This window comes from Streptomyces sp. NPDC004838 (assembly GCF_053600955.1).
The window spans coordinates 1-43,211 of record NZ_JBSGAW010000038.1 but is presented as its reverse complement, the minus strand read 5'-3'; the positions used below and the strand labels follow the sequence as shown (position 1 = coordinate 43,211).

Below are 43,211 nucleotides of genomic sequence, written 5' to 3'. Positions count from 1 at the left end.
CTGGAGGGGCGCGCGGGTGTCGAGAGGGAGAGCGCGCGGAGGCCGTGAGGAACGAGCGGTCGAGCACGGTCGACCGTCGACACACGCTGAAAGCGACCCGGAGGCGAACCGAGCCCAAAAAGAAGGGGCCGAGTGTGCTGGAGGGGCGCGCGGGTGTCGAGAGGGAGAGCGCGCGGAGGCCGTGAGGAACGAGCGGTCGAGCACGGTCGACCGTCGACACACGCTGAAAGCGCCCCGTGGGGGTCCCCCGGACGGAGTCCGGGGGAGAACCGAGCCACAGAAAGGGCGGTCTCACGCGGTCGCCGCGGCGAGTGCCTCCCGGCAGAGCCGGTCCGCCCGGCGCGTCGTCTCGGGCAGGCGGTAACGGGGCGCGAGGGACAGGGTGTGCGCGCAGGCGTTGTCGAGCGTGACGCGGTTGCCCACCGAGACGTAGACGGGCTTCACGCCCGCCTGGGTGCGCAGCGCCCGCCCGACCTCCTCCCCGTCGAACGCGCGGAGCGCGGCCGAGTCGCCCCGGCGCGGGCCGAGTTCACCGTGGGAGAAGACGAACGGGCTCTTGGCGACGCCGATGACCGGCAGTCCGGTCAGTACGCCGAGATGGCTCGCGAGCCCGAACCGGCGCGGGTGCGCCCGGCCGTAACCGTCGCAGACGACGAGACCGGGGTCGGATACGAGGGACTCCAGCGCCGCGCGTACGGCCGGGAGTTCACGGAACGCCAGCAGTCCGGGTACGTACGGGAACGCGACCCGGCCGACGGCGGTGGACTCCTCCACGACGGTGAGCGTGGCGGCGTCGAGGACGACGGCCGCGGCGGCGACCACATCGCGCTCGTCGTCGTACGCCACGTCCACGCCCGTCACCCGTCCCTCCCCGGCCGGCGGGCCGGGCTCGTCCAGGACGACGCGGGTGCGCAGTTCGTCCTGGACGGCGAGGGCCGCCGTCTCGTCGGCCGGCCAGTCCGCGGGCACTTCGATGATCCTCATGGTGACGACCACCCTATGCACCGGGAGCGGCGGCCGGGGTGCCGTAGCCTGGCGATCATGTTCGTACTGGAGCTGACCTACACCGCCCCCGTCGAGCGGGCCGATGAACTGCGCGAAGCGCATATGAACTGGATCGACACGCTGTACGAGGAGGGCGTGTTCATCGCCTCGGGGCGGAAGAATCCGCCCGATGGCGGGGTGATCCTGGCGGTGGGGGACGATCGCGCGCGCATCGAGGAGATCGCGGCGACCGACCCGTTCACGGTCGGCGGGGTGTGCGAGTACCGGATCACGGAGTTCCACGCGACCACGACCGCGCCCGGACTCGCCGCGTACCGTGAGCAGCCGCCTTCCTGACAGCCTTCCTGGTCGGCCTCCCCCGGCCGGCCTCTCCTCGCGGCGGCCGACCCGTTCACGGCCGGCCCGTTCACGGCCGGCCCGAGGTGTGTGCCGTCCTCCGCCTCCCGCCGGGGGCACCGCCCCTGCGGCCGCTGTTCCCCCTCTGGCCATGACTCGGCCCGAGTCGGTGCCGACGCCACGACGCCACGACGCCACGTCCTAACGCTCCAGGCGCGCCACACGGCCCTTCTCGCCCGAGGCCCAGCAGCCCATGTCGGGGGCGCAGTCGACCGTGTCGTACGAACCGGTGTCGACGGTTCGCCAGGTGCGGCCGGCGTCCACCGTCAGATCGGTGCCGGTCGGGCCGACGGCGAGCGCCGCGCGGGAGCTGTGCGGCAGCCAGGCCACACCGGAGCGGTAGGCGGGCGGCGGGGTCTTCGACGGCTGCCAGTCGCGACCCCCGTTCCGGCTGACGGCTCCGGCGAACGGGGAGGGCTGCCCGGTCCGGTAGTCGCCGCCGACGGCGATGCCGTGGGCGCGGTCGCGGAAGGCGAGCGCGAACACTCCGCGTGCCGGGTCACCGGCCGGGATGCCGGATTCCGCCGCTGTCCAGCTCAGGCCCCGGTCGACGGAGTGGAGCACCCGTGCCGTGGGGCCGCCGCCGGTCGCCAGCCAGACGTCTCGGGGCCCGGAGGAGACCAGGCACTGGCCGCTCGCCGCGAAGCCCGCCTCGCCCGGCAGGGCGTCGGGCATTCCAGCGCTGGGCAGCACCTCCCAGCTCCGTCCGCCGTCGCCGGTCGACAGGATGCGGAACTTGCCGTCGACCGGGTCGCTCATGGCGAGGCCGTTCCGGCTGTCGAAGAAGGTGACGCAGTCGTAGAAGGCCCTGGGGTCGTCGTTGCGGAAGGTCTCGGTCCAGGTGGCCCCGCCGTCCGTGGTGCGCAGGATGCGGGACGCCTCGCCCTCGCCGATGGCGAGGACCACCGCGCGCCTGCCATCGAACGCCTCGATGTCGCGGAACTCCAGCGCGCCCGCTCCCGGAGGTGAGACGTTCCGCCAGGTCCGGCCGCCGTCCGGAGTGCGCAGTACGGTGCCCTGGGAGCCCGCCACCCACGCGGTGGTGCGGCTGACGGCCGCGAGGCCCCGGAAACGTACCGCCGCGCCCGTCGCCTTGAGGCTCCAGCCCGAACCGAGCACTGAACCGGCTCCGGAACCGGCCCCGGGAGCGGACGCCGAACCCCGCGCGGGCTTATCGACGGCCTGGGCCGGTGCCGTGAGGGTCACGGCCAGCGCCATCGCGCTCAGCCCCACCCACACCGTCCATCTCGTCTTCCCCTTGGTCCCCTTGGGTGTCATGGCGCTGGAAGCTAGCCCACGCCCGGTGACCCGTCCAGGGTGCGATTCCGGACCAGGTTCCGGAAGTTCGCGGGGCCGACGAAGGCGTGCCCGGTGGCGGTCGCACCCGCCGATACCGGCCAGTCGATCACGCGCGGCGACCCGACAACCGGTGCCGCCGAGGACGCGCGGCAGAGGATTCCGGCGGTTCCATGCCTCCGCGACGGCACCCGAAACAGCGCTTACCACGACCATTCGGACGACCATGTCGCGTGGTGACGCACGTCACATTCCCGCCGGATGCACGGAACCGCGCCATCAGCGGTCTCTATGGGTGTCAGGGCTACGTCCAGGGCCTGGACGGAAGGAGCAGTGCGTCATGTCCGCGTACACCCTCATCGAGCAGGCGGTGGAAGCCCGGCTGATCGCTCCGGCGCCCGCGATGAAGACGGTCCCGGTCACGCTGCGTTACAGAAGTGACGACCCCTTCGCCGTGCGGATCGCCTTTCCGCCACCGGCGACGCTGGAGGGCACCGAGGTGTCCTGGGTGTTCTCCCGTGAGCTGTTGGCGACGGGGGTCGACGTACGGTCCGGATTCGGGGACGTCCGGGTGAGGCCGTACGGGTACGACCGCACGGTCCTGGAGTTCCACGCCCCGGAAGGCGTCGCGATGGTGCATGTGCGCACGGTCGAACTGCGCCGCTTTCTGCTGCGGACGCAGAGCGCGGTCCCCATGGGGCTGGAACATCTGCATCTGGACATCGACCACAACCTGGACGTACTGCTGCGCGACGCCGCCTGAGAACGCGGCGTCCGGGCGGAGCCCCGCACCGCGGTGCCGAGCGGAATTCGTTTGACCGCCCCGAGCGGTCGCCTTTACCGTTGACGCGTCCTGTTGTCGCCGATTGGAGAAGGACGTTGCTCGTCTGAGGTTCTGAGACACCGTGCGCCACCGCTGTTTCCGGCGTGTGCGCAGTGCGTGCGACCTCGGCGTTCGAGCCGTCCTGACCGGCCGGGACCGTGTTTCCGGAGCCCTCGGGCTCCTGATTTCCCGGATCCGCGGGATCTCCCCGGTTCACGAGGACTTCCGGAATTCCTGGTTTCCCTGGATCTCCTGGATCTCCTGGTTTCCCTGGATTCCTGGTTTCCCTGGTTCTCCTCGGGAGATTCTCGGAGTCCCCGGCTCCCCCGGCTCCTCTCGCGCTCGCCCCGGTGTCTCAACCCGTTGCCCCTGCTCCTTTCCCACGCAACCGGGAGACTCCGTATGTCTACTTCCTCCACCCATGTCAGCTGCACCGCCCTCTCCTTCTCCTGGCCCGACGGAACCGGCGTCTTCGACGGTTTCCAGCTCGCGGTCGGGCCCGGTCGGACCGGCCTGATCGGGCTCAACGGCGCGGGCAAGTCGACGCTACTCAAGCTGATCGCCGGGGAGCTGGCCCCGGCCGACGGCACGGTCCGAACGGCGGGCGAGGTCGGCTGGCTGCCGCAGAATCTCGTGCTCGACACCGCGATGAGGGTGGACGAGGTGCTGGGCATCGCCGCCGTGCGCGCGGCCCTGCACGCCATCGAGGCGGGCGATCCGAGCGAGGAGCACTTCGCGGCCGTCGGCGACGACTGGGACGTCGAGGAGCGGGCCCGCGCCACGCTCGATCAGCTGGGACTCGACCGTATCGGCCTCGACCGGACCATCGGCGAGGTCTCGGGCGGCGAGGGCGTGCTGCTGCGGCTCGCCGCCCTGCTGCTGGCCAGGCCGGACGTACTGCTGCTGGACGAGCCGACGAACAATCTCGATCTCCACGCGCGGCGGCGGCTGTACGACGCGGTCGCGTCCTGGTCCGGAGTGATGATCGTGGTCAGCCATGACCGTGAACTGCTGGAGCTGGTCGACCAGATCGCCGATCTGCGGGACGGGGAGGTCACCTGGTACGGCGGGAATCTCTCCGCGTACGAGAAGGCGCTCGCGGTCGAACAGGAGGCGGCCGAGCGCATGGTGCGGGTCGCCGAGGCCGACGTACAGCGGCAGAAGCGCGAACTGACCGAAGCCCAGGTCAAATTGGCCCGCCGCAAACGGTACGGCCAGAAGATGTTCGAGAACAAGCGCGAGCCGAAGATCGTCATGGGCGCGCGTAAACGCGCGGCCCAGGAATCGGCGGGCAAGCACCGGATCATGCACGCCGGGAGACTCGCCGAGGCGAAGGAGCGGCTCGACGAGGCCGTGGAAGCCGTCCGGGACGACGACGAGATCCGGATCGAGCTGCCGTACACCAAGGTCCATCCGGGCCAGGGCGTTCTCCGGCTGAGGGAGCTGACGCTCCGCTACGGTGCTTCGCTGGAGGGGGAGTTCGAGATCCGTGGGCCGGAGCGGATCGCGCTCGTCGGGCGCAACGGAGCGGGCAAGACGACCCTGCTGCGGACGGTGGCCGGCGAATGGGAGCCGGCGGCGGGCGAGGCGGTGGCCGAGGTCCCGCTGCGCTTTCTGCCCCAGAGGCTCGACGCCCTCGACGACGGGCTGAGCGTGGCCGGGAATGTCGCCAGGTTCGCGCCGGGCGCCACCAACAACCGGATCAGGGCCCAGCTCGCTCGCTTCCTCTTCCGGGGCGCGCGGGCCGATCAGCTCGCCGGGACGCTGTCGGGCGGCGAGCGGTTCCGGGCGGCACTCGCCTCCCTGCTGCTGGCCGAACCCGCGCCGCAGTTGCTGATGCTCGACGAGCCGACCAACAATCTGGACATGGCGAGTGTGCGGAGTCTGACGGCCGCGCTGGACGCCTACGAAGGGGCGCTGATCGTGGCGAGCCACGATGTGCCGTTCCTGGAGTCGATCGGGATCACCCGCTGGCTGCTGCTGGACGGCGGCCTGAGCGACATCACCGCCGAGGACGTCCGGGAGGGGAGGCTGCGGGCGGCGGCGCCCGGCGAGGCGTAGTCGGGCGGCTGGCGAGGCGTAGTCGGGCGGCTGGCGCACGGCCGTACACCAACCAGAAATCCGGACAGAAGATGTCTGGATTTCTGGTTAGCGTCGGCCGCATGCCTGAGAACATCGTCATCACCGGCGCGCGGGAGAACAATCTCCGGGACGTCTCCCTCACGGTTCCGAAAGGCCGGGTCTCGGTCTTCACCGGGGTCTCCGGGTCGGGGAAGTCCTCCGTCGTCTTCGACACCATCGCGGTGGAGTCGCAGCGGCAGCTCAATGAGACCTTCACCTGGTTCGTCAGAAACCGCCTGCCGAAGTACGAGCGACCCCATGTCGACGCGATCGACGATCTCTCGGTGGCGATCGTGGTCGACCAGAAGCCCGTCGGCGGCAATGTGCGCTCCACCGTCGGCACGATGACCGACATCTACTCGGTGATCCGGGTGCTGTTCTCCCGCCACGGCGCCCCGAGCGCCGGGGCGGCGACGGCGTACTCCTTCAACGACCCGGCCGGGATGTGCACCGTGTGCGACGGCGTCGGGAAGACGGTCCGCCTCGACGTCGACCGGGGGATCGACTGGTCGAAGACGATGAACGAGGGCGCGCTGCTGCTGCCCGGACTCGCCGTCGGCACCTGGGAGTGGAAGCTGTACGCCGAGTCGGGCCGTTTCGACGCGGACAAGCCGCTCGGCGAGTTCACCGAGGCGGAGCGGGAACTCCTCCTCTACGGCGCCGACGTCAAGGTCCGGCTGGAGGTGAAGTCCGGCTCCTTCGAGATGCAGCTCGAAGGAATCGTCAACCGGTTCACCCGGCTCTTCCTCAAGCGTGACACCGCGAATCTCTCCGAGAAGCGCCGGGAGGCGGCAGCCCGCTTCACCGTGCAGCGGCCGTGCGGGGCATGCGGCGGGGCCCGGCTCAACGAGGCCGCGCTCGCCACCCGTATCGACGGGCTGAACATCGCCGACTACACGCGTATGGAGGTCGCCGATCTGGTGGAGGTCCTCGGCCGGATCGACGATCCGGTGGCCGCCCCGATCGCGGCCGCCGCGCGGGAGCGGCTGGAGCGGCTGGTCGGGATCGGGCTGGGCTATCTCTCCCTGGACCGGGAGACGACGACCCTGTCGGGCGGGGAGGGGCAGCGGCTGAAGATGGTGCGCCATCTCGGCAGCTCGCTCACCGGGCTCACCTTCATCTTCGACGAGCCGAGCGTCGGCCTGCATCCGCGCGATGTGGGGCGTCTGAACGATCTGCTGATCCGGCTGCGTGACCGGGGCAATACGGTCCTGGTGGTGGAGCACGATCCGGATGTGATCGCGATCGCGGACCATGTCGTCGACATGGGCCCCGGCGCGGGCGTGGACGGCGGACGGGTGGTGTACGAGGGGCCGGGGGCCGGTCTGCGTGACGCCGACACGCTCACCGGGCGGTGTCTGCGCCGCCGTACGCCCATGAAGCGGTCGTTCCGCTCCCCCGCCGGCTGGCTCCCGGTCACCGCGGCGGATCTGCACAACCTCAAGGGCATCGACGTCCGGTTTCCCGTCGGGGTGCTCACGGCGGTGACGGGGGTCGCGGGTTCCGGGAAGTCCACTCTGGTCTCCGAGGTGTTCACGGCGGCCCACCCGGAGGCGATCGTGATCGACCAGGGCGCGATCACCGCGTCGTCCCGGTCGACTCCGGCCTCGTTCCTGGGGGTGATGGACACCATCCGCAAGGTCTTCGCCAAGGAGAACGGCGTCCAGCCGGGGCTGTTCAGCTTCAACTCGACGGGCGCGTGCCAGGAGTGCTCGGGGCGCGGGGTCATCTACACCGATCTCGCGTTCATGGATCCGGTGACGACGACCTGCCATGTGTGCGAGGGGCGGCGCTTCCACGACGACGTGCTGCGGCACAAGGTCGCCGGGCGTTCCATCGTCGACGTACTGGACATGACGGCGGCCGGGGCGATGGGCTTCTTCGACGACGAGCCGCTGCTGCGCAGGCTCCGGACCTTCAACGACGTCGGGCTGACGTATCTGACGCTCGGCCAGCCGCTGAGTTCGCTCTCGGGCGGCGAGCGCCAGCGGCTCAAGCTCGCCACCCAGCTCCACCGGACGGGCAGTGTGTACGTACTGGACGAGCCGACCACCGGACTGCACATGGCGGATGTGGACACCCTGGTCGGGCTGCTGGACCGGCTGGTGGACGCGGGGAACTCGGTGATCTGCGTCGAGCACAACCTGGATGTCGTCAAGCGCGCGGACTGGATCGTCGATCTCGGTCCCGACGGCGGCAAACACGGTGGCGAGCTGGTCTTCGAGGGCACACCGGCCCGGCTTCTCGACCACCGGAAGTCCTTCACGGCCGAGTATCTGCGCAGGGATCTGGGGCTGGACTGAAGCGCCGGACCGGTATCCGGACCGATATCCGGAGCCGGACCGATATCCGGAGCCGGACCGGTATCCGGACGGGCGGTCGGCGTCCGGACGGGCGGTCGGCGTCCGCGGCGGATCGGGGCCGATGAGAGAGCCGTCGCCCATCTGTCACAGAACTCTCATAGGTCACGCAGCGGGGATTCCATGCCTCAGCGGGGCGGTCCATGATGGGCCGACACCAGACCCGACATTCATGGAGAAGCTTCCGTGCCCAGCAGGAAAGCCCTGATCCGCCGCCCCAGCCCTCGCCTGTCCGAGGGACTCGTCACCCATGTCGAGCGCACCCCCGTCGATGCCGAGCTGGCGCTCCTCCAGTGGGAGCTGTACGCCGAGACCCTGCGCGAGCACGGCTGGGAGACCGTGGAGGCCGAACCGGCCGACGACTGCCCGGACGGTGTCTTCGTGGAGGACACCGTGGTGATGTACCGCAATGTCGCGCTGATCACCCGGCCGGGCGCGGAATCCCGCCGGGCGGAGACGACGACCGTCGAGGAGACCATCGGCCGACTGGGCTGCTCCGTGAACTGGGTGTGGGAGCCAGGCACCCTCGACGGCGGCGATGTGCTCAAGGTCGGCGACACGATCTACGTGGGCCGCGGGGGCCGTACGAACGCGGCCGGGGTGCAGCAACTGCGCGCCGTCTTCAAGCCGCTCGGGGCCCGCGTCGTCGTCGTGCCCGTGAGCAAGGTGCTGCATCTGAAGTCCGCCGTCACCGCCCTCCCGGACGCGACCGTCATCGGCTACGAACCGCTGATCGACACGCCGTCCGTCTTCCCGTCACTGCTCCCGGTCCCGGAGGAGTCGGGCGCGCACGTCGTGCTTCTCGGCGACGGGAAGCTGCTGATGGCGGCGAGCGCCCCGAAGACCGCCGAACTCTTCGCGGACCTCGGCTATGAGCCGGTCCTCGTGGACATCGGCGAGTTCGAGAAGCTCGAAGGGTGCGTGACCTGCCTCTCGGTACGGCTCAGGGAACTCCACTCCTGACCCCTCTCATTTGCGTTTATCACACCATGTGATCGACCGCGCATCGGACGGGCTTGGCCGGAGGCTTACCGCGCGCTTAACCTACGGTCTCGTAACCTACGAATCCGTAGGTAACTCTCCCGTCCCCAGGAGCACCCGTGACCACTAGCACTCCCCACCTCAGCAGTTCGTCGGAGGCGTGGAGCGACGCCCGGCTGCTCTACGCGCTCGAAGAGGTGGTGGAGAAGGAGCTCAACCGACATCTCGCGGTCGCCAAGGACTGGATGCCGCACGAGTACGTCCCCTTCAGCGACGGCCGCAACTTCCCCGGCGTGTTCGACGACGGACTGGCCTGGGAGCAGGAGCAGTCGAAGGTCACCGACATAGGGCGTATCGCCCTCGTCGTCAATCTGCTGACCGAGGACAATCTGCCCAGCTACCACCACGAGATCGCCTCGCTCTTCGGCCGTGACGGCGCCTGGGGCACCTGGGTGCACCGCTGGACCGCGGAGGAGGGCCGGCACGGCATCGTGATGCGCGACTATCTGCTCACCTCGCGCGCCGTCGACCCGGACAAGCTGGAGCAGTTCCGCATGTCGCACATGTCGGAGGGCTTCGAGTCCGACAACGGGCACTCGATGCTGCACTCGGTGGCGTACGTCGCCTTCCAGGAGCTCGCCACCCGTGTCTCCCACCGCAACACCGGCCACCAGTCGGGCGATCCCGTCTGCGACCGGATGCTGGCGCGGATCGCGACCGACGAGAACCTGCACATGGTCTTCTACCGGAACCTCCTGCGCGCGGCCTTCGAGCTCGCGCCGGACCAGACCATGCAGGCCGTACGGGATGTCGTCGTCAACTTCCGGATGCCGGGCCACGGCATCCCCGGCTTCGAGCGGGCTGCGGCGCAGATGGCCATCGGCGAGATCTACAACCTGCGCATCCACCACGACGACGTGCTCTCGCCGGTCCTGCGCTTCCTCAAGGTGCTGGAGATCGACGGCCTCGGGCCGCAGGGGCTGAAGGCCCAGGAGGAGCTCGGCCTCTACATGGGCGGGCTCGACACCGAGGCGCTCAAGTTCGACGAGAAGCTCGCCGCCCGCAAGGCCCGGATGGCGGCGCGGGCGGCAGGCTGAGCGCGGGGCCGTCCGGGCAGGCGGCGCCGCGGGCCCTCGCGCGCTGCCCGCGCCCGTGCGACCCGCCGTCCGATGGTCCCGCCACGGGAACCTTCGGAACCGCGGACGGGAGCGCTCCGGCCCACCTGACGCGCGAGAGACCTCGCGCGTCAGGTGCCGCGGACACCGCCGGCCGTCGGTCGCCGGTCCTCGGCCGTCGGTCCTCGGTCGCCGGTCGCCGGTCGCCGGTCGCCGGTCGCCGGTCGCCGGTCGAGCGGATCAAAACGGTCCGCGGAAGCGCGTCATGGACGCCGCCCGCGCCGGCGGATCAGCTCCCGATGCGCTTCAGGCGCTGCCGCTCCTTCTCCGACAGGCCGCCCCACACCCCGAACTTCTCATCGTTCGCCAGCGCGTACTCCAGACACGACACGCGCCCCTCGCACGACCCGCACAGTCGCTTCGCCTCCCTGGTGGAGGAGCCGGGCGCCGGAAAGAAGAACTCCGGGCCCGTCTGTGCGCAGAGTGCGTTCTCCTGCCAGGAGAGTTCATCGCCAGCGGTGTTGATCAGCATGGGGAACAGATTCCCGGAGGCCGATAAACACCGGCTCAATGAAGCATCAACATGCCCTCGAGCCGGTGCGACCCGTGGTGAGGTCGCCCGCGCCGGGAATGAGCCGCGGTGGTGTCAGGGCGTGCAGTTCAGCGTTCCGGCGCGCAGGGCGTGGCCTCCGTTGTTCTTGTCGTCCGCCCAGACGACGGGTTTCCGGCCGCCGACGCAGGCCGTCTGCGGGGCGATGGCGAAGCCCTCGTGGTTGTAGTCCGGCAGGCCGGCGGGCCGGTCGTAGACATTGGTGACGGCGAACCGCCCTTGGGCGTCGATGCCGAGTGTGGCCATGCCGCCCTGGCAGTGGTTGTCGCAGGCTGTCCAGAGACGGCCGGTGGCGGGTTCCCACTCCGTGGCCATCACGGCCGGAAGGCCGCTGGCGAACGCGGCGACGCGGGTGAATGCGCCGCTGTTCAGGTCGAGCGCGTAGGCGTAGACCATGCCGAGCGTCTCCAGACCGGTGAAGAACAGGCCGCTGCCGTGACCGGGGTAGGAGGCGGGGTCGTAGGGGGCGGCGGTGCGCTCGTCACGGAAGCCCTGCGAGGTCAGGAAGGCGTCCGGGATCCACGAGATGCCTTCGAGTCCCTTGTTGGCGGGCACGGCGGGCAGATCGGTGGAGAGGTTCCACTCCCCGGTCGCGGTCAGCGAGGCGGCCGTGGAGGAGGCGTCGAAGCGGAGGATCTTCGGTGTGCCGCTGCCGATCTGGCCGTTGTCGCCCTCGGTCGACACGAACAGACCGTCGGGGGTGACGACCACGCCCTCCGCGTCGGGTTCGGCGCTGCCGTTCGCGTAACGCAGGGACTTGCCCGCGGACCAGCCGCCGGTCTTGTCGGGGCTCCAGAGCGGGCCGTCGGGCACGAGCCGGTAGAGCTTGGCGGGGCCGTTGTTCACGGCCCACAGCACCTCGGAGCTCTCGAAGGAGAGGCCGCTGAGGTTCCCGCCGAACAGCCCGTTGACGTCGGCGGTGGCGACCGAGGGGTCGCCGGGCCAGACCTCGTTCACGGCCTGTCCGCCGCTTGTGGCCGTGCAGGCGCGGGACGCCTCCGCGATGGCGGCCGTCGTGGCCGAGGCGGCGCAACGGCCTTGGGCGGCAGGGGTGTCGGCGAGGCCGGTACGGTCGCGGTGGGCGCCGCCGCCCGGCTCCGCTTCATGACTTCGCGGTGCCGGCGAGGCCAGAGCGGGGGCCGGACCCCCGGACAGGCCGAGGGTGAGGACGGATAAGGCGACTGCGGCGATCCGGGCCGCTCTGTGCCAGTGTGTAGCCAAGGTGGCCGATCCTTCGTCTCGTGGGGGCGGGCGGGACCCCGCCCGCGGTCGGGCAGAGCCTTTGACATATCCGCAACGACGGGCTGAACTTACGGCCAACACAGGGTGTCCCGCACATGACAAACAGTCATCGAGGCCGAATCACGCTCCTCTGAGGCTCGGTTCTCCCCCGGACTCCGTCCGAGGGGACCCCCACGGGGCGCTCCAGCGCGGGCCTTCCGGCTACCCGCCAGGGAGAACCCACCCGACGTACCCTGCCAGCGCGCCCCTTCGGCTCACTCGTCTTGCACAGCACGCAGCCGGAGCCCGCTGCCCGATCCGGCCTGATCCGGCCTGATCCGAGCGGAAGACCCTACGGGTTCGGCGGGCGGGCGGATATCCGTACCGACGGGTCGAGGCACCAGTCGAGGAGCGAGGGCCATGAGCCGTAGCCCGCGTCCATGTCCAGATGCGCGCCGCCGGGGATGACGTCGGTGTCCAGGGCGAGCGGCCGGCCGTACTGCTCGGCCGCTCCGCCCGGACAGTACGGGTCGTCGTCCCCGGCCACCAGTCTGGTCACGGCGGCCGCGGCGGCGAGTTGGGCGGCGGTGGCGGCGGGGCGGCCGAAACCGGCGACCTCCGGGAGACCGGCGACCACGTCATCGGACGGCGGGCCGACCAGAAGCACCCGGTCGGCGCGGACCCCGCCGCGCGCGACCGCGTGCAGCCAGAGCAGCACGCCCAGGCTGTGGCAGACGATCACCCGCTCGCGTCCCGTTTCGGCCGGTTCCGCGCCCAGGAGGGTGTGCAGCCTGCCGAGCCATGCCCCGAGGTCCGGCTCGTCGGGCTCCGGAAGCTGGGGGTAGGTCACCTGGTGGCCGAGGGTGGTGAGTTCACCGGCGAGCCAGTGCTGCCAGTGGCCCTCGGGCCGGTGGTTCTGCCAGCCGTGGAGGATGAGGAAGGAACGCGGAGTCGTCGTCATAGACGTGATCATGAGCCCATCGCGGCGTCCGGTCCAGACTCCGCCGACCGCCCGGTCGCCCCCGCCGGGCGGTTGGGGCCGCGGGGCGGGGGCGGTGCGGATGCCCGTAGGCGGGCGGCGCGGATGCCGTACGCGAGGCGACGGCGACCGTGGTCTCCGGCCGGTGCCGGGGTCCCGAGCGACTCGCGCTTCGTACCGCCGCGGTAGTTCGCCAACTCGGTGCCGGGGTCCGAGCGGGAACGGACCGCGGTCCGTTCCGACCGACGCAAGGGCCGCTCGGGGCGCGGGTGTGGTCGCTCAGCGGCGGAGCAGGGCCCGGAGGGCCTGGGCGACGTCCGTGGGGGCTTCCTCGGCCATGAAGTGGCCGAAGGAAACCGTCTCGTGGTGCAGGTCCGCGGCCCAGGGTGACCACAGGGAGGCGGCGTTGAAGCCGAGAGCCGAGCCCCAGTCCTGCTGGAGCACGGTGACCGGCATCTTCAGCCGGTTGCCGGCCTCCCGGTCCGCCTGATCGTGCTGGACATCGATGCCGGCGGAAGCGCGGTAGTCGGCGACGATGGAGGGCACCGCCTCACGGGAGGCTTTCAGGTACGCGGCACGGATGTCGGCGGGGATGGCCTCCGGGTCGTTGGTCCAGATGTCCAGGAAATGGCCGAAGAACGCGTCGGGGCTCGCCGCGATCATCTGCTCGGGCAGGCCCGGAGGCTGGGCCATGAGGTAGAGGTGGAAGCCGACGGCCGCGGTCACCCCGTGCATGACGTCCCACATGTCGAGGGTCGGCAGGACGTCGAGGCTCGCGAGGTGGGTGACGTGGTCGGGGTGATCGAGGCCGGCCCGGATGGCGACCAGCGCGCCGCGGTCGTGCCCGGCCAGGGCGAAGCGTTCGTGGCCCAGGGCCGCGGCCAGGGAGACGATGTCCGCGGCCATCGTACGCTTGGAGTAGACGGTGCCATCGGTGTCGACGGGCTTGTCGCTGTCCCCGTAGCCGCGCAGGTCCGGGCAGATCACGGTGTGGTCGGCCGCGAGGTCGGCGGCGACGTGCCGCCAGATCAGATGGGTCTGCGGGAAGCCGTGCAGCAGCACGATCGCCGGGCCCGAGCCGGTGACGGCCGTGTTCAGGGCCACACCGTCCGCGACGGTGATCCGCTGATAGTCGAAGGCGGCGGTGGTGCGGGTCATGATCAGGCTCTTCTCTCTCTCGCTGAGCAGATACCTCAACTGTGGATGCCGTGGATGAGCATCGAATGAGCGAGCGCCCAGGGCTGTCCCGTAGCGTGATCAGCGACCGAGGAGAGAGCAGGCCGTGGGTGTGAGCGTCACGTTCGGAATTCTGGGGCCCGTGGTCGCCTGGGACGGTGACGGCCGGCCCGTCGACCTGAAGGGGCCCCGCCACCGTGCGGTGCTGGCCCGGCTGATCGTCGCGCGGAACCGCGTCGTTCCGGTCCCACGTCTGGTCGAGGACCTCTGGCTGGATCCCCCCGAGGACGCGGTCGGCGCGGTGCGGACCTTCGTCTCCGCGCTGCGGCGGGCCCTGGAACCGCAGCGCCGGCCCCGCACTCCGGCCCGCGTCCTGGTCACCGAAGGGCCGGGATACGCGTTGCGCGCCGAGGACAGTGCCGTCGACGGTCGGCGTTTCGAGCAGGAACTCGCCGTCGCCGGAACTCTGCCGCCCCAGGAGGCGCTCCCCCGGCTGGAGGAGGCTCTGAGGTCCTGGCGCGGTCCCGCCTACGCCGATTTCCCCGAGGAGACGTGGGCTCGCGCCGAGCGCTCCCGCCTCAACGAGCTGCGGCTGCACGCCGTGGAGCGCCAGGGCGAGGCCCGGTTGGCGCTGGGGCGGGTCGCGGAGGCGGCGGCGGAGCTGGACGCGCACGTGACCGAGCATCCGTGGCGTGAGGAGGGGTGGCGGCTCCTGGCACTCGCGCTGTACCGCGACGGACGTCAGGGCGACGCCCTCGCGGTCTTGCGCCGGGCACGACGGCTCCTGGCCGAGCAGCTCGGGGTGGAACCCGGCACGGCGCTGCGCCGCCTGGAGGCGGACGTCCTCGCCCAGGAGCCCCTCCTGGAGCCGGACCGTGAGCCGGACCGTGAACCGGGCGACCCGGCGGAGAGGGTGTGGGCGCGGGCCGCGGCCGACTACGACCGTACGGTGGCCCACGGGGCGCGGGCCCGGCTGGAGTCGACGGTAGGTCTGCTGCGCACGCTCGCCGTGACGGGAGGCGGCGGCCTGGAGGCCGCTCGCCGTCACCGCTCGGCCGCCATCACGGCGGCCGAAGGGCTGGGCGATGTGGAGCTGACCGCCCGTGTGATCGGCACGTACGACGTACCGGCGATCTGGACCCGCGTCGATGACCCGCGGCACTCGGCGAGTGTCGTGGACGCGGCGGAGCGCACGCTGAAGGCCCTTCGACCCGGAGAGCACGAGGCCGCACGTGCCCGTCTGCTCACCACGATCGCCCTGGAATCACGGGGGACGCTCTCGGCCAGGGGGCCGCAGGCCGCCCGCCAGGCGGAACGGATCGCGCGCCGTCTGGACGACCCGGCGCTGCTGGCCTTCGCCCTCAACGGCGTGTACATGCAGTCGTTCCACCGGGCAGGTCTCTCCCCGCTCAGGGACGGGACGGGTACGGAGCTGATCGCCCTGTCCGGCAGGCACGGTCTGGTCACCTACGAAGTGCTCGGACACCTCGTCCGCGTCCAGGCGCGCAGTGCCCTCGCGGACTTCGCGGGAGCCGAAGAACACGCGATGGCCGTCGACCGCCTGGCCGAACGCAACGAACTCCCGCTGGCCGGTGTGTTCACCCAGTGGTTCCGGGCACTGCGTCTGGCCGCGACCGGCCCGGCTCCCGCGGCGGAGGCGGCCTACCGGGCCGCCGCGGCCCGGCTCGACGGCTCCGGCATGCCCGGTCTCGAACACGGTCTGCTGCCGCTCGCCCTGCTCTGTCTGCGCGTACGGAACGGCCGGCCCGCCCAGACCGACGAACGGATCGACTGGGGACCGTACGAACCGTGGGCCGGCCCCATGGTTCTCCTCGCACAGGGCTCCCCCACCGAGGCCGCGACGAGGCTGCGCCGACTGCCCGACCCTCCCATCGGCCTGTTGTTCGAAGCCCTGTGGTGTCTGGCGGCGCAGGCGGCGATCGCCCTGTCCGACCGGTCCACGATGGAACGGGCCGTCGGGGCGCTCTCGCCCGCGCGGGCGGAACTGGGCGGCGCGGCCAGTGGACTGCTGACCGTCGGCCCTGTCTCGCGACACCTCGACGAACTCTCCGCCGCGCTCCGGAACGCGCCCTGACCTCCGGTCCGGTTCGGTGTTCCCGGGACGGGCGAGGGGCGCTGTGACAGGTGCGTGGCCGCCATGGGCCGGCTGAGGGGCGGCTTCCGTCGTCGGCTCGCTTCGGAGTAGACGGAGTAGACCGGTCGTGGGAGCCGTCGGTCCCGTCGTGGTACCGCGTTCGTGACCACGGCGTCCACGCCGGCGCGGTGCGCCGCCGGTCGTCCCAGGGGACTATGGAGGCACCAGAGAGGCACGGGGAACATCCCAGCGCCGCCGTTCCAAGCCCTGCGCTGGGCGCTTCGTCCTGGCAGGTGGAAGGAGCACCTGGGATGAGTGAAGTGGGATCTTTCGGTGCCGACGGCGATTCGGCCGACCCCCGGCTGGAGCTGCCGAGCGAGGTCCTGGACGCGCTCGGTGTGGCGCTGGTGGCGCTCGACACCGCCGGGCGGTTCGTCCTGTGGAGCCCGCAGGCCGAAGAGCTGTTCGGCTACTCCGAGGAGGAAGTCCTGAGCCGGCACGCGGCTCGACTACTGGTCCATGAACCGTACATGGACCTGGTGGCCGGCAAGTGCGAGCAGATGATGGAGAACGGCCGGAGCTGGGCCGGGGTCTTTCCCGTCCGCAAAAAGGACGGCACTACGCGGATGGTGGAATTCCGCAACACCCGTCTGCCCGACAAGCAGGGCGGCTTCTACGCTCTGGGCATCGCCACCGACGCGTCGACGCTGCGCCGACTGGAGCGGGACGTGGCACTGTCCCGGCAATTGATCGCCCAGTCGCCGATCGGACTGGAGGTCCTGGACACCGATCTGCGTTATGTCGCCGTCAATCCGGCGATGGAACGGATGCACGGCCTCTCCGCCAAGGAGCATCTCGGCCGGGGCTTCCGTGAGGTTCTGCCGTACGACAGTGTCGACGCGTCCGAGGCCGCGGTGAGGGAAGTGCTCCAAACCGGACGCCCTCAAGTCGACAAGTACACTATCGGCCGCACCGCGGCCGACCCCGACAACGACCACGCCTGGTCCGTCTCCGTCTACCGGCTGGAGGACGCGGGGGGTCATGTGCTGGGTGTCGCCACATCGGTGGTGGATGTCACGGACCGGCACGGCGCGATGACGGCGGCGGCCCAGGCCCGGCAGCGTCTGACCCTGATAGCCGAGGGCTCCGCCCGTATCGGCACCACCCTGGACATGACACAGACGGCCGGCGAACTGGCCGACGTCGTGGTGCCCGAGCTCGCCGACGTCGCGATGGTGGACGTACTGGACTCCGCCCTGGACCATCGCCGCCCCGCGCCGTCCGCAAACGGCCCGGTGCGCTTTCGCACTCTCGCCGTGAAGGCCGCCTCCTTCACCGAGGTGGCTCCCGCCGTCGGCACGGTCGGCCATCCGGTCAGCTATGACGCCGACCGGCCGCCCACCCGATGCGTGAGGACCGGTGAGCCGGTCATGGTGGCCCATGTGGACGAATGGGCCCTGACGCGCATCGCCCACGACACCAGAGCCGCGGCCGTCCTGGCCAACGCCGGCATCCACTCCTATCTCGCGGTGCCGCTGACCGCACAGAGCGGAGAGCTCGGAGTCCTGACCCTGATGCGCGGCCGCAATCCCCTTCCCTTCGACGCCGACGATGTCACCCTGGCCTGTGAGCTGGCCGGACGGACGGCGGTGTCCCTCGACAACGCGCGCCTGTACCAGAGCGTCCGCGACACCGCGGCGAAGCTGCAGCGCAGTCTGCTGCCGGACCCGGAACCGCCCGCGGGCCTGGAGCTCGCCACCCGCTACCAGCCCGCCGGACCCTCCACCGAGGTCGGTGGCGACTGGTTCGACGTCATCCCCCTCACGGGAGACAAGACCGCCCTCGTGGTGGGCGATGTGATGGGCAGCGGCATCGACGCTGCCGCCACGATGGGCCGGCTGCGCACGGCCACCGCCACCCTGGCCCAACTCGACCTGCCGCCCGCCCAGGTGCTGCATCACCTCGACAGGATCACCGCCGGCCTGGACCCGTACATCGCCACCTGCGTCTACGCCGAGTACGACCCGCACGGCGACCGCTGCCGCATCGCCGCGGCCGGACATCTGCCTCCCGCGCTGACCCGCGCGGGCGAATCCCCGGAACTGCTCGACCTGCCCCCGGGCGCCCCGCTCGGGGTCGGCGGCGTCCCCTTCAAATCGACCACCGTCCCCCTGCGCCCCGGAGACCAACTGGTCCTCTACACCGACGGACTGGTCGAAACGCGCCGCGACACCATCGACGACCGGCTCAACGTCCTCCTCGGCGTACTCGACAACCCCGACCGCGACTTGGAGGAGACCTGCGACCGGCTCCTGGCCACGCTGCGCGACGCGGACGATCACGACGACGTGGCCATACTCATCGCCCGCCCCGGACCGCGGCCATGACTCGCCGCGGACGCCGAACCCTCGGGACGGCCCCTGGTGAGCACCGGCGCTCACCGCTCGGGGATGCCGGAGCGTTCCGGGTGCTCACTGTCAGTACCGCGCGCTCACCGCCTGTACCGCCGGGCCGGGAGCGACCGTCGCCCGAAGCATCCGAGTCACCGATCTATTCCGATGTCCGGACATTCCGGACTATGGCACTCCTCACAGCCGAAATAGTTTTCTATTCAACTAACTCGGGGGTAGTGTCGCAAGCGTCTGAGCACGACATAGCCCGTGACTCTGTTCGCACAGGTCACGGAGGTAAGGAGGAGACATCATGCCGAACACATTCATGCGCCGGACCGCCGCCGCAGTGGCCTCTGGAGCAGTCGCGGCTGCCGGGCTCCTCGCCCTGGCGGGTCCCGCATCAGCGGCCACCTCCACGACCGGCGACCGGCCTGCCGCCGTTTCCCACACCACGCGGCCCGCCGACGCCCACGTCGAGGGCCGGGCCCTGCACTGGGACGAGGGTTCGGGGCGGCACGACGGCGATCGCCGTGCCGACCGGGGCCACCACGACGACGGACAGCGCCATGGGAGCCGGGACGGCCGGGACGGTCGGGACCATGACGAGCGCAGCCGTCACCAGGTCAGCGAAGACGACCTCCGCCTCCAGTGGTACCTCGACCAGATCGAGTGGCTCCGGGACCACGGCACGCGTCTCTGAGCGGCTCCGTGAATTGCCGGCGCCTGGCGACGGTGCGTGATCCGCACGGACCGCCGGGGGGGGTGCCAGGCCCGTTCACCGGAGAAGGCCGCCTCAACGGACAAGGCGTCTTCGGCGGATACGCGGGCGCCGCGGGCGGGACCACGGGACGGAGCCGACGGCCGGCGACCGGCGCGGCTCACGTCGATTCCGCTACGTCGATTCCGCTACACCGAGACGCTTCCGCCGACCACGGGACGACCGGGCCGCGCGGAGGGGAACATTCGCCTGGTGAACGCGCATACATCCGCACACGGTTGCTGACATTCCCTTGAGGATTACATCTGTTCGGGACTCATCCTTCCTTTTCGGATCTGCTCTCGTGATATGAATCGGATTCCATGAAGAAGATTCACAGATTTTCTTCTTGTGTCACTTCGAAGAGCTCTGTTGCTCCGCTTCTGCCGGGCACATAGCGTCTGCCGGCATACTCCGCCGACGAGGAGTGACTTTCATCCCTCGCATGCGCGGAATCCCGCCCGGTATGAGTAGACACCGCCTCCCCAGCAGGGGTTCACGCGGGTCTGCCCGGACCTTGCGAAGGGACGCAGATGCTGAGATCCAGAGGAAGCACATGGTCTCCAAAAGCGGTTGTATTCGACTGCGACGGAACCCTGATGGACAGCGAAAAGCACTGGGTCGATGCCCGCCGACAGGTGCTCATGGAGTACGGAGCAGTCCCGGACGAGAAATTCTGGGAACTGTCGCAGGGAATTCACTACACCGAATGCGGACGGCTCATGGCCAACGTGGCGGGACGTAAGGAACTCGCCGCGGAGATGACCGACCGCCTGCTGAGCGCCTTCCGTGCACTGGCTTCGGCCGTGCCCCTGACATGTCCCGGAGCGCCCGCGCTGGTGGCGGCCGCGGGCGCGCGGGTGCCGCTCGCGGTGGCCAGCAACTGTCCGGGGGACGTGGTGGAGACCTGCCTGGAATCCGCCGGGCTGCTCGTCCACTTCCGGCATGTCGTGGTTCCGGTCGGCCGGATGCGGCCGAAGCCGCATCCGGACGTGTACACGCGGGCGGCGGACCTGCTGGGCACGGAGCCGGCCGAGTGCCTGGCCGTCGAGGACTCACTGTGCGGAGTCCGGTCAGCGGTGAGTGCCGGGATGCCCGTCATCGCCGTCGGCGGCGCTCCCGCCCCCGACGTCCTGGCGCTCGCCGACGCCTGGGTCGATTCCCTGGAGACTCCCGGACTCGTGCGCTGGGCCGCACGATGGGGAGCGAACGGCGCGACGCCTGCCGGCTGAGCGGTGGCCGACGGCCCGCCGGGCACCGGACTCCTCCCGCGTCTCCCCCGGCCCGCGCGTCTGTCCGTCTTTCGGCCCGTCCCGTCCATCCGGCCGCCGCTACCCGCCGCCGTGCCCCTTGTGCGCACTCGGCTCCGCGGCGGGTCCACTCGGCTCCGCGGCGGCCGGGTGGTGCGGCTCGTACCCGGGGATCGTTCCGTCCTTCTTCGCCACGAGGAACAGCCCGGCCATCCCCATGTCCGAGTGGCTCTGGACATGGCAGTGGTACATCCACGCCCCCGGCCCCACTCCCTCGCCCGCGATGATCTGGAAGCCGAAGGAGTCCGCGGGGCCCGTGATCTTGTTGTCGATCACCCGGCTGACGTCGTTCGGGCCGGAGAGCAGGCCGGTTCTGTTGTCGGCCCAGCGGTGACCGTGCATATGGAACGTATGGTAGAACTCGCCGTGCGTGATCATGATGATCTCGACGCGATCGCCCACCGTGGCCTGGAAGTTCGGGCTGTCGCTGCCCGGCTTGTTGTTGATCTTCATGTCGTTGAAGACGATGGTGAACTGCTTGTCCGGAAGGATGTCGCCCTTCCGCCGGACCACCAGCGGGCCGTAGAGGCCCTTGCGGATGCCGCCCGTGCCGTGGTCGGTGCCCACCACATGGTCGTGGTAGTGCCAGTAACCCGCGCTGCCGTCCCGCCAGGTGCCGTCGGCACGTCTGCCGGGGGCGTGGGTGCGCCAGGTGTACGTCCGGGTGCCGCCGGGTTCGACATGGCTCTTGCTGAGCTTGGTGCCGTCGTTGTTGATGTCGTAGTCGACGCCGTGGACATGGAGGCTCACGGGCACGTCCATGGCGTTCTCGAACTCGATGTGCAGGGTGTCGCCCTCGATGAGCTCGATCGGCGGACCGGGGATGGACGCCTTGCCCTTGGCCAGGCCGTAGCCCATCTGACCGTCCGCCAACTTCTCGGCGTAGAGCTTCATATGGCGCACCTGGCCGCCCGCCGGGGCGGTCTTCGGCGGGGAGACCGCGAGAGGCGCGCTGGTGGCGGCCGGGGCGAGAGACAACGATGTCGCCCCGGTGGCCGCGACCGCGCCCCCCGCCAGCAGCCGTCGGTTGAAGCTCCGTCTGTCCATGCCGAACTCTCCACTCTGTTACGGAGATTGACGGGATGCACGTGTCACCCCTGGGGACGGCCATACGGTAGCCCGAGCGGGCTCGTTTATCCACACTCAGGACAAAGTTCGTTCTTCTGTGGTGATACCTATTGGCGAACCGGCAAAAGAGGTCTAGTTTCCCATGCTGTTGTTGTGACCACAGAGGGGTGGGTGACCACATGCAGCGCGCACCACATCACCGGTCCAGATCTCGAAGGAGGGTGCTGGCCGCGACACTCGGGGTCGGCGCACTGACCGTCTCCCTGCTCGGCGGGGCGACGACCGCCTCGGCCGGGCCGCCGCCACCGGATACGAGGGCGACAACGTTGTCCCTCCCGTCTCCTCCGGGCGGCAAGAACGTCAGGGTCCTGGTGTTCCACGCCTCGGCCACCGCCGAGTCGCCGCTCGTCAACGCCGGAATCCAGGCGGTCGAGACCATCGGGCTGACCGGGCCGACCGCGGGCCGGTTCGCGACGGAGGCGACCGACGACGCCTCCGTGTTCACCGACGCCGGACGCCTCGGGAGGTACAACGCGGTCGTCTTCCTGACGGGCGGCGGCGATGTCCTCGACCCGGAGCAGGAGGCCGGCCTGGAGTCGTACATGGAGGCGGGCGGCGGCTTCCTCGGCGTCCATGACGCGGCGCGGACGGAGCCGTACTCCGAATGGTTCACCGGGCTGATCGGGGCGCGTCCCACCGGCGCGCCGAGCACGGTACAGCGTGCCGTCATCGAGGTCGGCGACCGTCAGCATCCGGCCACCAAGTCCCTGCCGCTCCAGTGGAAGCGGCCCGACAAGTGGTTCAACTGGGCGGTCAACCCGTCCGGCAGCGTGCATACGGTGGCCCGTCTCAAGGAGACCTCGTACAAGCCGGTCGCCGGCGCCAACGGCTGGGACAAGCCCATCTCCTGGTGCCGTGACTACGACGGTGGCCGCAGCTTCTACACGGGCATGGGCGGTACGGTCGACAGCTTCTCCGAGACCGACTTCCGCGACCATCTGCGGGGCGCGCTCGCCTGGACGAGCCGTATCTCGCGGGCCGACTGCAAGGCGACCATCAACGCCAACTACACGGCCGAGCGGGTCACCCAGCCCAACCAGCCGGGGCAGAACGATCAGATCGGCGAGCCGCACGGGCTGGTCACGGCCCCCGACGGCCGCGTTTTCTACATCGGCCGGGGCGGCGGCGACAACACCAAACCCGTCGTCACCGACTGGAACAACCCGGACGTCGGCAAGGGCCGGGGCGAGATCCATGTCTTCGACCCGAAGACGAAGAAGGTCACCCTCGCCGGGGCGCTGGACGTCTTCGGCAACAAGGGCGGCGGCGATGAGCTGACCAAGAACGAGGAGGGCCTGCTCGGCATCGAGCTGGACCCGAAGTTCGCGACCAACGGCTGGGTCTATCTGCACTACACCCCGCACTCGGAGATCAACCGGGAGACGCGGATGGGCGACCGCAGGGTCTCCCGCTTCACGTTCGACTTCGCCACCGGCAAGATCAGGCCCGCGAGCGAGAAGGTCCTGCTGAAGTGGCCGGTGCAGATCCACAGCTGCTGCCACTCGGGCGGCGGGATGTCGTGGGACTCCAAGGGGAACCTCTACATCGCCACCGGTGACAACAACTCCTCCGGTTTCAGCGGCGGTTACTCGGGCAACAACCCCCAGCCCAACTACAAGGGCGTCTCGTTCGCCGACGCGCGCCGCACGTCGGGCAACACCAACAACCTCAACGGGAAGATCCTGCGGATCCACCCCGAGAGGAACGGCACCTACACGATTCCCGAGGGGAACCTCTTCACGGGTGAGGAACCGGACGAGGGCGGCGGCAAGACGCGCGGCGAGATCTATGTGATGGGCGTCCGCAATCCGGCGCGCATCTTCGTCGACCAGAAGACCGACACCCTCTACGCGGGCTGGGTCGGCCCGGACGCCGGTTCGCCCTCCACGACCTGGGGGCCGGCCAAGTACGACACCTTCGCCGCCATCACCAAGGCGGGCAACCACGGCTGGCCGTACTGCATGGGCAACAACCAGCCCTACCGGGACCGGGGCCTCACCGACCCGAGCAAGCCGCTCGGCTGGTACGACTGCGCGGCTCCCAAGAACGAGTCCCCGAACAACGACGGCCTGGTCAATCTGCCGCCCGTCACCCCCAACACGATCTGGTACTCGCCCCAGGGCGGCGGTCCCGACTTCCCTCGCGACGCCAGTGGTCTGCCCTCCTACAAGCTGGAGGAGCAGAAGCTGCTGATGCCGTGGCTCAAGGGCGGCGGCCAGGCGACGATGAACGGCCCGGTCTACCGCTTCGACGCGGCGAGCGCCAGCACCACCAAGTGGCCCTCGTACTGGGACGGGAAGTGGTTCGTCGGCGACTTCTACGACGGCGACCAGCCTCGGCACGCGGTGCTCACCGATCCCAAGACCGTGGGCAAGGGCGGGATCCCGGTGCACGCCGAGTCCCTGAAGAAGATCATCCCGGTCGGGAACAACGGCATCCGCAATCTGATGGACTGGAAGTTCGCTCCCGACGGTTCGCTCTACGTCCTCGACTACGGACGCGGCTTCTTCACCTCGGATTCGCGCTCGGCGCTGTGGCACATCACGTACAAGGGCGGCGAGGCGACTCCCTCCGCCGACCAGCTGGCACGGAAGGTGGCGCAGTGAGACTCCTCGGACACAGAAAACGCGGTTGGCACGGCAGGCGCGGCAGGCGCGGCAAGGCCGGAGTGTGGACGGCTCTGGTGGCCTCCGTCGCGATGGTCGTCGGGCTGATGTCCGCCGCCGCGTACGGACAGAGCGGCGGCTCCCCCAAGACCGCCCAGGGGGCCGTGTCGCAGGCCCGGACCGCGTCGCAGGCCGGGGCCGCCGAGGCCCAGGCCCCCGAACAGACGCTCACCTGGACCGCCGGCGACCCGATCGACCGCTTCCTCTCCTTCCCCACCACGGCGAAGGAGGGCAGGACGACCATCGTCTTCGAGAACAGCCGGGCGACCGGCAACACCACCGGGATGCCGCACACGCTGACCTTCGACGTGGCGGACCCGGAGTACAACAACGACGTACCGCTGAACATCCTCGCCAACCCGAGCGACGACAAGGGCGGGAAGCACTCCGTCGAGGTCACGCTGACACCGGGCCGGTACCGCTTCTACTGCTCCATACCCGGCCACGGCCAGATGCAGGGCATCCTGACCGTCAGTGAGAACGGCGGCGAGGACACCGCCGCGCCCGTCACCTCGGCGAAGGTCGAGGGCGACAAGAACGCCGACGGCGCGTATGTGGGCATGGCCAGTGTGACGGTGTCGGCGACCGACGAGGGCTCGGGCGTCGAGCGGACGGAGTTCGCGGTCGGGGCCGACGGCCCCTGGCAGGCGTACACCGCTCCGGTCGTGGTCAACGAGGTCGGGACCCACAAGATCCGCTACCGCGCGACCGACAAGGCCGGGAACACGGCGGCGGAGAAGTCGGTCGACTTCCGCGTCGTCGCCCCGCCGACCGACGACAAGACCCCGCCGGAGACCTCGGCCACCGTCAGCGGGGAGCGGAACGACGCGGGCCAGTACCTCGACATGGCGACGGTGACCGTCACCGCCTCCGACACCGGCTCGGGCGTCAACACCATCGAGTACGCGATCGGCGCGGGCGGGGCCTGGCAGCCGTACACCGCTCCGGTGATGGTGCATCAGGTGGGCACGCACAAGGTCCGCTACCGGGCCACGGACAAGGCGGGCAACGCCGCCGCGGAGAAGTCCGTGGACTTCACGGTGGTCACGCCGCCCACGCCCGACACGACCCCGCCGGTGACGGCGGCCGAGGTGGCGGGTCAGAAGAACTCCGACGGGGCGTACGTCACCAGCGCCAAGGTGACCGTCAACGCGACCGACGTCGACGGCTCCGGCGTCGACAAGGTCGAGTACTCGCTCGACGGCGGCCCGTACCTCGCGTACACCACTCCCGTGATCGTCGACCGGGTGGGCTTCCACACCGTTCTGCACCGGGCCACGGACAAGGCGGGCAACACCTCGCAGGCGCAGCGGGTGACGTTCACCGTCGCGGAGGGCGGCGGGGTCCCGGCCCCGAACTGCCCCGAGTGGGACGAGCGCCTGACGGTGATCGTCGGCACGGTCGACACGGGTGTGCCCAACCGGATGACCCGTAGCCGCTGCACGGTCAACGAGCTGATCGAGGACGAGAAGTCCTGGTCGTCGCACGCGCTGTTCCTCAAGCACGTGGACCAGGTCCTGGACCGGCTCCTGGCGGACGGCGTCATCGACCTGCGCGAGCACAAGAAGGTCTACAACGCCGCCAAGCAGTCCGGCATCGGCAAGCCCGGCCAGAACACCGGCTACCGCGACATCTTCGACGGCACCCGGTCGTCGTTCGACAAGTGGCAGCACGTCGGCGGCGGCTCGTTCGCCCTCAACGAGGACGGGTCGATGACCAGCGGCACCACCAAGGGCGGCCTCGGGATGCTGTGGTTCCCGAAGCAGTACGGGGACTTCTCGCTGAAGCTCCAGTGGCGGGACGACGCGCCCGGCACGGGCAACGCCAACAGCGGTGTCTTCGTCCGCTTCCCGTATGTCCACGAGAACCCGGAGGAGCCGCGTCCCGAGTGGGTCGCCATCAAGTACGGCCACGAGGTCCAGGTGCTGGACCGGCCCGACGGCGACATGTACAAGACCGGTTCGGTGTACGGCTTCGACCGCGTCGGGCTCGCGGGTGCCGGGGTGACGCCGAAGGGCACCTGGAACGACTACGAGATCCGGGTGGTCGGCCAGTCGTACTCGGTCTACCGCAACGGCGTCCTGATCAACCGGTTCGAGAACACGGCCGGGCAGACCTTCACCCCGCCGCGCGGCGACGACGTCGGCACGGACGGACGGCGGTACGCGCTCGGTTACATCGGACTCCAGGTCCACGGCACCACGGATGTGGTCTCGTACCGCAACATCCGCGTCCAGGAGCTGTGATCCCGGGCCTCTGATCCGAGAGCTGTGATCCAGCTCCCGCGATCCGGGACCTGTGATCCGGTGACGGTCTCTGGGGACCTGCGATCGGGAAGCCGTGATCCGGAGACCGTGACGAGAAACCTGTGAGAGGGCTGCGAAGGTCCCCTCCCCGCCCCCGGGGAGGGGACCTTCGCGGCTACTCGGCCGCCGGCGTCTTCTTCGCCCGGCTGGGCTGGACCCGCTTCGGCTCGCCCGGCATCTTCGGGTACTCCGGCGGATAGGGCAGATCGCCAAGCCCATGGTCCGCCTCGTCCTTGCGGGCCGCTTCCAGCAGGCTCTCCAGACTGAAGCGGTGATCGTCCATGTCCGCGTGGACGTCGCCGACCGCGGCGTAGCGCGCGGGCATCGTCTTGATGTCGAAGTCCTCGGGGCGGGCGTCGTCCAGCTCCTCCCAGCGCAGGGGCGCGGAGACGGTGGCGCCCGGCCGGGGCCGTACGGAGTAGGCGGAGGCGATCGTGCGGTCACGGGCCGTCTGGTTGTAGTCGACGAAGATCCGCGCGCCGCGCTCCTCCTTCCACCACTTGATGGTCACCCGGTCCGGCAGCCGCCTCTCCAGGAGCCGGCCGCAGGCGATCGCGGCCCGTCTGACCTGCACGAAGGTCCAGGACGGCTCGATGGGGACGAAGACATGCAGACCGCGCCCCCCGGAGGTCTTGGGCCAGCCCCGCAGCCCCATCTCGTCCAGTACGGCCCGCAGCTCGTGGGCGGCCCGTACAGCGTCGGCGTAGTCGGTACCGGGCTGGGGGTCGAGGTCGATGCGCAGTTCGTCGGGGTGGTCGGTGTCGTCCCGGCGTACGGGCCAGGGGTGGAAGGTGACGGCGCCCAGATTGGCGGCCCAGATGACGGCCGCGGGCTCGGTCGGGCACATCTCGTCGGCCGAGCGACCGCTGGGAAAGGTGATGTGGGCCGTCGGAATCCAGTCCGGGAGGTGCTTCGGCGCGCGTTTCTGGAAGAAGGACTCGCCGCTCACCCCGTCGGGGTAGCGCTCCAGGGTGGTGGGACGGTCGCGCAGGGCCCGGGTGATGCCGTCGCCGACGGCCAGGTAGTAGCCGACCATGTCCAGCTTGGTGTAGCCACGCTCAGGAAAGTAGATCTTGTCGGGGCTGGAGACGCGCACCACGCGCTCTCCCACTTCCAGTTCCACCGCTCGAGCCGCCATGTGGGTCAGCGTAGGCCGTGCCGACATTCCCCGCATACTGGACAATCGGCCCATGGATCTCCCGGTGATGCCCCCCGTGAAGCCGATGCTCGCCAAGGCCGTGAAGAACATCCCGCCCGGAATGCAGTACGAGGCGAAGTGGGACGGCTTCCGGGCGATCGTCCACCGGGACGGGGACGAGGTGGTGATCGGCTCCCGGACCGGTAAGCCGCTGACCCGCTACTTCCCCGAGTTGGCCGCCGAACTCGCCGCCAATCTGCCCGAGCGCTGTGTCGTCGACGGCGAGATCGTCATCGTCCACGAGGGGCGGCTGAGTTTCGACCGGCTCACCGAGCGCATCCACCCGGCCGACTCCCGCGTACGCATGCTCGCCGAGCAGACCCCGTCGAGCTTCGTGGCGTTCGATCTGCTGGCGCTCGGCGACCGGTCCCTGCTGGACACTCCGCTGACGGAGCGGCGGGCCCTGCTCGCCGAGGCGCTGAGCGCGGTCCGGCCGCCAGTGCATCTCGCGCCCGCGACGACCGACGTCGAGGTCGCCCGGAGGTGGTTCGAGCAGTACGAGGGGGCCGGGCTCGACGGGGTCATCGCCAAGCCTCTGACGCTCCCGTACCGGCCGGACGCCCGCCTGATGTACAAGATCAAGCACGAGCGCACGGCGGATGTCGTCGTGGCCGGCTACCGCTTCCACAAGAGCGGACCGGTCGTGGGCTCGCTGCTGCTGGGGCTGTACGACGACTCTGGCACGCTCCAGCACGTCGGCGTCTGCGCCGCCTTCTCCATGAAGCGGCGCGAGGAACTGGTGGCCGAACTGGAGCCGCTGCTGATGGAGTCCCCCGCGGACCACCCCTGGGCCGCCTGGGCGGACGAGAGCGCGCATGAGAGCTCGCGCCTGCCCGGCGCGGTGAGCCGCTGGACGGGAAAGAAGGATCTGTCGTGGGTGGCGCTGCGGCCGGAGCGGGTGATCGAGGTCGCGTACGACCATATGGAGGGCACCCGGTTCCGGCACACGGCCCAGTTCCGCCGCCCGCGGCCGGACCGGGAGCCGGCGGACTGCACATATGCCCAGTTGGAGGAGCCGGTGCGCTACGACCTGTCCGAGGTGCTGTCGGCTCCCGGAGCCGAGCGGGACGAGGGCTGAGCGGGACGGGGCCGGGGGCCGGGCGGACCGGAGGCTGAGCGGGACGGGGCTGAGCGGGAGGGGGCCGAGCGGTCAAGAGCCGGGCGGGACGGGGCCGAGAGGCCGTTGGTACGCCGGTCGTGATCGCGGTCCGGCCGCCGGGCGCGAGACCGGAAACGATCAACGTCTGGGCCGCGCCGACGACTTGGCGGGGCGGGCTCGGAGGCTGTGCCGGACCGTCGGCACCGATCACCTCTCTCGCACCTGAAGGTGATCGATTCGGGCGCGCGCTCCACTTTGTCGTAAGGTATGTCGCCTGTGCTGCCGCTGGCAGCAGGCAGGGCGAGCAGTGCCGTGCGCACCTCCCGTACGACTCCGCTGTCCCCGATCACCTCGATCGGGACGCGGTCGGCGAGGTCGCCGCGCTGTCCCGCCCGCTTCAGGTCCTTGCGTACGCCCTCGGTCGACCGCTCTTCGCGGAGTGCGGCCGGGGAGTTGACGGGACCTGACACCCGTTCTCAGCGCCCGCGAGTCGAGATACCCGCGCGTGATGAGAACGCACCTGGGGCGTCCGGCAACGGTTGCCGCACAGAGACATCCCCGCCGACGAACACGGAAACTCGCCCGGTACGTATGGAGGGGTGGGCGTCACCGGACCCACCGGCGGCCCCGATCGAGCTCAAGACAAGGACTGGACACCGTGACCGCGTCGCCCCTGATCCCCGTACCGATCCCCGACCGCGTGGCCGCGCTGATCGGATCCTGCATGCCGGCCCACGTTCTCCAGGCCGAGATCGAGGCGGACAGCGCGGTACGCGAGGTGAATCGATTCCGCGGCCCGCTCTGCCATGAGGACCGGGCCGACCGGGAGCACGCGCTGTCGGTGCTGGCGCGGACGAACAAGGTGCTGGCCGCGTACAACCCCCGGCTGGTGATCCTGCCGAACCGCGCGTACTGAGCGGACGCGAACCGCGCGGCGCGATCGGCCCGGCTCCGGGTCCGGCCGATCACCCGGGCGGCTCGGTCGCGCGGCCACGTGGTCCCGCAGCCATGCGGGCGCCCGGACACTCGGTCCCGCAGCCCCTCGGTCACCCGGTCACTCGGTCACTCGACGAAGGTTCCGTCCGCATAGACCCATGCGCCGCCGTGCCGCCCGAACGTACTGCGTTCATGCAGCACACCGCGGTTCCCGTGGTGCCGGTAGCGGGCACGGAAGGTCACGGTGCCGGTGGAATGGAAAGGGCTCCCGTCCGTGGCCCCGATGATCTCCAGCCCCTCCCAGCGCATCCCCGGATCCAGCTCCAGACGCGCCGGCCTGGTGTCCGGGTGCCAGGTGCGGAGCAGATACTCCACGTCCCCGGCGACGAACGCGCTGTAGCGGGAGCGCATCAGCAGTTCGGCGGTCGGGGCCGCCGCCTCACCCGCGTGAAACCGGCCGCAGCACTCGCCGTAGGCGGCGGGCAGCCCACAGGGGCAGAGCGAGGCGGCCTTGAGGACGGGGGCGGGGGCGGGGGTGCGCCGTGGGCGCGGGGTACGGGCCATGGGTCCATCTTCCAGCGAAGACCCGCCATCGAACGAATGCCGCCCCCGCACCGCGCCGCGAGGTGGACCGGCGGAATCCGCACGCCCCTGGAGTGAGCGGCCCTCCGGGTCACGGCGCCAGGCGGCGGCTCCGGGCGAACTCGCGTGCCTCGGCGACGAGTTCGGGAGCGGCCCCGCTCAGTTGGTCGTCGTGGACCGCGCCCAGCACCGCGACCAGCGCCCGGTTGATCGGCTCGGGCTGTGCGAAGGTGTGCCTGCGGTGCCAGAGGGCCAGCAGCCTCTCGGGAGCCGACGGGTTCAGCTGGAGCAGGCAGTGCTCCGCGTACAGCCGGATCTCCTCCCCCGAGTCGGCGTCGAGGACCGCCAGCGCCGACAGGGCCCGTAGCTCCAGCGCTTCCCCGTCCAGGAGGAACCGGCTCGGCGCTTGCAGCACGCGGCCCACGACGTCGGCCGGGAGCCGGGGTGCGTCGGTGCGGAGCTGCCCGAAGACGAGCCGGACGAGCTGACGTCGTGAGGGCTCGTCCAGATTCCCCCAGGTGGCCATGATCTCGGCGCAGTTCTCGTACTGGGCGATGAGTTCGTCCCGCGGAGCGCCGAGCCCGCTCGTGAGCCAGAGCGCCGTCAGGGCGTGCGCGATCGACGTGGCGGTGTCGGGCGGGCCGACGAAGGTGGTGACGGCCCAGGGCAGCGAGCGGAAGAAGGGGTCGGCGGTGTGCAGGACGATGGAGTCGTTGACGCCGCCGGACACCGACATCTTGTGGCGGATCTGCTCCGGATCGGACCGGGACCAGCTGGTCACCCGCTCATGGGTGCCGACCGTCGTCTGCCGGCCGTACAGCCAGACGACGTCGATCTGTTCCGGGCGGGCGAGGAAGAGCGGGTCCGGGCGGATGTCGAGATCCTGCTGCCCGCTCTCGTTCCAGATCCGGCTGACGCGGAGGGCCATGGCGAAGTCCGTCCACTCCGCCTCCCTGAAGGCCGCGCGCCACAGCAGCACCCGCCGGTGCCAGCGGGCGGCGGGCTTCCTCACTCCGGGGAACAGCTCGCTCGCCCTGACTCCCCCGGTGACCAGCACGGTCAGCGTCAGCAGATTCGCCGAGTACAGGCCGTGACGGGATGTCGTGGCCCGCACTTGGGGCCGGTAGTCGGTGTAGCGGTGCTCGGTGCGGTTGCGGTGGTCGGCCATGACGGTGATCAGCAGCTCGCCGAGGCGGGCGCGGGCGTCGGACGGTATGCGGGCGATCCGGGCGCGGGCGAAGCGGAGGATCTGCCGGGACGACAGCGTGGCGTACGACAGGAGGACGTACAGCAGATCGTCGTCGACGCTGGTGCGGCCCACGGAGAGCGCCGGGCGCTGGCCGAGGAGTCCTTCCAGCAGTTGCACGGCGAGCCGGGCGATGAGGTACTCGCCGAAGGTGGCGTGCAGGAACTCATAGGTCGCCAGCCGCTGTTCGTCCCGTACCGCCTGGGCGTGCTGGACGAAGAAGAAGCGCCCCAGCGCGATCTCGCCCTGGTCCAGTTCGGCCCTGAAGCCGTCCTGCGCCGATGCGGAGCGCCGGTTCTCGGCGTGACCGAGCAGGGCGGACAGATCCTGTTCCATCTCGGCTGTGGTGATCCACTGCCGGCGTCTGTTGAGCATGCCGAAGGAGATCAGGGACAACCGTTGCAGCTCCTGCTCGGCGCGGTGGGCGATTTCCCGGTCCGGCGAGGCCGCGACCGATTTGCGCACCTCGCGCTGGGCGAAGGAGACGAGGAGTTCCTCGTACAGCGCGGCCTCGTCGAAGGCGGCGTCGGCGCCTGAGCCGCGCTGCAGGGCGTTCGCCGTGGCGTCGTACAGCGCGAGCATCAGCAGCAGGAGCGGCTGGGAGGCGAGCGCCCGGTGGCGTACGGCGACGGCGGCGGGCAGAGGTTCGAGTCCGCGCCCGGCGAGATAGGACTCGTTGAGGCGGTTCCACTGCTCCAGCCAGCGTTCCGTCTGGGGCTCGCTGAAGGGTTCGAGCCGCAGGGCCACCGAGCCGTCCGGGTAGCGCACCCGGTCCGCGACCGCGGTACGGCTGGTCACGATCGCGTAGAGGGGCCTGCCCTGGTCCGCCTCGCGCTCCTGGAATCGGGCCACCCGTACCAGGAAGTCGGACTGGCTGACCCCGGTGGCCTGGAGCAGCTCGTCGAAACCGTCGAAGAGGAGGACGGGGACCGCGCTGTCCGCCGCCCGGACCAGCTCGGGCCAGGAGAGCCGCTCCCCGGTGGACGCGCGTACGGCGTACTCGATCTGGTCCTGGATGTCGGCGTCGGCGGGCACCTCCCGCAGGACGACGCGCACGGGCAGATAACCGGTGGCGGGCAGCCGGGCCGCGAGGATCTTGGTGAGTACGGACTTTCCCGCGCCGGGCTGGCCGAGGACCACCAGGGGCGCGGTGGTCGAGGCGACGGTGGTGAGGACGCCGGCGAGGTACTCGCTGAGGTCGGACCGTACGGCCGACTCCGCCCACCAGCTTTCGTCGGCGGCCTCCGCGGTGCCCGAGCCCACCCGGCGGACCCGGAATTCGTGGTCGACATAGCCCTGGTCCAGGGTGGGCAGGCACATTCCGGCCGGGGCCTCGCCCTCGGAGAGGATCGGCTTGGGCAGCGCGGCGCGGTAGCCGGCGACGAGGGCTTCCGCGGCGTGGCTCAGCGGGGGCGGGGTGCTCAGCCCGGCGAGGGTGGTCTCGATGCCGGAGAGCGCCCGGCGGATGGCGACCCTGGTGGCCTGGTGCTCGATCTGCCCGGACCAGAATCCGAACTCAGGTACTTCTTGGGCGAGTTGGGCGTAGAGCTCCTGATAGCGCTCGACCGCCCGTCTGCGGGTCCACCGCTGGAGTACGCGTTCGGTCCGCTCCCGATCCGCCTCGTCCAGCCGGTCGTGGACGGCCAGGCCCTGGAGGAAGAGCAGCAGATGGCCGCCGCACCCGGCGTACCAGAACTCCAGATCCCGCAGGACCTGCTCGTACGGCAGATGGGGTGCGGGTTGAGGAACCGTCATGCCGAAGAGGGTGCCGAGGAGGTCGCCTTCGTCGTGTCCTCCGGCGATGGCCAGTTGTTCCCGTCGCGTCAGCTCCAGCTCCGCCAGCCGGAACGGCAGTTCCGCTTCCCCGAGCGCCTGGAACCACGCGGTGATCACCAGCACCGTGTGCGCGGCGTTGATCCTCTCCGTACGGGTCGCCCGGTCGGCCCCGCCCGGATTCCCGCCGAGCCCCGCCGTCAGATCCCGCCCCAGCCGCAGTACCCGTCCCTGAGCGTCGAACACGCTGAGCACGGCGTCACTGACGCCGCCGGTCGCCATCGAGAGGGCCCCGCCGAGCGCCCGGTCGGCGGCGGCCAGGCTCGCGCTGTCGCCCGTCAGAATCGCCACCGCGTCGCGGTAGTTGAGCAGCCGTCGTCCCCGCACCGAATGATCCCCCGCATACCCTGAGCCGCTTCCACCCGTTCGCTTCCGGTCTACCACGGTGCCGCCGGTCCGTGGGGCGGAAGCGGCCGCGCAGGGGCCGGGCCGCCCCGGTGCGGGGGCACCTCGGAGCGGAGGTCGGCGGCCGGGAGGTTCGTCGTGCCCCTGGTCCCGCCGTGCGCGCCGGCCCGTGGCGGAAGCCGTTTCGGACACGGACCGGAGCCGTCCCGTCACCCCGGAGGAGTCCGGGGACGACAACGGCGTGCGGGGTGACTGAGCCCGCACGCCGTTTCTTCTGTTGGATCTTGAGTTGGGAGGATAAGCGGCCGCTGGATAACGGACCGGCGGGTGGACGGGTGGTTGAAGAGTCGATGAACATCACAACCATGTGGTTCGGAACGGAAAGCTGACGCTGACGTCGATGCCGATGAGGATGTGGACTCGGACGTCGGCGCCGGTGCGCGCGGAGCCGGCGGCTCAGGTGAGCAGGAAGTCCGCCTGCCCCGACTTGGCTCCTTGGATGAACGCGGCGATCTCACCAGGGGTATAGATCAAGGCGGGCCCGTCCGGGTCGGCCGACTGGCGCACGGCCACCCGGCCGTCCGCGAGCTTCATGGTCTCGAAGCAGTTTCCGCCGTTTCCACCGCTCCACGGCTTGCGCCAGCCCGCATTGCCCAGCTCGGTGGCCGGCATCCCGTTGTATATGTGATCCATTCACAGCTCCTTGCGGAGATCCCTGAGGATCTCCTTCGTGCGTTGTGCAGTCGCGGCCTGAGCCGCCATGCGGTCCAGGACCTCCAGATGCGAGGCGACCTCGGGACGTGCGTCGAGGTAGACGGCGCCGCTGAGGTACTCGCTGTAGACCATGTCCGGGAGCTCGGGGACTGCGAACCGGAACAGCACGAACGGCCCATAGGTGCCGGGGTGATGTCCGGACGCGAACTCCGCGATCTGCAAGGTCACATGGGGCATCCGAGCGCCTTCGAGCAGCCGGTCGATCTGCGCTCTCATGACGCCGGGACCGCCGACGGGTCTCCGGAACACCGTCTCGTCCATGATCACCCACAGTTTGGGTGGGTCGGGTTGGGTGAGCAGGTCCTGCCGCTCCATCCGCAGCGCCACATGGCGCTCGATGTCCTCGGGCTCGGTCTGTCCGACGGCGCCGCTGAGCATGATCGCCCGCGCGTACTCCTCCGTCTGCAGCAGACCGGGCACGAAGTGCGGCTCGTAGGCGCGGATCAGGCTCGCCGCACCTTCCAGGCTGACATACATGCTGAACCAGCCCGGCAGGACATCGTGGAACCGCTGCCACCAGCCCGGCTTGTTCGCCTCCTCCGCCAGCTCGATGAAGCCGCGAGCCTCCTCCTCGCTGATCCCGTACGCGTCCAGGAGCATCTGGACGTACGGGATCTTCAGCGCGACCTCGGCGGTCTCCATCCGGCGAATGGTGCCCGCGGCCACACGGAGAACCTTCGCGGCTTCCTCGCGCTTCAGCCCGGCACGCTCGCGCAGATCCTGCAGGCGCTTACCGAGGACGACCTGCCCCACCGTGGGGGCGGACCGCGGTTCACTCACTTCGAGACCTCCCCACGTGCTGATGCGAGCAGTGTGCCACGCACTCAGTGCCGCTGAATATGCCCACTCTGAAAATTTCACAGTGGGCCTTGCCAAGTTGTCCACTCCAGAGCGACAGTGGATGAGTGAACCACGACACGCGCCACGCCCCACTCTTGGATCCGTGCTCGGAGGCCGACCACCACCGGTACGGCTTCGAGCTGCCGGCGCGCGTCGAATATGTGTCCCGAGCACGTAAACTCACCCGCGACCGTCTGCACTGCTGGGGCATAGGCGGCGACACCCATGACACGGCGATGCTGGTGATATCCGAGCTGGTCACCAACGCGGTCGTGCACAGCGGAAGCCATCTGATCTCGTGCGAGCTGCTCAACGGCGTCGAGAGCCTGCGCATCAGCGTGCAGGACCAGGGCTGCGCTCCCACCGGCCCCCATGTGTGCCACACCAGGGCTGCCGAGGAGCGGGGACGGGGACTGCTGCTGGTGGAGGCCGTCTCCAGCTCCTGGGGCGCGCACGCCGACCAGCGGGGCATCGGCCGGATCGTCTGGGCCGAGCTGGCCCATACGCAGATTCCGTACGGCGTGGACTTTCCCCGGGGAACGGAGGGCCCGTGCTGAAGCAGCTCGCGACGCTCCTCCGGATCGGCCGCCACACCGGCGACGACGGTCTCGTCCGGCTCGATCTGCCGTCCGCGATCGTGCCCACCCTCGGCTGCGACGCCGTGGGAATCCCGGCGCGGTACGGCTTCCGGCTGCTGGAGCGGCTGCCGCGCACCGGCTGTGTCTACGCGGACACGGACTGGTGGTGGTGGATCGTTCCGTCCGGCTCCGATCAGGACCTCACATGGCCGCTGCCGTCCCACTACGCCAAAGGAGCGTATGTACCCGCCACCAACCCCAGACTGATCCGCTGGCCCGACGGCGACAGTCCGTACACACCACCGATCCCCCTCTACCTCAACGCCTGCCAGCTGACCGGTACCGCACCCCTGTGGACCGCCGGTGTCGGCGGGCGTGCCTAGGACCGGCGTATGAAGGCTCCGGATCTCGCCACCGACCACCCGCGCACGGACCCGACGGATAGGCTTCCACGCATGTCGGAAGCCAATTCGAGCCCGGAACGGCAGGGGCTCACACCACGCCAGGCACGTCATGTGCGGATCGCTCTCTCCGCGGTGATCATGATCGCGGTGGGTCTGACTCTCGTCCTGCGGCTCGGAAGCACTCATTCGGTTCTGACCATGGGTTTCTACGGCATCGCGCTGATCCTGTCGGGCAGCGCGATGGTGCTCAGCAAGCAGGGACGTACGAGGGTGGCCACCGTGGTTCTCGGCGCGGGCGTCGCGCTGGCGGTCGCCGCCGAGTGGGCCGTGTCGTCGCTGCGCTGAGCAGCACGAGGAGTACGGCGAGTACGGCGCGTACGGCGAGCACCGGACGCACGGGGGCCTACGGGGGCACAGAGCACACGGGGGAAATGGGGATGGGGGAGAGGTCCAGGCCCCTGCTCGGGGAAGGCGGGGGCCTGGACCTCGTGGAAGCGAAGCCGGCGGCGTGTGCGGGAGCGGCGGCGGCGGCCGGAGGACGCTGGAAGTCGGCACCGGCTCACCGCGAAGGAACGGTGAGTGCGGGACGGGTCGGCTCCGAGGACGTCGCCGTGCCCGCGCGTGGCGCCGTGCGCGAGTGCTGCGCCGGGCCCGAGTGCCGCGCGGTGACGGATACCGCGGTGCCCGGGACGGCGAAGGCCCCTTCGCCGGTGCTGCCGTGGAGGGCGGTGTGGCCACCGTCGGCTGGTGGGGTCTGATGTGACATGCCGTCATCGTCGTTGCACGCCCACGCCCTGACAAGGGTGGTGCGGTGGTGCGACCGGTTCCGGTTCGCCCCCGTGTACCGGCCTCGCACCGCCCGCCCCGGACGTCCGGCGGCGGGCGGCTCCCGTTCAGCCGCTGGAGACGGCCCTCAGATGGGACTTGCCCCGCCGTACGTCCGGTGAGGTCGTGCTTCTGCGCTCGCGCAGCACCAGGGTCATCCGGGTGTACCCCCGGTCCTGGAGGGTCGCGGGCGTCTCGTCCACGATCCGGCACTCGGAGCGCCCCCAGCGGGGGTCGGGGTGGTGGAGCGGCCGTACCGCGCCGTCGTGGTGGACCGCGGCGGCCCCCGTCGCGCGTACCCAGTGCGGCAGACCGCACCGGTAGGCGGCGTCCATGATGGGGTCGTCGGCGATGTCCTCGCGAATGGCTTGAAGGACACCGTCGTCCGCGTAGCAGTCCAGCGCGGATTCCAGCTGGGCGAGCAGGGGCAGACACCAGCTGGTCTCCCGGTCGCCGAGCACGGCGCCCGCGTCCGGGTGGAAGAGCACGAAGCGCAGGAAGTTCTGGTCCGGCATGGCCGTGGGGTGCTGTCCCACGCCCCGGAACAGCGCCTGGAAGGCGGGGTTGACGTGGGCGACGTCCCAGCGGCGGTCGAAGAGCACCGACGGCAGGGGCACGGCGTCCATCATCGCCGCGTAGTCACGCAGATACGCCTGTGTTCCCGGGTCCTTGGGCAGCGAGGGTTCCGGAGACGGCTCGACGGGCACTCCGGGTGTGGGCAGCGGCATATACGAACGGGAGGGGCCGGCGGGAAAGGCCGGTCCGGAGGGGCGCGCGGGCCCCATCTGCGAGGCGGGACGGGAGGAGGGCAGCGGATCCGTGCCGTACGACAGATCCTGATCGACGGCCAGCCGCAGCAGCCAGCCGCCCTGCTGATCCGTCATCTCCAACGCCTTGACCAGCGCGTACAGCTTCTCCTCGGTCCACTCATGGGCGGGGGTGCGCTCCCAGCTGCCATAGGCGCGGGTGCTGATGTCCAGCCGCGCGGCCACATCGGCCACGCTGAGCCCCAGTTCCTCCCGGCGGTCCCGGACCAGGTCGGTGAACCTCCTCGACCGGAGCGTGCCGCGGCCCGCCCCCGCACACCCCCGACGCCCTTGGACACCGGGACGGTCGACACCGGTCTCATGTGTCATCGAGAACGCCACCCTTCGCCGCTTCTCGGATGTACCGCTGCGGCGGCGTCTTTTGATCTTCACCCCGCCCGGCGATCCTGCTCCCGAATGCGAGCCGATGTCAACTATCGTGGCATTCCACGCCGCAGAGCGCGCAGATCGGGCCACAGCTGTGGCAAGAGCTGGTTGCACGGCTTCGAAACGGCTAATCTCCGGGCAGCCATTTGTGTGCGGAGCCACCTCGCGTGATCTAGGAGACCTACTGGTGACAGACGGCTTCTTGGTTCCGGGCCCCGCGGCCTCCGGCCCTCTGGCGGCGTCGGTCACCCGCGTCGCCGAACTCGTGGCCAGACTGGGGGTGAACCGCGGCGAGGTGTTCGACGTCCACCGGCTCTCGGAGGAGTCGGGTGTGCCCGCCGACGTGGTCGCCGCCCTGCTCGAAGGGCGCCCGGCCGGTGAGCCCGATCTCCAGGCCCGCTTCGTCCAGCGCTTCGACCTGCTGCGCCGGACGCGGCTGAAGCCCAACGGCCGCAAGTACACCCAGCAGGAGATCGCCGCCGGGGCCGGCATGTCCCGCCAGCAGGCGGGGGCCCTCATCAACGGCGACCGCCGTCCCACGATGGAGCACTGCGACGCGATCCAGCGCTTCTTCAAGGTGCACGCGGGGTTTCTGACCGCCGACGACGAGGACGCGCTCAACAACGCGCTCCAGCGCACCGAACAGCGTCTCCTCCAGGGGTACGCCGGCGAGGGCGACCCTCTGGAGCGGCTGCTGCAGGACCATGGCGTACGGGGCATCGCCTGGCGGGCCGCGCAACTGCCGACGGACAAGCACCGGGACAAAGTCACCGAATGGCTCGACCTGCTTCTGGAAAGCGTCAAACCACCGGAATCAGCCGAACCGGCGGAATCCGACACCGTAAAGCAGACGGAAACCTGACTTCAGGAAAGACCTGATTCCACGACAGGATTTCAGGACAGGTCGGGACACGACAGGTGCGGACAGGTGCGGTCAGGCGCGGACAGGTGCGGATACCGGGTGATGCGGGTGCGGCCGCTGACGGGGAGGAGAGGAGAACGGTGAGCATTGGCAAGGAGATGCGTCGGCTCTGCGGTGAGCTGGTGGCCGCGATCGACCTGCCCGCGCCGGCGGAGCCCGCCGATCTCTACGCGGCCCTGTGCGGAGGCATGAGCAGGCGCCGCGGCCGGCCGGTCCGCTACCGTACGGCCACCTTTCCCCCCGGCACGGCGAGCGGACTCTGGCTGGACATGACGGACCAGGACCTGATCGTCATCGAGGAACGCACCGCGCCCGACCACCAGCTGGTGATTCTCGGCCATGAGCTGTGGCACATGAAGGCCGGGCACTGCACCCACCACATCGAGGGCGCGGCCGTCGCGGCCCGGCTGCTCTCGGACGCGGCCGACCTCCAGGACACCGTCCGCCGGGTCGCCGCGAGGACCTGTTTCGACCAGTCCGTGGAGAACGAGGCGGAGAGCTTCGGTCTCCTTCTCGGCAGCAAGTGCCGCTCCTGGCTGGCCGGTTCGACCGTCCGTGGCCCTCAGCGGCGCGACGGGCTGGCCGGGCGCATCGAGGCGTCCCTGGGATACCGAGGGCCACAGGGCTGATACGTGGAACCCATCGCACGGGCGAGACCGGCCGGCCCCGGAGGCCGGGACCGGCTGGAACCGAAGGCCGGCCGGGACACCGTGCGCCGTCACAACCTCAGTCTGGTGCTGCGGGCGGTCCGCGACGCGGGCGAGATCACCAGAGCCGGGGTCTCCGCCCGGGTGGGGCTGACCCGCGCGGCGATCTCCTCCCTGGTGGAACAGCTCCTGGAGAGCGGGTTCCTCTCGGAGTCCGGGAAGACCTTCAGCGGCCAGGCGGGGCGGCCCGGCACCGTGCTCAAGATCGCCCGTACCGGAGTCGCGGGCCTCGGGGTCGAGATAAACGTCGACTACGTCTCGGTGTGCGTGGTGGACCTGGCGGGCACCGACCGGGTCCGGCTCGTCGAACACCTCGACAACCGGGGTGCTTCGCCGTCGCGGGTGCTGGCCCGAGCCGCCCGTATCGCCTCCCGCGCGCTGTCCTCCGCCGCGGAACAGGATCTACGGCCGGTGGGCGCCGCGCTGGCCCTGCCCGGCCTGGTGACCGGAGGCACCGTACGGGCCGCCCCCAATCTCGGCTGGAACCGCGTCCCCGCCGAGGATCTCTTCACCGACGCGCTCGCCGCGCTGCGGCCCCGGCTGCCGGTGCTGCCGGTCCGCTCCGAGAACGAGGCGAATCTCGCGGCGCTGGCGGAGCTGTGGTTCGGCGGACTCGGGGATGTGCGCACCTTCCTGTATCTCACCGGTGAGATCGGCGTCGGCGGGGCGCTGGTACTCGGCGGCGAACTGCTGCGCGGGGCACATGGCTTCGCCGGGGAGATCGGCCATGTCCTGGTCGCGCCCGACGGCCCCGAGTGCCGCTGCGGCTCACGGGGCTGCCTTGAGCAGTACGCGGGCCAGTCGGCACTGCTGCGGGCCGCGGGGCTCGACGAGGCGGACGGCGCGACGGGCGTGGCCGAACTGGTCCACCGCGCCCGCGCGGGTGACGAACGGGCCCTGTCGGCGCTGGGCCGGGCGGGCATGATGCTCGGCCGCGTCCTCTCCGGCGCGGTGAACCTCTTCGACCCGGACGCGGTCGTCCTCGGCGGGATCTACCGCCCCCTGGTGCCGTGGCTCGCCCCGCCTGCCGCGCGGGAACTCTCCGCCCGCGTGGTCTCCGGCCTCTGGCCCCCCACGGCCGCCCGCCTCCGCGCCTCCTCCCCCGCGACGGACGCGGCCCGCGGCGCGGCGGCTCTCGTGGTCCAGGATGTGCTGACGGACCCGCTGGAGTACGGGGGAAGAGCGGCGGCGGTCTAAGGGCTGTCCCGTAGGTCTTCTGTCCCGGGTGGTGCGGGCTTCCCGGTCCGTGACCGTACTTCATCGCCAAATCGTGAAATCGTGAAGTCACCGCATCACCCTCAAGCCCGTCCCCCATCGCCGACGGGCTCAGGTGATGCCCCGCCCGCGGACTGTGCGCGCATGGGCCGGGAGCCGGAGCGTCCCGGCCGCTCGGCGACGACGGCAGGGACCTGACCGCGCCGCGTCGCACGAACGCGCACCGGCCAGGCCGGAGCGGGTGCGGATCCGCACGGTCCGCCGCATCGGCCGGTCCCCGGCGAGGACGGCGTGCCGCACCAGTGGAGTGACCTGCCTCACAATCCGTCACAGCGATCGGTCACCCGGTGTCTTGAGGCTGACCCATGAACCAGTGACTCGAACGAAGGAGACACCGTGGCTGGGAACATCGAGGCCGTCGTGATCGGCGGCGGATACGCCGGAGTCATGGCGGCCAACCGTCTGACGCGGCGCGACGACGTGACCGTGACTCTGATCAATCCGCGCCCGGCTTTCGTCGACCGGATCCGCCTGCACCAACTGGTGGGCGGGTCCCACGACGCGGTCGTGGAGTACCGGAAGGTCCTGGGTGAGCGTGTCGGTCTGGTGGTCGACAGCGTGACGACGATCAACGCTTCCGAGCGCAGCCTGACGCTGGCGAGCGGCGGCACGGTCGGTTACGACTATCTGGTCTACGCGGTGGGCAGTGGCAGCGCCGACCCGAGCGTGCCCGGAGCGGCCGAGTTCGCCTACCCGATCGCCGGACTGGAGGAGGCGCAGCGGCTGCGGCCGGTCGTCGACGTCGCGCCGAGAGAGGCCACGATGACCGTGGTCGGAGCCGGTCCGACCGGCATCGAGACCGCGGCCGAGCTGGCGGAGCCGGGCCGGGCCGTGACCCTGGTCTGCGGCGAGGTGCTGGGCCCGTATCTGCATCCTCGGGGGCGGCGCTCGGTCGCCGAGCGGCTCGCCGAACTCGGTGTGACCGTACTCCAAGGCCCCGGTGCGGAGGTGACGGAGGTGACGCGCGATGCCGTCCGGCTCGGCGACGGCCGCGAGCTGCCGAGCCACGTGACCGTCTGGACCGCCGGATTCGGCGTGCCGGACCTGGCCGCGCGCAGTGGGCTGAGCACCGACGCACTGGGCCGCCTGCTCACGGACGAGACCTTGACGAGCGTGGACGACGAGCGCATCGTCGCGGCCGGGGATTCGGCGGCGCCGTCGGATCTGCCGCTGCGGATGAGCTGCCAGGCCGCGATGCCTCTGGGCGCGCGGGCCGCCGACACGGTGCTCAGCCGGATCGCGGGTGAGCAGCCCTCCACCCTCAACCAGGTGTTCGCCGGCCAGTGCATCAGCCTGGGCCGACGCGCCGGCATCTTCCAGTTCGCCCACAGGTACGACGACGCGGTGCGGTTCCGCATCGACGGTCGCCCCGGCGCGAAGCTCAAGGAGTTCATCTGCACGAGCATCGTCAAGCAAATGGCCGGCGAGGCACGCAAACCCGGTTCGTACGGCTTGCACCGCGTCCCGGGAGGCGCCAAGCGCCGGCAGATGCTGCAGGCCAAGCGTGCGGATGCGCCGGCGCCCGCTGACACGGCAGTCTGAGGCCGTGCACGAACAGCATTGCGTGAACAGGGGAGAGACCGGGACATGAGTGACCACGCCACCGGCCCGGCGACCGAGGCGTTCGTCGCCTACCGCAGTCTGCTCTTCACCGTCGCGTACGAGATCCTCGGATCGGCGGCCGACGCGGAGGACGTCCTCCAGGAGACCTGGCTC

Annotated in this window: 35 protein-coding genes; 22 read left to right on the top strand and 13 right to left on the bottom strand. The window is 70.4% G+C overall.

Going from position 1 to position 43,211, the window contains the following annotated elements; translation table 11 throughout:
• Positions 1 to 291 precede the first annotated feature (291 nt).
• Positions 292 to 984, bottom strand: a complete 693-nt coding sequence (locus ACWEFL_RS32235; RefSeq protein WP_451719568.1) for an endonuclease V — start codon at positions 982 to 984, stop codon at positions 292 to 294.
• 57 nt (positions 985 to 1,041) lie between these two features.
• Between ACWEFL_RS32235 and ACWEFL_RS32230 the strand changes: the two genes are divergently transcribed.
• Positions 1,042 to 1,341 carry a YciI family protein gene (locus ACWEFL_RS32230; RefSeq protein ID WP_451719565.1) on the top strand — a complete coding sequence of 100 codons (300 nt, stop codon included), beginning with the start codon at positions 1,042 to 1,044 and terminating at the stop codon, positions 1,339 to 1,341.
• 201 nt (positions 1,342 to 1,542) lie between these two features.
• Here ACWEFL_RS32230 and ACWEFL_RS32225 read toward each other — a convergent pair whose 3' ends face one another.
• Positions 1,543 to 2,679, bottom strand: coding sequence for an oxidoreductase (locus ACWEFL_RS32225; protein ID WP_451719563.1), 1,137 nt, complete (start codon positions 2,677 to 2,679; stop codon positions 1,543 to 1,545).
• Between the two features lie 358 nt (positions 2,680 to 3,037).
• Here ACWEFL_RS32225 and ACWEFL_RS32220 point away from each other — a divergent pair, with 358 nt between their 5' ends.
• The 5 genes from ACWEFL_RS32220 (at position 3,038) to ACWEFL_RS32200 (ending at position 10,079) form a co-directional block, all read left to right on the top strand.
• Positions 3,038 to 3,460: an SsgA family sporulation/cell division regulator gene (locus tag ACWEFL_RS32220; protein ID WP_451719560.1), complete on the top strand. Its 423-nt coding sequence runs from the start codon at positions 3,038 to 3,040 to the stop codon at positions 3,458 to 3,460.
• Positions 3,461 to 3,922: 462 nt separating this feature from the next.
• Positions 3,923 to 5,581, top strand: a complete 1,659-nt coding sequence (locus ACWEFL_RS32215; RefSeq protein ID WP_451719557.1) for an ABC-F family ATP-binding cassette domain-containing protein — start codon at positions 3,923 to 3,925, stop codon at positions 5,579 to 5,581.
• A 101-nt stretch (positions 5,582 to 5,682) separates the two neighbouring features.
• Entirely contained in the window at positions 5,683 to 7,944 is a 2,262-nt protein-coding gene (locus ACWEFL_RS32210) for an ATP-binding cassette domain-containing protein (protein ID WP_451719555.1), read from the top strand.
• A 243-nt stretch (positions 7,945 to 8,187) separates the two neighbouring features.
• Entirely contained in the window at positions 8,188 to 8,964 is a 777-nt protein-coding gene (gene ddaH / locus ACWEFL_RS32205; RefSeq protein ID WP_451719552.1) for a dimethylargininase, read from the top strand.
• A gap of 137 nt (positions 8,965 to 9,101) precedes the next feature.
• Positions 9,102 to 10,079, top strand: coding sequence for an acyl-ACP desaturase (locus tag ACWEFL_RS32200; protein ID WP_451719549.1), 978 nt, complete (start codon positions 9,102 to 9,104; stop codon positions 10,077 to 10,079).
• Between the two features lie 307 nt (positions 10,080 to 10,386).
• Here ACWEFL_RS32200 and ACWEFL_RS32195 read toward each other — a convergent pair whose 3' ends face one another.
• The 4 genes from ACWEFL_RS32195 to ACWEFL_RS32180 all read right to left on the bottom strand — a co-directional run bounded on the left by ACWEFL_RS32195 (position 10,387) and on the right by ACWEFL_RS32180 (position 14,065).
• Positions 10,387 to 10,629: a WhiB family transcriptional regulator gene (locus tag ACWEFL_RS32195; RefSeq protein WP_451719547.1), complete on the bottom strand. Its 243-nt coding sequence runs from the start codon at positions 10,627 to 10,629 to the stop codon at positions 10,387 to 10,389.
• 114 nt (positions 10,630 to 10,743) lie between these two features.
• A complete protein-coding gene (locus tag ACWEFL_RS32190) occupies positions 10,744 to 11,664 on the bottom strand; it encodes an esterase-like activity of phytase family protein (protein WP_451719544.1) in 921 nt (306 codons plus the stop codon).
• A gap of 616 nt (positions 11,665 to 12,280) precedes the next feature.
• Entirely contained in the window at positions 12,281 to 12,889 is a 609-nt protein-coding gene (locus ACWEFL_RS32185; RefSeq protein WP_451719541.1) for an RBBP9/YdeN family alpha/beta hydrolase, read from the bottom strand.
• Positions 12,890 to 13,186: 297 nt separating this feature from the next.
• Positions 13,187 to 14,065, bottom strand: a complete 879-nt coding sequence (locus ACWEFL_RS32180) for an alpha/beta fold hydrolase (protein WP_451719538.1) — start codon at positions 14,063 to 14,065, stop codon at positions 13,187 to 13,189.
• Between the two features lie 130 nt (positions 14,066 to 14,195).
• On the opposite strand from ACWEFL_RS32180, the gene ACWEFL_RS32175 reads away from it, so the two are divergent.
• From ACWEFL_RS32175 to ACWEFL_RS32160, 4 genes are all read left to right on the top strand, one after another.
• On the top strand, positions 14,196 to 16,178 hold the full coding sequence (locus tag ACWEFL_RS32175; protein ID WP_451719654.1) for a BTAD domain-containing putative transcriptional regulator: 1,983 nt from the start codon (positions 14,196 to 14,198) through the stop codon (positions 16,176 to 16,178).
• Positions 16,179 to 16,489: 311 nt separating this feature from the next.
• Positions 16,490 to 18,565, top strand: coding sequence for a SpoIIE family protein phosphatase (locus tag ACWEFL_RS32170; protein ID WP_451719536.1), 2,076 nt, complete (start codon positions 16,490 to 16,492; stop codon positions 18,563 to 18,565).
• Positions 18,566 to 18,881: 316 nt separating this feature from the next.
• Positions 18,882 to 19,271 (top strand): hypothetical protein, encoded by a 390-nt coding sequence (locus ACWEFL_RS32165; RefSeq protein WP_451719534.1) that lies wholly within the window; start codon positions 18,882 to 18,884, stop codon positions 19,269 to 19,271.
• Between the two features lie 590 nt (positions 19,272 to 19,861).
• On the top strand, positions 19,862 to 20,560 hold the full coding sequence (locus ACWEFL_RS32160; protein WP_451719531.1) for an HAD family hydrolase: 699 nt from the start codon (positions 19,862 to 19,864) through the stop codon (positions 20,558 to 20,560).
• Between the two features lie 99 nt (positions 20,561 to 20,659).
• Here ACWEFL_RS32160 and ACWEFL_RS32155 read toward each other — a convergent pair whose 3' ends face one another.
• On the bottom strand, positions 20,660 to 21,685 hold the full coding sequence (locus ACWEFL_RS32155) for a multicopper oxidase domain-containing protein (protein ID WP_451719528.1): 1,026 nt from the start codon (positions 21,683 to 21,685) through the stop codon (positions 20,660 to 20,662).
• A 200-nt stretch (positions 21,686 to 21,885) separates the two neighbouring features.
• Between ACWEFL_RS32155 and ACWEFL_RS32150 the strand changes: the two genes are divergently transcribed.
• Entirely contained in the window at positions 21,886 to 24,372 is a 2,487-nt protein-coding gene (locus ACWEFL_RS32150; RefSeq protein WP_451719525.1) for a ThuA domain-containing protein, read from the top strand.
• A 92-nt stretch (positions 24,373 to 24,464) separates the two neighbouring features.
• Positions 24,465 to 26,678, top strand: a complete 2,214-nt coding sequence (locus tag ACWEFL_RS32145) for an OmpL47-type beta-barrel domain-containing protein (RefSeq protein WP_451719651.1) — start codon at positions 24,465 to 24,467, stop codon at positions 26,676 to 26,678.
• Between the two features lie 175 nt (positions 26,679 to 26,853).
• Here ACWEFL_RS32145 and ligD read toward each other — a convergent pair whose 3' ends face one another.
• Complete coding sequence (gene ligD / locus ACWEFL_RS32140) at positions 26,854 to 27,876, bottom strand: non-homologous end-joining DNA ligase (protein WP_451719522.1); 1,023 nt, start codon at positions 27,874 to 27,876, stop codon at positions 26,854 to 26,856.
• Between the two features lie 52 nt (positions 27,877 to 27,928).
• Here ligD and ACWEFL_RS32135 point away from each other — a divergent pair, with 52 nt between their 5' ends.
• Together ACWEFL_RS32135 and ACWEFL_RS32130 are read left to right on the top strand one after the other, a co-directional pair.
• Entirely contained in the window at positions 27,929 to 29,014 is a 1,086-nt protein-coding gene (locus ACWEFL_RS32135) for an ATP-dependent DNA ligase (protein ID WP_451719520.1), read from the top strand.
• A gap of 679 nt (positions 29,015 to 29,693) precedes the next feature.
• Positions 29,694 to 29,951, top strand: coding sequence for a hypothetical protein (locus ACWEFL_RS32130; RefSeq protein WP_451719517.1), 258 nt, complete (start codon positions 29,694 to 29,696; stop codon positions 29,949 to 29,951).
• A 146-nt stretch (positions 29,952 to 30,097) separates the two neighbouring features.
• On the opposite strand, the gene ACWEFL_RS32125 is transcribed toward ACWEFL_RS32130, so the two are convergent.
• From ACWEFL_RS32125 to ACWEFL_RS32110, 4 genes are all read right to left on the bottom strand, one after another.
• Positions 30,098 to 30,535 (bottom strand): YchJ family protein, encoded by a 438-nt coding sequence (locus tag ACWEFL_RS32125; RefSeq protein ID WP_451719515.1) that lies wholly within the window; start codon positions 30,533 to 30,535, stop codon positions 30,098 to 30,100.
• Between the two features lie 109 nt (positions 30,536 to 30,644).
• On the bottom strand, positions 30,645 to 33,959 hold the full coding sequence (locus ACWEFL_RS32120; RefSeq protein ID WP_451719512.1) for an NACHT domain-containing protein: 3,315 nt from the start codon (positions 33,957 to 33,959) through the stop codon (positions 30,645 to 30,647).
• A 474-nt stretch (positions 33,960 to 34,433) separates the two neighbouring features.
• Positions 34,434 to 34,670 (bottom strand): DUF397 domain-containing protein, encoded by a 237-nt coding sequence (locus ACWEFL_RS32115; RefSeq protein WP_451719509.1) that lies wholly within the window; start codon positions 34,668 to 34,670, stop codon positions 34,434 to 34,436.
• Positions 34,671 to 35,531, bottom strand: a complete 861-nt coding sequence (locus tag ACWEFL_RS32110) for a helix-turn-helix domain-containing protein (protein WP_451719506.1) — start codon at positions 35,529 to 35,531, stop codon at positions 34,671 to 34,673.
• Between the two features lie 125 nt (positions 35,532 to 35,656).
• Between ACWEFL_RS32110 and ACWEFL_RS32105 the strand changes: the two genes are divergently transcribed.
• The 3 genes from ACWEFL_RS32105 (at position 35,657) to ACWEFL_RS32095 (ending at position 36,918) form a co-directional block, all read left to right on the top strand.
• A complete protein-coding gene (locus ACWEFL_RS32105) occupies positions 35,657 to 36,148 on the top strand; it encodes an ATP-binding protein (protein WP_451719503.1) in 492 nt (163 codons plus the stop codon).
• The gene (locus tag ACWEFL_RS32100) at positions 36,142 to 36,552 is read left to right on the top strand and encodes a hypothetical protein (RefSeq protein WP_451719500.1); all 411 of its coding nucleotides are present in this window, start codon (positions 36,142 to 36,144) and stop codon (positions 36,550 to 36,552) included. Before ACWEFL_RS32105 ends, ACWEFL_RS32100 begins: the two co-directional genes overlap by 7 nt.
• A 72-nt stretch (positions 36,553 to 36,624) precedes the next feature.
• Positions 36,625 to 36,918 carry a hypothetical protein gene (locus tag ACWEFL_RS32095; RefSeq protein WP_451719497.1) on the top strand — a complete coding sequence of 98 codons (294 nt, stop codon included), beginning with the start codon at positions 36,625 to 36,627 and terminating at the stop codon, positions 36,916 to 36,918.
• A 548-nt stretch (positions 36,919 to 37,466) separates the two neighbouring features.
• On the opposite strand, the gene ACWEFL_RS32090 is transcribed toward ACWEFL_RS32095, so the two are convergent.
• The gene (locus ACWEFL_RS32090) at positions 37,467 to 38,534 is read right to left on the bottom strand and encodes an MmyB family transcriptional regulator (protein ID WP_451719494.1); all 1,068 of its coding nucleotides are present in this window, start codon (positions 38,532 to 38,534) and stop codon (positions 37,467 to 37,469) included.
• A gap of 244 nt (positions 38,535 to 38,778) precedes the next feature.
• Between ACWEFL_RS32090 and ACWEFL_RS32085 the strand changes: the two genes are divergently transcribed.
• The 5 genes from ACWEFL_RS32085 to ACWEFL_RS32065 form a co-directional block, all read left to right on the top strand.
• Positions 38,779 to 39,453 (top strand): helix-turn-helix domain-containing protein, encoded by a 675-nt coding sequence (locus tag ACWEFL_RS32085; protein ID WP_451719492.1) that lies wholly within the window; start codon positions 38,779 to 38,781, stop codon positions 39,451 to 39,453.
• A 158-nt stretch (positions 39,454 to 39,611) separates the two neighbouring features.
• Complete coding sequence (locus tag ACWEFL_RS32080) at positions 39,612 to 40,142, top strand: toxin-antitoxin system, toxin component (RefSeq protein ID WP_451719649.1); 531 nt, start codon at positions 39,612 to 39,614, stop codon at positions 40,140 to 40,142.
• Positions 40,143 to 40,154: 12 nt separating this feature from the next.
• Entirely contained in the window at positions 40,155 to 41,417 is a 1,263-nt protein-coding gene (locus tag ACWEFL_RS32075; RefSeq protein WP_451719646.1) for an ROK family protein, read from the top strand.
• 414 nt (positions 41,418 to 41,831) lie between these two features.
• Positions 41,832 to 43,037, top strand: coding sequence for an NAD(P)/FAD-dependent oxidoreductase (locus tag ACWEFL_RS32070; protein ID WP_451719489.1), 1,206 nt, complete (start codon positions 41,832 to 41,834; stop codon positions 43,035 to 43,037).
• Between the two features lie 45 nt (positions 43,038 to 43,082).
• Positions 43,083 to 43,211, top strand: a 129-nt coding sequence (locus ACWEFL_RS32065; RefSeq protein ID WP_451719644.1) for a sigma factor, incomplete at its 3' end; no start/stop codon positions are given.

Excerpts from the sequence above, each read along its gene's own strand:
- ACWEFL_RS32235 (WP_451719568.1), bottom strand. The coding sequence starts at position 984 with ATGAGGATCATCGAAGTGCCCGCGGACTGGCCGGCCGACGAGACGGCG.
- ACWEFL_RS32230 (WP_451719565.1), top strand. The coding sequence starts at position 1,042 with ATGTTCGTACTGGAGCTGACCTACACCGCCCCCGTCGAGCGGGCCGAT.
- ACWEFL_RS32225 (WP_451719563.1), bottom strand. The coding sequence starts at position 2,679 with ATGACACCCAAGGGGACCAAGGGGAAGACGAGATGGACGGTGTGGGTG.
- ACWEFL_RS32220 (WP_451719560.1), top strand. The coding sequence starts at position 3,038 with ATGTCCGCGTACACCCTCATCGAGCAGGCGGTGGAAGCCCGGCTGATC.
- ACWEFL_RS32215 (WP_451719557.1), top strand. The coding sequence starts at position 3,923 with ATGTCTACTTCCTCCACCCATGTCAGCTGCACCGCCCTCTCCTTCTCC.
- ACWEFL_RS32210 (WP_451719555.1), top strand. The coding sequence starts at position 5,683 with ATGCCTGAGAACATCGTCATCACCGGCGCGCGGGAGAACAATCTCCGG.
- ACWEFL_RS32195 (WP_451719547.1), bottom strand. The coding sequence starts at position 10,629 with ATGCTGATCAACACCGCTGGCGATGAACTCTCCTGGCAGGAGAACGCA.
- ACWEFL_RS32185 (WP_451719541.1), bottom strand. The coding sequence starts at position 12,889 with ATGACGACGACTCCGCGTTCCTTCCTCATCCTCCACGGCTGGCAGAAC.
- ACWEFL_RS32180 (WP_451719538.1), bottom strand. The coding sequence starts at position 14,065 with ATGACCCGCACCACCGCCGCCTTCGACTATCAGCGGATCACCGTCGCG.
- ACWEFL_RS32170 (WP_451719536.1), top strand. The coding sequence starts at position 16,490 with ATGAGTGAAGTGGGATCTTTCGGTGCCGACGGCGATTCGGCCGACCCC.
- ACWEFL_RS32165 (WP_451719534.1), top strand. The coding sequence starts at position 18,882 with ATGCCGAACACATTCATGCGCCGGACCGCCGCCGCAGTGGCCTCTGGA.
- ACWEFL_RS32160 (WP_451719531.1), top strand. The coding sequence starts at position 19,862 with ATGCTGAGATCCAGAGGAAGCACATGGTCTCCAAAAGCGGTTGTATTC.
- ACWEFL_RS32155 (WP_451719528.1), bottom strand. The coding sequence starts at position 21,685 with ATGGACAGACGGAGCTTCAACCGACGGCTGCTGGCGGGGGGCGCGGTC.
- ACWEFL_RS32150 (WP_451719525.1), top strand. The coding sequence starts at position 21,886 with ATGCAGCGCGCACCACATCACCGGTCCAGATCTCGAAGGAGGGTGCTG.
- ACWEFL_RS32145 (WP_451719651.1), top strand. The coding sequence starts at position 24,465 with ATGGTCGTCGGGCTGATGTCCGCCGCCGCGTACGGACAGAGCGGCGGC.
- ligD (WP_451719522.1), bottom strand. The coding sequence starts at position 27,876 with ATGGCGGCTCGAGCGGTGGAACTGGAAGTGGGAGAGCGCGTGGTGCGC.
- ACWEFL_RS32135 (WP_451719520.1), top strand. The coding sequence starts at position 27,929 with ATGGATCTCCCGGTGATGCCCCCCGTGAAGCCGATGCTCGCCAAGGCC.
- ACWEFL_RS32125 (WP_451719515.1), bottom strand. The coding sequence starts at position 30,535 with ATGGCCCGTACCCCGCGCCCACGGCGCACCCCCGCCCCCGCCCCCGTC.
- ACWEFL_RS32115 (WP_451719509.1), bottom strand. The coding sequence starts at position 34,670 with ATGGATCACATATACAACGGGATGCCGGCCACCGAGCTGGGCAATGCG.
- ACWEFL_RS32095 (WP_451719497.1), top strand. The coding sequence starts at position 36,625 with ATGTCGGAAGCCAATTCGAGCCCGGAACGGCAGGGGCTCACACCACGC.
- ACWEFL_RS32090 (WP_451719494.1), bottom strand. The coding sequence starts at position 38,534 with ATGACACATGAGACCGGTGTCGACCGTCCCGGTGTCCAAGGGCGTCGG.
- ACWEFL_RS32080 (WP_451719649.1), top strand. The coding sequence starts at position 39,612 with ATGCGTCGGCTCTGCGGTGAGCTGGTGGCCGCGATCGACCTGCCCGCG.